This is a genomic window from Pseudomonas sp. GW456-L13, from assembly GCF_017350115.1.
GTDB classification, from domain to species: Bacteria; Pseudomonadota; Gammaproteobacteria; order Pseudomonadales; family Pseudomonadaceae; genus Aquipseudomonas; species Aquipseudomonas jessenii.
Genome location: NZ_JACNAS010000001.1, coordinates 113,334 through 169,683 on the forward strand (window position 1 = coordinate 113,334; position 56,350 = coordinate 169,683).

Genomic DNA, 56,350 nt, shown 5'->3' on the forward strand with positions numbered 1-56,350 from the left:
CAGGTTGTGCAGCGGTGGAATCTTGCTGGCGTTATTGAGCATGTCCTGCATGCCGGCCAGGGTTTCCAGGTAGCGGTGATAGGCCACGGCCATTTGCCATGGCACCGCCGGCTCGATGCGGGTTTCGAACTTGTCGAAGCCTTCGGCGAAACTGCCGGTGCGTGCGGTTTGCTTGATCAGCGGATAACCGACGACCGCCATGACAATGGCCACCGCGGCCACGATGGCCTTGCCACGGGGCAGGTACACCGGGCGCAGGCGTGTCCACAGGAACCAGGAAAAAGCGGTGTGTGCCAGGAACGCCGGCACCATCCACCAGGCAAAGTACTGGGTCATGTATTCGCCGGCTTCAGCCACGTTCGACTCAAACATGATGAAGATGACGCTCTGGGAAAACTCCTGCTGATAAATGAAGAAGTAACCCAGGCTCGCCATGGAGCACGCCCACAGTACGACGCCGATCACGGCAGCCATGACGCGGGTTTGTCGGGGGAACAGCAACATCGGCGCCAGCCAGAAGGCGCTCATGACGAAGGCCTGGCGGAATCCGCTAAAGCCGGAGGTGCCAGTCAACTGGATCAGTAGTTGGGTGATGCCGGAAAAGTACCAGAAGAATACAAACAGCCAGACAAATCCGGCCCAATCAAAACCTGCCGCAGTCGTGTTGCTGCGTTTCAACAAAGACATTCAGCGCTCCAGCCGAGAGTTCACTACCACCGCCGGGACTTGGATATCACGGACGACGAACGAGGGCCGCGCGGAATCGGGCGACCTAAACGAGTAATTGTCGTGTAACAATTGTGAAAATTTTGTGAGTTGCCAGGGATGGCAGGGCGTGAGCCGGTGCGGAAGCAGTGCAGACTGCTCCCGCTTCAAAGGAGGGGGTCAGGCGAATGGGGTGTGTTGCACCACAGCCAGGGGCTGCACTTGATTGGTTTGCAGCAGCAGCCGCAATTGCGCCAGTTCCTGCTTCAACTGATCGCGTTCGTCTTTCAACTGGCGCAATTCGTCGCGACGGATTGTGACGTAAAGGGTTTGTGCTGGCAGTGCGGTATGTACTGTGCCCATTGCTCACCTCGCAAATGGCGTGTCTCAACTGTAGGTACGCCTCGAAATCCGGGGCTGACCTACTATCGGCGCCAATTTTGATTTCTTTTGCCCCAGAAGGGAACTTTTTTATTTTTCATGGTCGTTGTGTCTTCGGTTTGATTCCCGACGTTATCCATCAGGATCGGGCACAATGCCCGGAAACTTCGTGCCAACGCTCTGGACTAACCTCATGAGTCGCGTTGGGCTATAACCTTTGACACACTTTAATTTGTAGTAGGGAGCATCAGCACATGCAACTCGGGATTATTGGACTGGGCCGCATGGGCGGCAATATTGCGCGGCGCCTGATGCTCAACGGGCACACCACCGTTGTTTACGACCGCAATACCGCCTTTGTCGAAGCCTTGGCTACAGAGGGCTCCACGGGCGTCACCGATCTGCCGGCGCTGGTCGCCGGCCTCGCCAGGCCGCGTGCTGTCTGGGTCATGCTGCCAGCTGGCGCGCCGACCGAAGAAACCATCGACACCCTGAGCACCTTGCTCGACGCCGGCGATACCATCATCGACGGCGGCAACACCTTCTATAAAGACGATATCCGCCGGGCGAAGACCCTGTCGGAAAAAGGCCTGCACTACATCGACGTCGGTACCTCCGGCGGTGTCTGGGGCCTGGAGCGCGGTTACTGCATGATGATCGGCGGCGATGCCGAGACGGTTAAGCGCCTCGACCCGCTGTTCGCCACCCTGGCCCCTGGCCTGGGCGACATCCCGCGCACCAAGGACCGCAAGTCCGACGACGATCGTGCCGAGCGTGGTTACATTCATGCAGGTCCGGCCGGTTCCGGGCACTTCGTGAAGATGATCCACAACGGCATCGAATACGGAATGATGCAGGCGTTCGCAGAAGGCTTCGACATCCTCAAGACCAAAAACAGCGAGAGCCTGCCGCAAGACCAGCGTTTCGATCTGAACGTCGCCGATATCGCCGAAGTGTGGCGCCGTGGCAGCGTGGTGTCCTCGTGGTTGCTGGACCTGACTGCCGACGCCCTGGCCAGCGATCCGAAACTCGACGGTTTCTCCGGGTCCGTGGCCGACAGCGGTGAAGGTCAATGGACCATCGAAGCCGCCATGGAACAAGCGGTGCCGGTGCCGGTGCTGTCGAACTCGCTGTTCTCGCGCTACCGTTCCCGTGGGCAAGGCACCTTTGGTGACAAGATTCTCTCGGCCCAGCGCTTCGGCTTCGGCGGCCATGTGGAGACCTCGAAAAAATGACCCACGCGATCCGCAGGAAATCCAAGGCTGAACCCGCGCCGCCGACCACGCTGTTCCTGTTCGGCGCCCACGGCGATCTGGTCAAGCGCCTGCTGATGCCGGCGCTGTACAATCTCAGCCGTGACGGTTTACTCGGGAATGGACTGCGGATCATCGGCGTTGACCACAACGCCATCAGTGATGAAGGCTTCGCGAAAAAACTCGAAGACTTCATCCGCAACGAGGTGGCCACCAGGACCGGCAAGGGCGATCAAGCCCTTGACCCGGCGCTGTGGGCCAAACTCGCCAAAGGCATCAGCTACGTTCAGGGCGATTTCCTGGACGACAGCACTTATCAAGCGCTGGCGGCAAAAATCGCCGACAGCGGTACCGGCAATGCGGTGTTCTATCTGGCCACCGCGCCGCGTTTCTTCAGTGAAGTGGTGCGCCGTCTTGGCTCGGCCGGCTTGCTGGAAGAAAACCCCGAGGCCTTCAGAAGGGTGGTGGTCGAAAAACCCTTCGGTTCCGACCTGCATACAGCCGAAGCCTTGAACGCTTGCCTGCTCAAGGTGATGACGGAAAAGCAGATCTACCGCATCGACCATTACCTGGGCAAGGAGACCGTACAGAACATCCTGGTCAGCCGGTTCTCCAACAGCCTGTTCGAAGCGTTCTGGAACAATCACTACATCGATCACGTGCAGATCACCGCCGCCGAAACCGTGGGCGTGGAAACCCGTGGCAGTTTCTATGAGCACACCGGCGCGCTGCGGGACATGGTGCCCAATCACCTGTTCCAGTTGCTGGCGATGGTGGCGATGGAACCGCCCGCCGCGTTCGGCGCCGATGCAGTGCGCGGCGAGAAAGCCAAGGTCGTTGGCGCGATCAGGCCCTGGACGGTGGAGGAAGCCCGCGCCAACTCGGTGCGCGGCCAATACACCTCCGGTGAGATCGACGGCAAGGCACTGCCGGGCTATCGCCAGGAAAACAACGTCGCACCCGACAGCGATACCGAAACCTATGTGGCCCTCAAGGTCATGATCGATAACTGGCGATGGGTCGGCGTGCCGTTCTATCTGCGAACAGGCAAGCGCATGAGTGTGCGTGACACCGAGATCGTGATCTGTTTCAAGCCGGCGCCCTATGCGCAGTTCCGCGATACCGAAGTCGATGAGCTGCAACCGACCTATTTGCGCATTCAGATCCAGCCGAACGAAGGCATGTGGTTCGACCTGCTGGCCAAGCGTCCCGGCCAGGCCTTGAAAATGGACAACATCGAGCTGGGGTTCGCCTACAAGGACTTCTTCGAGATGCAGCCTTCCACCGGCTACGAAACCCTGATCTACGATTGCCTGACGGGTGACCAGACGCTGTTCCAGCGCGCCGACAACATCGAAAACGGCTGGCGCGCCGTGCAGCCGTTCCTGGATGCCTGGCAGCAGGATTCCAGCGTGCAGAGCTACGCTGCCGGGGAAAACGGCCCCAAGGCCGGCGAAGAACTGCTCACCCGTGACGGTCGCGTCTGGCACCGTCTCGGATAGCACCTATCTCCAGTGGGAGCGAGCTTTTGTGGCGAGGGGGCTTGCCCCCGTTCGGCTGCGAAGCAGTCGCCATTTCATCACTCGGTGTACCTGCTACAGCGTAGTAGTAGGTTTTGGGGCCGCTGCGCAGCCAACGGGGGCAAGCCCCCTCGCCACAAAGGCTCGGCGGTGTCAGAGCCAGTAACTCACCGCATACCAGCCCAATGTCCCCATCACCACGGTGTACGGCAGCGCCATCCAGACCATCCGCCCGTACGACAGACGCACCAGCGGTGCAATTGCCGAGGTCAGCAGGAACAGAAACGCCGCCTGACCGTTGGGCGTCGCCACGCTCGGCAGGTTGGTACCGGTATTGATCGCAATCGCCAGGGTTTCGAAATGCTCACGGGTCATCTCTCCCGCCATGAACGCGCGCTTCACTTCGGTAATGTAAATGGTTGCCACGAACACGTTGTCGCTGATGGCGGACAGCAGGCCGTTGGCAATGAACAGCATGCCCGGTTGTTGGTCTGCCGGGAGCGTCAGCACCCAGTGGATCAGTGGGGCGAACAGTTGCTGGTCGTGAATCACCGCGACCACGGCGAAAAACACCACCAACAATGAGGTGAACGGCATGGCGTCCTTGAACGCTGTGCCCAGGCGGTGTTCGTCGGTGATGCCGGTAAAGGCGGTAATCAACACGATCACCATCAAACCGATCAAACCCACTTCGGCGATGTGGAACGCCAGCCCGGCAATCAGAATCAATGCGGCAAAGCCTTGCACCAGTAGCGCTGCACCTTGGCGCGTGGTGCGCTCGGCATTGTCTTCGGCGGCGTAGTTGGCCAGCACCGCACGAACGTTATCCGGCAGCAGCGTGCCGTATCCGAACCAGCGCAGCTTTTCCAGGAGGACGCAGGTTACCAGCCCGGCAACCAGTACCGGCAGGGATACCGGCGCAACCCGGATGAAGAACTCAGCGAAGTGCCAGCCCATTTCATGGCCGATCAGCAGGTTCTGCGGTTCACCGACCAGCGTACAGACACCGCCCAGCGCGGTGCCCACGGCACCGTGCATCAGCAGGCTGCGCAGGAAGGCGCGGAACTGTTCCAGATCACCGTGATGCAGGGTGGGCAGATGTTGGTCGTCGCTGAACTCGCTGTCCTGGCGCGGATCGTTGCCCGAGGCGACGCGGTGATACACCGAGTAAAAACCTACGGCGGCACTGATGATCACGGCGGTCACAGTCAAGGCATCGAGGAACGCCGACAGAAAGGCCGACAGAAAGCAGAACATCAGGGACAGCAGGGCTTTGGAGCGGACCCCGAGCAGCAGGCGCGAGAACAGGTAAAGCAACAGGTCCTTCATGAAATAGATACCCGCCACCATGAACATCAGCAGCAGGATCACCGGGAAGTTGTGCAGCAACTCGTCGTACAGCGCCTGGGGCGTGGTCATCTTCAGCAGCAGGGCTTCAATCAACAGCAGGCCGCCGGGCATCAACGGATAGCATTTGAGTGCCATGGCCAGGGTGAAGATGAACTCCAGCACCAGTAGCCAGCCGGCAACCACCGGGCCTGCGGTCCAAAGCACCAGGGCATTGAGGATGAGAAAGCCGACGATGCAGGCCTTGTACCAACGGGGCGAGTGCCCGAGAAAGTTGTGCGCGAACGCCTGGGCCATTGAACCGGACATCGGCTGCTCCTTGTCTTGAGAAGCGCGCAAGTTGCCGCAAGCGCGCGAGAAGATCAAGCGCAGGAAAAATGCCGGTGTTTATCCCTGGAAACGAGCGATGACCGCCTTGTAGTTTCCGTGCAGCGAATAGCCTCCCACTACAATGTTTCCATCGGCGTGCGCGGCGACACAGGTGGCGGTATCCAGGCTGGGGCCCAGGCGCGTACGTGTATAGCCGCTGCCTTTGCCAAAACGGCGATCGGGAAGGCCGTTGGGCAGGTATCGCCCGAGAATGAAGTCTGCTTCGACGCCGCCGATGGTGGCGCCCGCCGTGAGCACACTGCCATCAGGTTGTAACTGTGCGGCGGTCCACTGGCATCCGCTGTAACCGATTTCCCGCCGCTGCGGATGTCCTCCGTTGCAATGACTGTCGGGGCGCCCGTTGCTGTGCATTTTAAATGTCAGGCAGTGCATCGGCTCGCGACTGCTGCCAAAACACAGGATTTCGCCTTCGTTTTGCTGGACCACCCGGCTGACCCGGGCGCCATGCCCTTGCGCCTTGAAGGTCATGAATCCATCCACGGCAAATCGGTCGTCGAGGCGCCCGTCCGGGTGATAGCGTGCCAGCAAGCCTTCCTCGGGAAAATTGATCGATCCACCGACCAGGATTCGGCCATCACGTTGTACCGTCAGGCTGCTGAGCCAGGTATTCATCAGCAGGTGCCTGACCATCACGAAGCCGCGGTCGTTGAACGAGCAGTCCAGCGAGCCTTCGACATCCAGACGTATCAACATGCCGACGTGATCGGCCAGTTCGTAGTGATGGTTGGCCAGGATCAGGATCCGGCCGTCTTGCTGTATGGCCACATCGCAGGCTTCTGCGCCCGGCACACCCAGAGGCAGCCGGATATCGCGCATGCCCAGGGACAGATCGCCAGGCAATCGCACGACACGGCGGCCATTATCGCCAAAGCCTTGCACCAGGCGGCCATCTTGATCCAGCAATGCCAGGGCCGGGAGCGTGCGGTGCGCGTTTACGTATTGCAGGCCAGCCAACAGGATGTTGCCGTCGGGCAGGATCAGGACCTTGGTGCCCATGGCTTCGAACCCCGGTTCGAATTGCCCGATGACACTGCCTTGTTTGCCGAACGTCAGGTCTGCGCAACCATCCGCCAGCAAGCGGGCCAGGCCAAAGCGGGTGCCATCGGCCATGCCGACTTTTGCGGCTACCAGCAAGCGACCTTGCGCATCGATCGCAACGTCATTGGCCAGGCTGAAAAGGCTGTCGGCGAAATAGACCTGGGTTTTGCCGTTGGCGGCAAACGTCGTATCGAGGGCCCCGGCGTTTTTCCGGGTCGCGGAGTAGGCAAAAGCGGACTGGCTTGACATGCACCGCATCTCCTTGCGAGTCGTCCTGATCCGGAAGTTTGGGTGGCGACTTGATAGGGAGATTATTCAATCCCTGAATGAAGGGATGCACAACAGTAAGAACTAACAGACGGAGGGTCGCTGTGTGCCACAACAGTGTCTTTTCGAACCAATGGCGAGCCTGCAAAGTATCAGGCGTATGTGAAGTTCGAATTAAACAGTGTCACGTAGTGTGCGCGGCCAGAAAAAACTGCGAACTAAAGACAGGAAAAGGGCGCGGATTACCCCAGAGTAATCCGCAAAACGATTAGTGCGGCATCGACCACGACTGCAGTGTGTAACCTTCCTCGCTCAATTCGGCGCGAGCCTGTTCCAGCAGCAGTTCGAGTTGCGCGGGATCGGAATAGGCGCTGCTTGGGATCTGCTTGCGGCCAATGCGGGTGCTGGTGCGGTCGATAACGGTCAGGCTGAGTTCGCCATTGCCGTCTTGTGGGGCCCAGGCCACGCATTTGAATGGTTTAAATGCGCGGTCGGCAATCAGAAGTGCTTCGTTGATACGGAGCGGGGCGTTCATAGGGTCTTCTCTCTGTATGCCCAATCAAGTGATAGGCCGACGGTTGGGCTTACCGTTCAGCTGGTTACTTGTACTGATGCCCGCAACCGGGGTTCGGGTCACACACAATCAAAAGAAATTTCCACTTTATTTTCACAGATTCAAGGAAGAGCTGATATTGAAAGCTGAATGAAAGGAAACAGTCGTTAGGTGACTAACATAATCGCAACTTATAACTGGTTTTGTGACATCCCTATAGTCAAACAGTACAAGGCCCTGTCAAATTCTTGCTAATGTTACAGCCAGGCCTGCCAAATGACTGTTTTTATTAAATTTTCATAAATTTGGCGCCAAGGATCAGTCATGAGTGATGCGCCTGCCTTACGACGTTTGTTAGTGGTGGACCCCTGTGACGATTGCTATCGCCTGGTCCCTGGATTGCGCGCCATCGGTTGGGACGTTGACAGCTGCACGCTGGAGAACGCCGTTGACCGAACCTGTGACGTGGGCTTGCTGCGCTTGCAGCCTTATCACCTTGAGCACCCGGAGGCCGTCAAAGAGCTGATCAGCCGCAGCGGCACCGAGTGGATAGCCGTACTCAACCAGGAAGTACTGCGGCTGCAAAATGTCGGCGACTTTGTCTGTGAATGGTTTTTTGACTTTCATACCTTGCCGTTCGATGTGTCCCGGGTTCAGGTAACACTGGGGCGCGCGTTTGGCATGGCGCGCTTGCGCGGGCAGGGCACGGTCTATGTCGACCAGCCCGAGCACGAATTGCTGGGCGACAGCAAACCTATTCGTGAGCTGCGAAAGCTGTTGAGCAAACTGGCTCCGACCGAATCTCCGGTGTTGATTCGCGGTGAAAGCGGCACTGGCAAGGAACTGGTCGCACGAACCCTGCATCGTCAGTCCCAGCGTCACAACAAACCCTTCATTGCGATCAATTGTGGTGCGATTCCCGAGCATTTGATCCAGTCCGAGTTGTTCGGCCATGAGAAAGGCGCATTTACCGGCGCGCACCAACGCAAGGTCGGACGGATAGAAGCCGCCAACGGTGGCACCCTGTTTCTCGACGAGATCGGTGACCTGCCACTGGAGTTGCAGGCCAACCTGTTGCGGTTCCTCCAGGAAAAACACATCGAGCGGGTGGGTGGCAGTCAGCTGATTCCGGTGGATGTGCGGGTTCTGGCGGCAACGCATACCGACCTTGAAGCCGCCATCGAGAAGAAACGCTTTCGCGAAGACCTGTATTACCGCTTGAACGTACTGCAAGTGGCGACCGTTCCGCTGCGCGAGCGCCATGGCGACCTGGCGGTGTTGGCCAACCATTTCTCCCATTTCTATAGCCATGAAACCGGGCGCCGCCCACGCAGTTTCAGCGAAGACGCGTTGATTGCCATGGGCAAACACGACTGGCCAGGCAATGTTCGCGAACTGGCCAACCGCGTTCGTCGCGGGCTGGTGTTGGCCGAAGGCCGGCAGATCGAGGCCCGTGACCTGGGGTTGATCAGTCAGCATACGTTGGCAGCGCCGATGGGCACCCTCGAAGAATACAAGTCCCGGGCCGAACGCCAGGCGTTGTGCGATGTATTGAGTCGCCACAGCGATAACCTGAGTGTCGCCGCCAAAGTATTGGGTGTGTCGCGACCGACCTTCTACCGGTTGTTGCACAAGCACCAGATTCGCTGAACCCCGGCCGCAAACCAAAACCCCGCTGCGATTGCAGTTGCAGCGGGTTTTTTGTTCGGGTCAGAAGTAGTAGGGGAGTTTCAGGCTGAACTGGAAGTCCGGGGCATCGTCCGTCATGCCGATGGACAGGTTGGGCACGATGGTCAGGCTGTCGGTGGCCGCAATGGTCATGCCGATGTTGAAGTAACCGGCGTTGGCATCGCTGGAGACCACCGCTTGCCAATCCCCGCCATCTTCCTTGAGCTTGCTTTTGCGTTGCACCAGGTCAGAGACCGAGAACGACATACTCATCTTTTCGTTCAAGGCGAACGCAATGCCGGCGCCGATCTGGAAGCTGTCGCCAATGCGGACTTTGCCCGGTGTCTCGACCGCCGGGTTGGAGCTGATGTCGTCGAAAGACTCTTCCATGTTGTACGTGTAGGACAGGCTGCCGAACAGCACCGCCGGGTCGAACGTCTTGACCAGGGAGATCCCCGGCGTAATCGACCAGACGCCGTTACCGGTAGGCAAGGATTCAGGCACGGCCAGGTTTGAGTTATCGGCCACCCGAACCAGCTTGATGCCGAACGGGTCTTTGCCGGTAGGCGCCTTGACGCGCAAGGTCACCACGGCATCCGGCGTGTTGGCCGATTCGTCGAGGAATTTGTAGGCGACACCGAAGTTGACGTCGCCTATGGTCGGGTCTTCCTTGACGGTGTCTTCGGTCGTGACGTTTGCGGCGCCGCTATTGCCGCCACCGGACTGGTACGTGGACTCACGGTAGACAACCGGTACGTTCAGGTCGAACTGCCAGCGATTGTTGAAGTTGTAGCGACCGGTGAGGTCAAGCGTCCAGGTGTCGGCCTTGATCCGGTCCAGGTTGATAGCGCCCAGGAAGATCGAGTCCAGGGCTAGAAAACCGTTGAGGACCAGTTGGCGGGAATCGTAGCGGGAGTAGGTTATCCCGGTTTCGACGCTGAACTTGCCACCGCCGAAAAACCCGCTGGCCTCGTCATACAGGTTCGAAACGCTTTGCGCCGGTTGCGAGTCATTGGCCAGCGATTGTCCATAAGAGCTGCCGCTCCCCCCCGAGGCGGCTGCGGCGCCGGTGCCGACGCCTGGATTGCCCTTGAGATCCGCTGGCGACTTGGCCAAGCGTTTGGGAGCGGGCGAGGCGGGCTGCTCTTCGACCTGGCGGACCCGTTGTTCGAGAACCGCCAGGGCTTTTTGCTGTACTTCGTATCGTTGTTTCAACTCCAGGAGCTCTTGTTTGAGAGCCTCCAGTTCCGGGTCAGGTGCTGCCTGCAACATCGCCGCCGGGAGTAGAGCACTCAAGCATGCAACTGCACGCAGTGATACTGATCGGTACATGAAATATGCCGTCCATTTGTGCCCAATGGTCCAGACTCAGCGTAGTTCAATAGCCCATGGTCCGTAATGCAGCGAGTTGGTTGAGGTTGCAGTCCAATGCCCCCGCACTCGGGCCATTATTGTTGAGCACTACGTTGAGTTGAGTCATGTTGTCGACCACATTGCTGCTGCCCAGCAACCGGGTGTTTTGCAGCAACCCGCCCTGGGCGACTTGTTGCAGGCTGGTGCCCTGGTTGTTGTTGGCGGTAATGGCCATCTGAACGCCGCCGCTGGTCGCGGATACCGCGACACTGCCTGCGGCATTGCTGCCGGTGATGGTTTGACCGGCTATCAGCGCCTGGCCCTGGCCCGCCACCAGTGCCGGGGCCGTGCTGGCCTCTTTGACGTTGATGGCGATGTTGTTGTTTGCGCTGTTGCCATCACCTGCGGCCCGTGTGACCTGGGTTATCCCCCGGGAAGTGCTCAGGGCTGCGCCCCCCGACACGTGACCGCTGCCCGACCTGGACGTACCGCCATGACCCGATTGCTTGATGGTCGAAACATAGAACTCGGGCTTGACCGTTGCGGCTTGAAGCTGCATCGAGGTGGAGGCTCCGATCAGGTCACCACTGGCATTGCGCCAGGTACTGCTCATGACGACACCGAAGCTGATGACCCGCCCCGGCATCACATATCGGCCACGCAACTCGGCCAGTTCCTGGTCCTTGATTTCGATGGGTCTGAACTCATCAGCAAAACCTGAAGTGTTCGCTGCCAGACAGACAGCGACCACCCAATACGAGGTTTTCATTTGCTGCTCCCGGAGCATCCTGCCCCCTATCATCTTGTTGGCGATTAAAAGAAGTCGCTCTGTATGAAACCAAAATCCATCAATTCGGCATCTTTGACCGGGTTGAAGTTATCCATCTTGTTCTTGGCTGTCAGCGGTTCCGGTGGACTGCGTAACGCATTGGTCTTGTCGTAACCGGGACCGACGATAGCGAAAATAATGCCATTCCAGCCTTTGACAAAGTCATCATGGGAGTAGCGTTTGTGACCGAGTACCGGATCGCCGATATACACCCAGTTCTTGTCCGCCCGCTGCAACACCACGAAGTGCTTGTAGCCGCGAATTTCCATCAATACCACCACCGGAATCGTCACGGATTCGAGTCTTTCCGGCGGGATCCTGTAGCCCCGGGCGCGCATGCCGATGCGCTCTATGTAGCGCTTCATGTCCAGCATTGAAAAACCCTGGGTACGCACAAGGTCCTGGTCTGCGGTGACCAGCATGCCCTTGATGATGTGCTCCTCATCGACGTCGAGCCAATAGGCCTGGCGCAGTATCGTTGCCAGCGCGGCGGCGCCACAGCTGAAATCGGTTTTTTGTTCGACGATGTCGCTGAACTTGCGCTCGCGCAAACTCTGTACGTGCTTGTACACCAGCACGCCGCCCGGCAGGGCGGCAACCGGCATCTGTGCAGCCTGGGTCAGGCCAGACAGGCAGAGCAGGGCGAAAAGGACAGTCTTACGCATGATCGATACGCCTTGGGACTGTGGAAAATCCCCGTCGCCGGGGCTTTCATTGCAATCGCGATTACAGACAGGACTTGCAGCCCGCGGCGATGGACAGCGAGTTGCTTTGCTGGTTGCCCACACCAGACGATACGTTGGCTCCGCCGTTGCCGGAGAAGTTGTTCATCGAGCCCGTTATCGACGCATTGTTGGTTACAGGGGCTTTCCAGCCCTCTGGCGTGATCACTTGTTGAGTGGTTACACCCGCCAGACCGAGTACACCCACGGTAGCGAAATCAGTCTGGGTGCTGTCGTCATGGTTGGCGTTGTTGGTGACGTTCAGTCCGGACGTGCTTTGGTTGGCCGCCGCCGCCGCTTGCGCTACACGACCGCCCGAAACGGCAATCGCCAGGTTGTTTTTCTGTTGGTTGAAGTCCCCGGTGGTCACGTTGATGCCGATGTTGCCGGAACCGCTGTTACCTGCGTTGTTGAGCGTTGTGTTGTTGGTGCTGGAGTGTTTCCTGGCGGTGTTGCCGGTGCTCTTCTGAGTCGCGCTGGAGGCGGCGACCGCGGTGCCGAAGATGAAGCTTTCGTCAGCCGTAGCAAGGGCGGCGGCGTTGTCTTGCTGGTTGCCGTTACCGGCTGCAACGTTGGCGCCCATGTTGCCGTTGGAGTTGTTCAGGGAGTTATCGACCCTAGCGTCGTTCCTGGTGTCCCGGCTCAATACGCTGCTGTCACTGCTTTCCTGCGAGTCCAGCACGGCGGCCCCGGCGCCTGCTGTAATCTGCAGAATTTGTTCCAGCGTCGGGCCTTTAGGCTGATGGTTGTTGCTCTGGCCGTCGCTCTGGCCGTTGCCTTGATCATCATCAAGGCTGCCTGCTTGTGCTGCGAATGCCATCACTGCTGCCAGAGCGAAAGCCAGAGGTTTGAGAGCAGTTGTCGGGTTCATGGTGTTTCTCCGTGCTCATTAGTTGGTCAGGTGTTGGTACTTCCCTAATCGCACTGTTTCGGGTCAGTCAGCGACCCGGATGCTCAAGGTGTTAGCCATTCGGTTTCCCACCCCGGCACTCTGGTTTACCTGGATCACTCCCCGGCTGCCGGTGAAGGCCTGATCGCTTGTCACGACCTGGCGACTGCCATTTGGGGCGCCAGTTGCTCCCGAGTTCGGTAACAACGCCACGTTCTGTTGAGAAAGGGCACTATCGTCGATGGCTTGCGGTGCGGCGCTGATGCTGATGCGCATGGCGTTGGCCATCTGGTTGTTCGCCCCGGCGCTCTGGTTGACGCCCAGTACGCCGTTGCCATTACTGAAGGAGGAGCCGCCGATAGTGACCGTCGCATCCATCGACGGATTGGCGGGCGTAGTGATTTTCTGCCGGACGCTGGTGATCGCACCGGCTTGGGTGCCAATGGCGACCGCGCGGACGTTGGCCTGCTGTTGTTGATCGCCAGCCGCCTGATTGACGTTGAAGTTGCCGCGGTATTGAGTACCCGAATCCTGGAGGGTGGCGTTGTTCACCGAACTGACGCCCGAATCGGCCATCACACTGGTGCAGCCGAGCAGGGCAAGTAACAGCAGGGATCGACACATCTCATTGGCCTCCCGCCATTCTGCCCAGTGAACCGAGGCCGCTGCTCATGGCGCGGTTGATGGTTCCGGAAATGGCGCTGCCACTGCCACCACCGTGACCGACAGACATGCCGGGCATACCGTTGGGGTTGGTGACGGCGTTGAGGCCTTGCAGGCCACCCAGGCTTTGCCCGTTGTTGTGGCGAAGGGCGGTTCCGGTGGTGACCCCGGCGATGTCGGCATCACTGAGTTCGCCGGTGACGCGGGCCGATGGGTTGGCATTGAGGGTGTTGGGGTTTGGATCCCTGCCGCCGCTGCGACCGATGGGCGTCGGGTGAATGGTTCGATCAAGCACGATGACGCCGTTGCCTTCGGCTTGAACGTCAAAACTGATAACCGCGCCTGCAGCGCTCGCGAAAAGCAGCAGGCACGTCAAGGCATGTTTATCGAGTATCCCCACGACGGTCTTTCCTTCTCATGTGGGCTGGCTCTGGTCGGCTTTTTGAAGAAGAGAGCGAAAGCTGTGCCGGTTTTTGAATATCTCGTTGATTCAATGGCTTATGGATATTGTCCGGATAGCCTTTGCCGAGAATGTTTCAAAGGTGAGACGAAACCCTGCGCAGGCAGCCCTTATTTGCGGATAAATCGCTCTGGAACAAGGGTTTCAGCGGTGCTGTATCAATGACTTAACAAATCCGATGATCCAGCGGTGAAGGGCGCTTAAACAGGCGGTTTGAGGCGGGAAGGGTGTTTCAGGACCGGACACTTTTCCCCCGGGACAGGGGGGGATAGTGGGGAAATTGCCCCAAAAGGCCGGTCAGGCTCCGAGCAATCGGGTCACGGCGTTCAGTGCCTGGAATCGGCGTTCTGCCCAATCTCCGCGCAGTACTTGAACCGGTTGGGCGTGGTGCTCAAGCCAGGCCAGGGTCTGCTCGAAAAATGCCTGGCGCTCACACAATCGGGGTTGGCAACGCTGGCCATCGTCCGTCCATTCGACGTGTTCCGGCGACAGCAGCAAGTGCAAGTCGTAATGCCGGGCCAGTAGCGCTTGTTCGAGCCAGGCGGGGCAGTCGCCAAACAGGGTTTGGCTCCAGAGGATATTGCTCAGCAGGTGCGTGTCGAGGATGAGCAAAGACGGTTGTTGCGCACGGGCTTCGTCTTCCCATGCCAATTGACCGCGGGCGATGTCCGGAATGTCGGCCAAGGTGGTGTCCCGGGGATTGTGCTCGATGAACCAGCGCACATACTCGTCGACCAGAATCCCGCCGAAACGCTGTTGCAACTCGGCCGCCAGCCAGCTTTTACCGCTGGATTCAGGGCCTGTGAGTACCAGGACTTTCATGCGCGCAACGCCGGATCGGCGCGCCATTGGCGCCAGCCCTGCACGGCGATAACGGCGAACAGCCCGTACAGGGTGGCGGTCAGGTACAGGTCCTTATAGATGAACAGGCCGACGAAAATCACATCCAGGGCGATCCATAGCGGCCAGCACTGGACACGTTTTTGCGCCATCCAGACCTGCGCCACCAGGCTGAATCCGGTCAGCGCCGCATCGAGCCAGGGTTGCGCGGCGTCGGTCCAGTGGGCCATGGCCGCCCCCAGCAACAGGCTGCCGAGTGCGCCGATGGCCAGGCTCAACGCCACGGAACGGGAATCGAGCCAACTGACTTCGCGGCCATGGGTCGTTTCGCCAGCCCGTGTCCACTGCCACCAGCCGTAAAGCTGCAAGGCGGCATAGACGACTTGCAGCAACATGTCCGAATACAGCTTCACCTCAAAAAAGATCCAGCTATAGAGCAGCACCATGACCAGACCGATGGGCCAGCACCAGGTGTTCTGTTTGACCGTCAGCCAGACGGCAATGACACCGAGGGTGGCGGCAAACAGTTCAAGCCCGGACATGGAGGTTCCTTGGTGAAATCGAAGAGGGGGCCGATTGTAACCGGATTGGCGTCGGGAATCCCGTGGGGCAGGGTGTGCTTCGTTGGTGCGCGAATAACGCGGCAGCGCCAATCGGACTTGTCTGATAGGATTTCGGCCCCGCGCGGGTAAACCCGGATCAGGATTGTTTTTTCACAGGATTTTGACGGTTCCGTGGTGATCCTTGATGCGCGGGGCTTCAGCTAGGCTGATCGCAATTCAAGCTTTGGAAAAATATTAACGGGGCATGCCGGCGCGCATAGCCTTTTGGGGGATTGATGGATCTTTGGACCGCCTTTCAGGCATTGATACTTGGGGTTGTAGAAGGGCTGACCGAGTTCCTGCCCATTTCCAGTACCGGCCACCAGATCATCGTGGCCGACATGCTCGGCTTCGGGGGCGAGCGGGCGATGGCGTTCAACATCATTATCCAGCTGGGTGCCATCCTGGCGGTGGTATGGGAGTTTCGACGCAAGATCTTCGATGTGGTCATCGGCCTGCCGACCCAGCCGAGCGCTCGGCGGTTTACCGCGAACCTGTTGATTGCGTTCTTCCCGGCCGTGGTGCTGGGCGTGATCTTCGCCGACATGATCCACGAGTACCTGTTCAATCCGATCACCGTGGCAGCGGCGCTGGTCGTGGGCGGGTTCGTCATGTTGTGGGCCGAGCGCCGGCAGCATGAAGTCCACGCCGAAACGGTGGATGACATGACCTGGAAAGATGCCCTGAAAGTCGGCTTCGCCCAATGCCTGGCCATGATTCCGGGCACTTCGCGTTCGGGCTCGACGATCATCGGCGGGTTACTGTTCGGCCTGTCGCGCAAGACCGCTACCGAATTTTCGTTCTTCCTGGCGATGCCAACCATGGTCGGCGCAGCGGTGTACTCTGGCTACAAATACCGTCACCTGTTTGTCCCGTCCGATTTCCCGGTGTTCGCGATCGGCTTCGTCACGGCGTTCGTCTTCGCGATGATCGCGGTCCGCGGGCTGCTCAAGTTCATCGCCAACCACAGCTATGCGGCGTTTGCCTGGTATCGCATTGTGTTCGGCCTGATCATCCTGGCGACCTGGCAGTTCGGCTGGGTCGACTGGAGCGCGGTCAAGCCGTGAGTGACTCAAGCTCGCGCAATAACCCCGGGCGCCAGCCCGGGGGACAGATCCGTCATCCACGGCTGAAGTGGCTGGTGTTTGCACTCCTGTGTGCGTTGCCGCTGTCGGGGTCGGTGTCTTCATGGCTGCACGGGGTGTCGCTGATTCCCCTGGCGGCCTACGGCATCGTCAGCGTCGTGACGTTTTTCCTGTACTGGAGCGACAAGCACAAGGCCCGCGCCGAGCAATGGCGTACGCCGGAGAATGTCCTGCATGCGCTGGAGCTCGCTGGCGGCTGGCCCGGTGCCTTGCTGGCGCAGCAAGCGTTCCGGCACAAAACCCGCAAAATCTCCTACCAGTTGGTGTTCTGGATCATCGTGCTCATGCACCAGGTGTTCTGGATCGACCACCTGTTCCTCGGCGCACACCTGTTCGCCTTGTTCTGATCGACAAGGCCCTAGAGCAACAAGCCGACTTGAGTGCGCTTGGGCAGTTTGCTCACCACCAACTGGTGGGAGCGCTGCAACAAGCCCTGCAGTTCTTCGTTGCCGAGCGGGTAGGGCGTTTCCATGATGATCCACTGGGCGCGCGCCAGATAAGGCGCCGGATGAATCCCCGGGCGGTCGCAATGACCGAGAAACAGATCCTTGTCGACCTTGAAGGCCAGGGAATCACCCCGCAGGCCCTGCAAGGCGAACATCTTGTTCCCGGCAATCGAAAACACCCGCACGCCGCCCCATTTATAGTCTTCCCGTGCTCCGGGCAGGGTAAGGCAGAATTTCGCGACATCCTCTTCGCTCATCCGTCCGGCTTTCATAACAATCGTTCCCCACAGGCATTGAATGACTCGACCAGATGGTCAATCCAGGCGCGTACCGTCGGCATGACCCCGCGTCGATGAGGATAGACCGCTTGCAGCCAGCCACCGGGCAACGACCAGTCGGGCAACAACTGCACCAGTGCGCCGTTTTCCAGTTCCTGCTCGCAATACATCATGGGCAGCATCGTAAAGCCCAGGCCAGAGAGGGTGCTGGCCTTGCGCACGATAAAGTCATCGATGCCCAGCCGGGCCTCGAGCGCCAGTTCACAACTTTTGCCTTTTTGATCCAGCATGCGGATGTGCACCATGCGGTCGGCTTCCAGCGCGCCGAGCACCGGCAGGCTTTTCAGATCGTCGGGATGGTTGATCTCACGGCCAACGAGGAAGCCGGGACTGGCGACCATCAGCATCTGCGCCTGACGCAGGCGGCGTGTCACCAGCAGCGGGTCTTCGTCGCCCAGCTCTCGCACACGCAGGGCCACGTCAATGCCTTCGTTCACCAGGTCGACCCGGCGGTTGAGCAGCATGACCTCCAGCTGGACTTGTGGAAACCTTTCCAGAAAGTCGCTGATCACCCCCGGCAATATTTCATGGGCCAGCCCAACCGGGCAGGACACCCGCAAACGCCCGCGGGGCTCGCTGGACATGCTGGCCACGGCCTCATCGGCCATTTCCGCCTCCAACAGCATCGCCTGACAGTGCCTGAGGTAACGCTCACCGACGGCAGTCAGTTTCAGTTGTCGGGTGGTGCGTTGCAGCAGTCTTGCGCCGAGGCGCTCTTCCAGTTCGGCGATGCGCCGTGACAATCGGGACTTGGGGATGCCCAGCAAACGCCCGGCCGCGGCGAACCCCCCGGCTTCCACGACTTTGGCGAAGTAGTACAGGTCGTTGAGGTCTTGCATGATGTGAATCCAATTGTCCTATCTATGGGACGAACTATCGCATTGTTACCGTCTAATCAGCTATTGGTTTCGTGTGTAGGATTAGTCCCATCAGATCGCCCTTGTGGGCGATCCTCACTTGGAGATCCCACATGAAACTGCTGCATATCGATTCGAGCATCCTGGGCGACAACTCGGCTTCCCGTCAGTTGAGCGGTGAAGTCGTCAAAGCCTGGCAAGCCGCCGAGCCAACCGCCGTGGTGACTTACCGCGACCTGGCCGCCGACGCCATCAGCCATTTCTCCGCCACCACCCTGGTCGCCGCCGGCACCACCGCTGAACTGCGCAACGCCGCACAACAGCACGAAGCGGAGCTGAGCGCCTCGACCCTGGCCGAATTCCTGGCTGCCGATGCCGTGGTGATTGCCGCACCGATGTACAACTTCACCATCCCGACTCAACTCAAAGCCTGGATCGACCGCATCGCGGTGGCCGGCCAGACCTTCCGTTACACCGAAGCCGGCCCTGAAGGCCTGTGCGGCGGCAAGAAAGTCGTGATCGTTTCGACCTCCGGCGGCATGCACGCCGGTCAGGCAACCGGTGTTGCCCACGAAGAGTATTTGAAGTTGCTGTTCGGTTTCATCGGTATCACCGACATCGAAATCGTCCGTGCCGAAGGCCTGGCTTACGGTGACGACGTGCGCAGCAAGGCCATGAGCGCCGCCCACTCACAAATCAGCGAGCAGTTGTTCGCCGCTGCGTAAGGCTTGGGTAAAAGTAAGCAACCGTTCAGGTAAAGCCCAAAAAACTCTGTATTCTGGCTACGCAAGTACCAGTTACGGAGTTTTTTGTTTCTGGTCGTTTCAGATTGTGGCCCGACTCATGCAGTCCAGGGCGTACGTCTCAAGTCCGGTAACAAGGCGGGGCATCCATGATGCGTCTTTGTGCAACTTTACTGATTTGCCTGCTCAGCAGCTTGAATACAGTGCACGCCGCGCCTGCACCGCATCCTCACTGGAGCGTCGGCTTCCACGAGATGACTTTTCTCGATCCGCTGGACTTGCAGCCGATGCGCGCCATTGCCTTCTATCCTTCCAGTGATCGGGAGCACACCAGCAAGCTCGAGGGTTACACCGTCGAAGCCGGGGAGGACACCAAGGTCGCCATCGGCCGGTTCCCGATGCTGATGCTGTCCCACGGAAATACCGGTACCCCGCTGGCCCTGCACGACCTTGCCACGTCGCTGGCGCGCAAAGGCTTTGTCGTGGTGGCGGTGATTCACCCCGGTGACAACTCCAGGGACCACAGCCGACTCGGTACTTTGAGTAACCTGTACGGCCGGCCGATCCAGATTTCCGAAGCCATTACCGCGACCTTGGGCGACCGTATGCTGTCGCCGTTCGTCAATGCCGATCAGGTGGGGGTCATTGGCTATTCGGCCGGTGGCGAGACCGCATTGATTCTGTCTGGCGCGACCCCGGACCTGGATCGCCTGCGCCGTTACTGCCAGGAGCGCCCGGATGACCGCGATGCCTGTAACACCCAGGGCGAATTGATTGTCGACCGCGACGACCTGCAACCGGTGGCCGATCCTCGCGTCCACGCCTTGATGCTGATGGCACCGTTGAGCCTGAAGTTCGGCCGCCACACCCTGGCCGATGTGCATGTGCCGGTGCTGCTTTACAGCGGCGATGGCGACAAGCTGGTGGCTGTCGACAAGAACGCCGCGGCGCTGGCGCGCAAACTGCCGACCGCGCCTGACTTCAAGTTACTGGCCGGGGCAGGGCACTTCGTCTTCATGGCACCGTGCAATGACGAGCAGATCGTAATCATGCCTGCGCTGTGCACCGATGCCGATGGCGTCGATCGGCAGGACATTCATCGCAATCTGATTTCTGAAGCCGGAAGATTCTTCTCGCGCACCTTGGGCAGGTCGACCCGGGCGGGGATGCAGACTGCCGATCAGTAATGTGCACAAAACCCTGTGGGAGCGAGCTTGCTCGCGATGGGGCCATCACATCCAACATCGATGTCGACAAATACTCCGCCATCGCGAGCAAGCTCGCTCCCACAGGGTCAGCGCCAAGGCTTACGTCATCGAACGACTCTTGAGCAGCAACGTCAGCCCCAAACCCGTCACCGATAACAACGCAGCACTGAAGAAAATCCACGCATAACCCAGGTTCAACGCCACTGCGCCCATCAAGGGGCCGGCAATCGCCAGCGCCAGATCGAAAAACACTGCATAAGCACTCAAACCCGCCCCCCGGCTGGAGTTGGGCACCTGTTTGATGGCCTCGACACCCAACGCCGGATACACCAGAGACAGGCCAAATCCAGTCAGGCCGGCGCCAATGAGCGCATACCCGGTCGAAGGGGCCAGCCACAACAGCATCAGGCCAACCGTCTCAATGCACATGCAGGCAATGGCCGACGTGAACCCGCCAAACCGACCGATGGCGGATATGAACAGCAGCCGCGACAGAATGAAACACACGCCGAACACGGTCAGGCAGTAGGCCGCGCCGGTCCAGCCACGATTGACGTAGTAAAGAGTGATAAAGGTCGTCAGGGTGCCGTAGCCAATGGACGCCAGGCTCAAGCTCGCGCCGAACGGCGCAATGCGCCCGAACACCGCCCAAAACGGCAGGCGCTCGCCGCGCACCACGGGCACCGAGGGCTTGTTGCGAATCAGCAACAGTGCGGCCAGGGCCAGCAGCGACAGGGCGATACCCAGGCTGGCGAAGCCCAGTTGTTGCACCATGACCACACCCAGCGGTGCGCCAATGGCAATCGCTCCATAGGACGCGATGCCGTTCCAGGAAATCGACCGCGCGGTATGCTCGGCGCCCACCTGGCCCATGCACCAACTGATGGTGCCGACACCGATCAACCCTTGGGCGATCCCCAGTAGCAGGCGCCCGGCGATCAGGATCAGCAGGCTGAGCAAGGGAAAGCCTTGCAACAGGGTCGACAGCAAGGTCAGCACGCCGCTGAGCACAATCCCCGCCAAGCCATAGATGATTGCGCGCTTGGTACCAACGCTGTCCGACATCCGCCCGGCCATGGGCCGGCTGAGCAGGGTGGCGAGGTATTGCGAGCCGATGGTCAGCCCGGCCACGATGGCGCTGAACCCGAGTTGTTCGTGGACATAACCCGGCAATACCGCAATCGGCAAACCGATGCAGAGGAAGGCAATGAAGGTATAGAAAACGATGGAGACGATCTGCAGGGTGATCGCCAATGAGCTTTGCGGAGCAACTTGCTGCACAGACATGAGGGCTCGTTCGCGGGCGGCGGTGGGAGACCTGCATCATGGCGCGGCGTTGGGATAAAAGAAAGCAGGCTAACTACTTTTGCCGTGACATTATCGTTGTTCCTCATGGCCTCATCGCGAGCAAGCTCGCTCCCACATTTTGAAATGCATCCCCCTGTGGGAGCGAGCTTGCTCGCGATGATTCATGTACCAACAAGAAACCTTGGCCCGGAATGCAAAAAGCCCCGTCACCAGGACAGGGCTTTTCACTTGAAGCTTGTAGCTAAAGGCTTGTAGCTACCTTTAGAACACCACACCCTGGCTACGCAGGTAATCGTCGTAGGTGCCGCTGAAGTCGGTCACGCCGTTAGGGCTCAGCTCGATGATGCGGGTGGCCAGGGACGATACGAACTCACGGTCGTGGCTGACGAAGATCAGCGTGCCCGGGTAGTTCTCCAGCGCCAGGTTCAGCGCTTCGATCGATTCCATGTCCAGGTGGTTGGTCGGTTCGTCCATCACCAGTACGTTCGGCTTTTGCAGGATCAGCTTGCCGAACAGCATGCGGCCTTGCTCACCACCGGAGATGACCTTGACCGACTTGAGGATCTCGTCGTTGGAGAACAGCATGCGGCCCAAAGTGCCGCGAATGATCTGCTCGCCCTGAGTCCACTGGCCCATCCAGTCGAACAGGCTGACGTCGTCTTCGAAGTCGTGGGCGTGGTCCTGGGCGTAGTAGCCCAGCTCCGCGCTTTCGGTCCACTTCACGGAGCCGGCGTCCGGGGTCAGTTCGCCCATCAGGGTGCGCAGCAGGGTGGTTTTGCCGATACCGTTCGGGCCGATGATCGCCACGCGCTCGCCGGCTTCTACGGTGAAGCTGAAGTTCTTGAACAGGGTCTTGCCGTCGAAGCCCTTGGACATCTGCTCGATGGTCACGGCCTGGCGGTGCAGCTTCTTGGTCTGTTCGAAGCGGATGAACGGGCTCACGCGGCTCGATGGCTTGACTTCGGCCAACTGGATCTTGTCGATCTGCTTGGCGCGGGAAGTGGCCTGCTTGGCTTTCGAGGCGTTGGCCGAGAAGCGGCTGACGAACGTTTGCAGTTCGGCGATCTGGGCTTTCTTCTTGGCGTTGTCCGACAGCAGTTGCTCGCGAGACTGGGTCGCCGCAGTCATGTACTCGTCGTAGTTGCCCGGGAACAGGCGCAGCTCACCGTAGTCCAGGTCGGCCATGTGGGTGCAGACGCTGTTGAGGAAGTGACGGTCGTGGGAAATGATGATCATGGTGCTGTTACGCACGGTGAGAATCGATTCCAGCCAGCGAATGGTGTTGATGTCCAGGTGGTTGGTCGGTTCGTCGAGCAACAACACTTCCGGATCGGAGAACAATGCCTGGGCCAGCAATACCCGCAGTTTCCAGCCTGGAGCCACTTCGGACATCGGGCCGAAATGCTGTTCCAGGGGAATACCCAGGCCCAGCAGCAGTTCGCCGGCACGGGATTCGGCGGTGTAGCCATCCATTTCGGCGAATTCGGTTTCCAGCTCGGCCACGGCCATGCCGTCTGCTTCGCTCATTTCCGGCAGCGAATAGATGCGATCGCGCTCGGCCTTGACCTTCCACAGCTCTTCGTGACCCATGATCACGGTGTCGATCACGGTGAATTCTTCGTAGGCGAACTGGTCCTGGCGCAATTTACCCAGGCGCACGTTCGGTTCCAGCATGACCTGGCCGCCGGACGGCTCGAGGTCACCGCCGAGAATCTTCATGAAGGTCGACTTGCCGCAACCGTTGGCGCCGATCAAACCGTAACGGTTGCCACCGTTGAACTTGACCGAAACGTTTTCGAAGAGCGGCTTGGCGCCGAACTGCATCGTGATGTTAGCTGTAGAAATCAAAGGTTTTTCCTGCGAAGCATTCAGAGTAGCTAGGGTTGCGGCAGTACCGGTTCAGTACCTGTTTCCACTGTTGGGCCCCCGGGACATTCATCCCGATCGGCAGTGGAAGATCCATCTGGCATCAAGTGGACAGCAGCATGTGGCGCGCCTGGCCCGAGACAACGTGCGCTGAAAGGGGATTTTCCCGCTCTCAACCTGGGGGCGCGTAAAGTTTGGCGGCGATTGTACTGGTCTGGCTCTTTAAACGATAGGGCGATGAGGCCTCTGCAACGCTTTGGCGGTTTTTGCGGACACATTTTCACAGTTGCGGGTTAACTATTGGTTACAAACTGTGGCTAAAATGCCACCCATCAGCTGAAGGCCGACCATCGGCGTGGTTCGATGGCATTACGGGGCCGCTGTTTCGCATTCAGTCGCTGCACAAGACCCGGGGACCGGCATGCCGGTAAAGGGCGCAGTTTGTTTATTTCCAACCTGTGACGATTTCCGTGAAACTGATCATTGCCGTTATCTACGTTGTCTCTATTGCGTACGTTCACCTGCGTGGTCGAGTGCGCCACAAGCTGGGGCGCCAGTTGAGTGATCACTCGACATTCCTGGCGCCGATCAATTGCTTTCTTTATCTGTTTTCGAAAATCTCCAACAAACCGTATCTCGATCCGGCTGATTTTCCCGACCTGAGCCCGCTGCAGGCGCATTGGGAAGAAATTCGTGCCGAAGGCCAGAATTTGCTTCAAGCCGGCGAGATCAAACGTTCGAACCAATACGATGACGTTGGTTTCAACTCGTTTTTCAAGACCGGCTGGAAGCGCTTCTATCTCAAGTGGTATGGCGATAGCCACCCGTCGGCCATGAAGCTCTGCCCACGCACCACCGAACTGGTACAGGGCATCGGCTCGATCAAGGCAGCAATGTTCGCCGAGTTGCCACCGGGCTCTAGACTGGTGCGCCACCGCGACCCGTATGCCGGTTCGTACCGTTATCACCTCGGACTGGACACACCCAACGCTGAAGGTTGCTACATCAATGTCGATGGTCAGAACTACCATTGGCGCGATGGCGAAGCGGTGATGTTCGATGAGACCTTCATTCATTACGCAGAGAACACCACGCCACGCAACCGCATCATCCTGTTCTGCGACGTCGAGCGGCCGATGAAGTATCGGTGGGCAGCGGCATTCAATCGCTGGTTCAGCCGCACTGTCATGTCGGCGGCAGGTGCACCGAACGAGGACGGAGACCGCACCGGTGGGATCAACCGGCTGTTCAGCAAGGTCTACAAGGTTCGCCTGCGCGCCAAGGAACTGAAAAAGCGCAACCGCAAGCTTTACTACCTCCAAAAATGGTCGATCTTTGCCGGGTTGCTGGCGGTCTTCATTCTGATCTGATTTTTTCGGTGTAGCGTACCAAGGCTTCGCGAGCCTGCTCGCGAAGAGGCCGGGACATCCAACGGATCACTTACTGACTTTCTTCCTGGCAACCGGTTTGCTGCCCGCCTTCGGCCTGGACGCTGCTTTACCGCTGCCGAGGCTGCGCTTGAGCAGTTCGGTCAGGTCAATGACATCCGCCGTTTTGCGCTCCTCTTCACCGGAAGCGGTTTCGACGTCTTCGATCTTGCCTTCACGGGCCTTCTTGTCCACCAGGGCCATGATCTTGTCTTCGAAGCCGTCCCGATAGTCGTCCGGCGTCCACTCGGCACTCATGTCCTCCACCAGGCGTTTGGCCATGTCCCGTTCGCCCTTGGCCAGTTCGGGGCTGGTCACTTCGCTGCCCAGCGCCAGTTCATCGAGACTTCGCACCTCGGCCGGCCAGCGCAGCATCACCAGGACCAGCGCCGATTCCAGCGGCATCAATGCGGCCAGGTGCTGGCGGGTATGCAAGACCACGCGGGCGAGGGCGACCTTGCCGGTTTTGCTCAGGGTTTCGCGCAGCAGCGCATAGACCTTTCCGCCGCGTTTGTCGGGAGCCAGGTAGTAAGGCGTGTCGATGTTCTGCAAGGGAATCTGCTTGCCGTCGACAAAGGAGAAAATGTCGATGGTCTGGGTCGAGAGCGGATGAGCGGAACGGATCTCCTCTTCACTGAGCACCACGTACCGGCCCTTTTCGTATTGCACGCCCTTGACGATGTGCTCCTTGGTGACTTCCTTGCCCGTCACCTTGTTGACACGCTTGTAGCCCACCGGGTCCATGCTGCGGCTGTCGAGCCAGTCGAAATCGACGCCTCGGGAGGACGTTGCGGAGACCAGCGCCACGGGGATGTGCACCAGTCCGAAGCTGATTGCGCCTTTCCAGATTGCCCGTGCCATGGTCGTCTACTCGCGAGTGATGTTCAGGTGACCTGCGGTCCAGGGCAAAAGTTTCTGTGGTCTGCGCGCCGGTTCTCTCGCCGGATCAACCGGGTGCCAGACCGTGCCGGGGAGTTTTTGGTTAACAAATCCGAACCTCGGGCGTAGCGTGGTATCGAAGTCCTTACTTACGCGGACGCAGAGAGGCACCCCCATGAACCGATACGTGTTTGGCGCCATTGCACTGGCCTTGAGTGGCGTACTTGGCTCCTTGGTCCAGGCCGACGTCTCTGCTTCGTTGCAGTTGGCCCAGAACCTGCCGGGCAGCACCAACAACAACCCTTATAACAGTCCGATTCGCCGGGCCAATCCCAACAGCATGCAAGGCACCCAACCCAGCACCCCGGCCATACGAGGACCCAATACCGTGCCGGTCCCGCGCCCGCCGACACTGGACAACGGTGGCATTGGTAATCGCTACCCCGACCGGACAGCGCCCGCCAGCCCACCGAAATTCATTCCCAATCCACCGCCTCGAGACACTGGTAGCAGCAACCGTTGAGTGGCAGGCATGACGTCTGCCCGCTACTTTTCACCAAGTCCCATTTCCATCAGAAAAGGAATCCTGCATGTTGCGTAAAAGCCTGTTGGCAACCCTCTGTGCCGGCGTATTGATCAGCGCCGCTGTCCCTGTGCTTGCCGCACCGGCCCAGACGATGAAAAGCGAAGATGGCACCCTTGAGGTCACCCCCATCGTGACGGGGCTGGAGCACCCCTGGGCCCTGGCATTCCTGCCGGATAGCAAAGGCATGCTGGTGACCGAACGGCCCGGCAACCTGCGACTGGTGACCGCCGAAGGCAAGTTGTCCGCACCGCTCAATGGCGTACCCACGGTCTGGGCCAAGGGGCAGGGTGGATTGCTCGACGTGGCGCTGTCGCCCGACTTCAAGCAGGACCGGATGGTCTATCTGTCCTATGCCGAAGGTGGCGGTCAGGGCGGCAAGGCCGGCACGGCGGTGGGCCGCGGCCGGCTCTCCGACGATATGACGGCGCTCAAGGATTTCCAGGTGATCCTGCGTCAGGAACCCAAGCTCTCGGTGGGCAACCATTTTGGCTCGCGGCTGGTGTTTGATCGCGACGGCTATCTGTTCGTGACCCTGGGGGAAAACAACGACCGCCCGACCGCCCAGGACCTCGACAAGCTGCAAGGTAAAGTGGTGCGAATCTACCCAGATGGCACTGTGCCCAAGGACAACCCCTTTGTCGGCCAGGCCAACGTGCGCCCGGAGATCTGGTCCTACGGGCAGCGTAACCCGCAAGGCGCCGCGCTCAACCCGTGGAACGGCACGCTGTGGGAAAACGAACACGGCCCTCAGGGCGGCGATGAAATCAACATCATCGAGCGCGGCAAGAATTACGGCTGGCCGCTGGCGACCCATGGCATCAACTACTCCGGTCAACCGATTCCCGAAGCCAAGGGTGAAATCGCCGAAGGCACCCTTGTCCCGAATCATGTCTGGGAAAAGTCCCCGGGCCTTAGTGGCATGGCGTTCTACGATGCCGATCGTTTCAAGGTCTGGCAGCGCAACGTGTTTGTCGGCGCGCTGATCAGCCAGGAACTGATCCGCCTGGAGTTCGATGGCGACAAGGTGATCCACGAGGAGCGCTTGCTCGGGGAGCTGAAAAAACGCATTCGCGACGTACGGCAGGGGCCGGACGGATACTTGTATGTTTTGACCGATGAGGAGAACGGCGGGTTGTACAAGGTGGGGTTGAAGTAGCCAGCCGTTGGCTTGTCCTGCAGCCGCCATAGTGAGCGGCTGCAGAACGGGTATTGAGTTTCAGGGCATCGGTTTTTCAAGTCTCGTGTAGGAGCGAGCTTGCTCGCGATTGCAATTTAAACCTCATTACGGGAGGTCGGTCAGATCTGCGGAGTCGCGGCAACTGAACTCTTTCGATCCTGAAACCCACGTACCACCAGATACAACAATGGCCCAATCGACACGAACACAGCGGTAATCAGTAGATATGGCACCACCGAAACCGCCGACTGCCCGCGCTTTCGCGCATCCTGGTACATCCAGATCGCTGCCAGCGTCGCCAGCAGGTAAAGATCGATCACCACTTGCGCAGTATCCGGGCGTGACATCAGGCTGATGCCGAAATCGATCAGCGATTGTTCGGCCTGGAGCATCACTGAAACCGTATAGCCGGCAAAAGCGATCAAGGCGATAAGGGGCAGGGTAATGGCCTTCATGTTTTCCTTCCTTGGGCAATGAATAGAACCGGTAGCCTATAGCGACCACCGCAAACTTGCCATTGACTTGCCATCAACGTCCGGCTAATTTCGAGCCATGACTTCCACCGTATTGCGCTGCCAGCCAAGCATTATTACCGCCATTCCTCATTTGGCGGGCTAGCTCACGACTGCAGCACCCAACCCGCCCTCGAGGCGGGTTTTTACTTTCTGTCTCCCGGGCCCCGATCAATGTCAGGAGACGACGATGAGTTTCACAACCGATCAACAGGCCTTGCTTGAAGGCTACGTGAAAAAAATCCTTGCCGCGCCGGTCTATGAGCTGGCCGTGCGCACGCCTTTGCAACCGGCACCGGCCTTGTCCGAAGCCTTGGGCAACCAGATCCTGCTCAAGCGCGAAGACTTGCAGCCGACCTTTTCTTTCAAGATCCGCGGTGCCTACAACAAGCTGGTGCAACTGAGCGAGGTGCAAAAGGCCCGCGGCGTGGTCACGGCTTCTGCGGGCAATCATGCGCAGGGCGTGGCACTGGCGGCGCGGGAGTTGGGGATCAACGCCACCATCGTCATGCCTTGCACGACGCCGCAGTTGAAGGTCATCGGCGTGCGCAGTCGCGGCGCCGATGCGGTGTTGCACGGTGAAAGCTTTCCGTTCGCACTGGCCTGTGCGCTGGATTTGGCCCGGGAAACCGGTCGCACCTTTGTTTCACCCTTCGACGATCCGGAGGTGATCGCGGGGCAAGGCACGGTGGCAATGGAAATCCTGCGCCAGCATCAGGGGCCTCTGGATGCGATCTTCGTGCCGGTGGGTGGCGGGGGGCTGATCGCGGGTATCGCCGCCTACGTCAAATACTTGCGGCCGGAAGTTCGCGTCATTGGCGTCGAGTCGGAACATTCCGCGTGTCTGCAAGCGGCGATGCATGCCGGCGAACGGGTCGTGTTGCCGAGCGTCGGCACCTTCGCCGATGGGGTGGCGGTGGCGCAGATCGGCGCTTACGGTTTTGAGGTCTGCCGGTTTTGCGTCGATGACGTGGTGACGGTCAGTAACGATGAACTTTGCGCCGCAATCAAGAATATCTACGATGATACCCGCTCGATCACCGAACCTTCCGGTGCGCTGGCCGTGGCCGGGATCAAGAGGTACGTCGCGCAGACCGGTGCCTTGGGGCAGACCCTGGTGGCGATCGACTCGGGTGCCAACATCAATTTCGATAGTCTGGGGCACGTGGCCGAGCGCGCCGCGTTGAGTGGCGCCCCGGCATGATGCCTGGGCAGGTCGACAGCGGACGCCGCAAACGGGCGCCGCGAGGGGCCGCCGGATGGCCGGGTTATTCCTGAATGGCTTTCTCGACCTTGGTCGACGCCGACCAGATCCGATAGCGCACTTCGATGTCCTTGGGTACGTACAGCACGAGCGGCAGCTTGCTGTTGTAACGCAGCAGGAAGCCGTCACCGACCACCGGTACAAAACCCTGTTTGCTCGTGCCGCCCGGGCAGGCCATCAGCGTGCTCATCGGTCCGATGACTTTTTCCAGGCGATAGAACGGATAGCCCCAACCCTCGAGGTTCTTCTCCTCGAGAATACCGCCCAGGCGCGGGTTGTTGCAGTCGACGGTCATCGTCTTGCCGGCCAGGATCTCGACCTGGAAGTCGCTTTCCCGGGACTGTGGCGCGAGGTGAATCACCTGGCGGGTAAATCCGCTTTCGGCCTTCGGATAGGGTGCGGTGTCTTCGAGTTTGGCGGCGTGAGCAACGCCGGCAAGCCCCAGTGCGAACAACGCTGTGCAAGCGTTAACGGTCAAAGAATTCATGATGCCTCCTTGCTTGAAGTGAAGGGCGGCATTTTCACTGTCGTGTGCAGTGAATGCAAACCCGGGATCCCCCCGCGTGCAAATTGCAGGGTCGCCAGGGGCGCTTGTTGCAAACCGTATGGCAGGTTTACAGGTGATTCGTCTATATCCTTGAAGTGCCGATGAACTGCACCACGAAAATCAAGGTATGTTTTATGCTGTAGGTGCCCTTGAAGCTTGCCGGGATTTCAAATGAGCAAGCATTGATCGTCGGGCCGTTTCACAAAGGAGGGAGTTGCCATGTTTCTTTCTGCCTTGGAAATTCGCAATATCATCGAAAGCAGTTTTCTGCCCAAGCGCTGCCAGTGCACGCTGTCACCGGACCTGTCGATGACCGTCAAGGTCTATGCAGACGGGCAAACCGATCAGCTCGATCTATTGGTCACCGGCATCGATGCTTCCGGGCTCAATGGTTGTCGGGAAATCAACGAGCTGATTGCCCAACTGCGTTCCAGGCAGCATCACGTAGAGGTCGAACCGCACTCTATGCTGGGCAAAGCACTCTAGTCTGCTGTTTCGGGTTCCAGGGACACGCGCCGGGTCTGGAAGAACGCCAGGCCCAGCGCCAGTTCAAACCCGACCGCCAGTAAAATGCCCGGTCCGACATGGCCGTTGAGCCATTCGGCAAAACCCAGCACGGCCAATCCCCAGCAGCCGACGACGAAGCCGAGGCTCAGCGCATTGCGGGTTGCGCAAGGAGGGGCGTTGCGAACCAGAAAAGAGAACACGCTTAACGCCCCAAACAGCACGGCGGTGCGTCGCGCGACCAACCCCACCGCGAATGAAAACTCGATATCCCAGAACGACAATAACCATTGCGGTGTCAGACCCCAGACCAGACTGAGCAAAAGACATAGGGCGGCGCAAAACAACGACAGCGTGCGAAACGACAACTGCATGGCGAATCCTTGCGGGCAGAGAGGGAGGCGCTAGAGCATAGCGCCGCAACCCTCAAAGGAATACTGCCAAGTACCAAATCAGATTTTTCGGTCAGCCCTGGTTCTCGCAAGCGTCGGAAAGTTTACGGTAGGAAATTTCTGCGGGTTTTCCCGTGTCATCGATGTACTTCATCTCGGCCTTCACCACCTTGCACTCCAGGGTGTCCGGCTCGGTCAGTGAAATCACTTTGCTGACATGCAATGGCATGCCGTAGTGATAGGGCACGGCTTGAGAGGTCGTGGTGTCATTGGCCTGAGCCAGGCCGGCAAACGCGGTGCAGGTGAGGGCGGCGGTAACCAGCAGGGTGCGAGTGTTCATCAGCGATCTCCGGTGCGGACGGAATGTCAGTTCGATGTGTCGCTTGTCGAACTTGCCGCACTGGGCGTCAGAACAGTCTGAGGGCGTGCGGTCCAGTGAAGTGTTGGATCGCACGGTTAAGCGAGGGTTAACCCGGCTGAACACCGCCTGTCGCGGATGCGCGATCCTGTATATCAGTTAAGACCATCGGGCGCCTGATAGAAAGTCATCGCGAGCAAGCTCCCACAATGCCCGAGCGTCGACACAAATGTTGTGAACGACCCGCAACCCTGTAGGAGCGAGCCTGCTCGCGAAGAGGCCCTCGAATTCAGCGCAAATCCAGTTGCTTGCGATAAGGCAAATCCGGCCCGGTCTTGCTGCACGTCAGCGCCGCCGCCCGCACCGCGAACTTCAGCATGCGGTCGATCTGCTCGCGGCCCAGTTGCTTCACGCCCTCCACCGAATCCAGTTGCTGTTCGGTCAGCCAGGTAATCAGCGCCGCCTGAAAGGTATCGCCCGCGCCCACGGTGTCGGCGATTTTTACCGAACAGGCGGGGGCCGACCACGAACCATGTGCCCGACTGAACACGGTCGCGCCTTCGCCGCCCCGGGTCAGGAATACCAGCTGACAGCGGTGCTGCAACCAGCCCTCTATCACCTGTGCCGGGTCCTGGTCGGGGTACAGCAGATGCAGGTCCTCGTCGCTGACCTTGATCAGGTCGGCCAGTTCCACCAGTGTCGCGACTCGTTTACGCCACAGGTCGATGTCCGGCTCCGGGTTCAGGCGCACGTTCGGATCGAGGCTGATCAGGCGCTTGCCGCTTTCCCGGCGCACCAATGCCAATAGCGTGTCGGCAATCGGCTGCACCACCAGGGAAAACGAGCCGATATGCAGGCCGCGTACCTCAGGCCCGAGTGTCGGCAGGTGCTCCGCTTGCAATTGTCGATCCGCGCAACCTTCGCCACGGAAGCTGTACTGCGGCGAGCCATTGGCCCCCACGGCGACCATTGCCAGGGTGGTCGGCGCGGCAAACTCCAGCAGGTAGTCCAGGCACACGCCCTCATCTTGCAGCACTTGCAGCAGGCGCCGGCCCAAATAGTCGGTGGACAAACCGGCCAACAGCGCCGCGTCCACACCCAAGCGGCGCAAGCCCACCGCCACGTTGAACGGCGAGCCACCGGCAATGGCCTTGAAGTTCACTTTGGACGCCAGCCCACTGGCGTCGTTTTCACTGAAAAAATCGAACAGCGCTTCGCCACACACCAGGTACATAGTTGTTCACTCTTCAAAGGGTTGCGACATGCTGTTGATAGCGTTCATACGCCTGCTGACAGGCTTGCACATTGTCGGCGACCGGCAGGGTTTCACTGGCCGGGTCGAGTTTTACGCAGCGTTCGCACAATTGCGCCAGGCTGTCTTCGTGCCCGTTCGCCCGGGATACGCACCAGGCCGCCTGAATCGCCGCACCCAAGGCTGCGGCCTCGCTTTGTTCGGTGCAGATCACCGGTGTATTCATGGTGTCGGCGACGATTTGCCGCCAGACCGCACTTTTTGACCCGCCCCCAATCAGCCGAATGCTGCGGCTTTGTAAGCCATTGCGGCGTAGCAGGTCCAGTCCGTAACGCAAACCGAACGTCGTGCCTTCGACCACCGCGCGGCACAGGTTGGCCCGGGTCAGGTTGGTCATGGTCAGGCCCGACAGGCTGGCGCTGGCATGGGGCAGGGCGGGCACACGTTCGCCATTGAAGAACGGCAGCATGCACACACCGTCGGCACCGATTGGCGCCTGGGCAACGAGGTCGTTGAATTGATCGATGTCGAGGTCCAGCAGCTCGCGAATCAGGCTGGTGGCATTGGTCAGGTTCATGGTGCAGATCAAAGGCAGCCAGCCGCCACTGGAGGAACAGAACGTGGCAACCGCGGCATCCGTGGCGACGTTCGGCTGATCGGCGTAGGCGTACACCGTGCCTGACGAGCCGAGGCTCATGGTGATTGCGCCAGGCTGGATGTTGCCGGTGCCGATGGCGCCCATCATGTTGTCGCCACCGCCACTGGACACCAGTGCCCGAGGATTGATGCCCAGGTGTTCGGCGATGCCTGGCAGAATCGTGCCGACCGCCTGATGGGGGGCGATCAGTTCCGGCAGCGCCGCTTGCAAGCGCCCGCTGGGGTCGATGTCACGCAATAATTGCCCATCCCACTGGCGCGTACGCACATTGAAATACCCGGTGCCCGAGGCATCGCCGTATTCGCTGCAACTACGACCGGTGAGCCAATGGTTGAGGTAGTCGTGGGGCAGCAAGATGCGGGAGATCCGGGAGAACACTTCGGGATGCTGCTCTTTGGTCCATAACAGCTTGGACAAGGTGTAGCCCGGCGCGATGACTACGCCCAGGCGTTTCAGCGAACCCTTTTCGCCACCCAGGTGGGCCAGCAGTCGGTCATTCTCCGGGGTGGTTTCGGTGTCGCACCAGAGTTTAGCCGCACGCAACACCTTGCCCTGATCGTCGAGCAGCACCAGGCCGTGTTGCTGGCCGGACACGCCAATGCCGAGGATCGACTGGCCATTGGTTTTGGCCGCGAGCAATGCGCGACGAGTGGCGGTGGCGAAGGCTTCCAGCCACTGCTGGGTGTCCTGTTCGCGGCGGCCATTGGGGCCGCTGATCAGGCTGTGGCTGGCGGTTCCCTGGCCGAGTACTTCACCATTGGCCGAGTCGAGGATGATGGCTTTGGTGCCTTGGGTTCCGCAGTCGATGCCGAGGAAGAGTTGTAGGGTTGTCATGCAGTATTCCTGGTCGTCAGCTAGATACAAGTCTGGATTCAGTATCCCCGGTGCCTGTCAGGCCGCCTTCGCGAGCAAGCTCGCTCCCACAGGGCACAAAACTCCTTGTGGGAGCGGGCTTGCTCGCGAAGGCGGCAGCAGGTCCACCGCAGGACTTACGCCAGCACCCGTTCCAACGTCCGCGACACCCCAACCTCGCGCAAACTGTTGCAGCACCACTCAAACGCCGCGACAAACTCCGGCGAGCGCGCAATGGCCGTACCAAAAATCTCCTCGACCGCCAGCAAGCGCTGGGTAATCAGCACATCATCGGCCACCAGTGCCTGGCAGAACGCCGCCCGCGGATCCGCAATCGTGTAGGTCTCGCCCTGTTCATCCACGCCTTTGAGATACAGCGCCCACGCCGCCACCACCAACGCCGCGCGCCGGGTATCGCAGCCATCGGCGATCAGGCGGTTGATGGTCGGTACGGTGAATTTCGGAAACTTCGACGAACCGTCCGAACACACCCGTTCAAGCTGATCGGCAATCGCCTGATTGGAGAACCGCGCCACCAGGGTGTTCTTGTACTCGGCCAGGTCGATTCCCGGCACCGCCGGCAGCTGTGGCGTCACGTCCAGGTCCATGTAGGCGCGCATGTAGCGCACGAACAGCGGGTCGTTCATGGCTTCGTGGACGAAGCGGTAACCCTTCAGGAATCCCAGGTACGTCAGCGCCAGATGACTGCCGTTGAGCAGCTTGATCTTCATTTCTTCGTAGGGCGTGACGTCGTCGGTGAATTGCACGCCGACTTTTTCCCAGGCCGGGCGACCGTTGACGAACCTGTCTTCCAGCACCCATTGCGCGAAGGGTTCGCAGACCACCGGCCAGGCATCGTCCACGCCATGCCGGTCCGCCAGTTGCAGGCGATGGAGGGTGCTGGTCATCGGTGTAATGCGGTCGACCATGGCGTTGGGGAAACTGACGTTGGTGTCGATCCAGTCGCGCAACTGGCTGTCGTGCAAGGCGGCAAAGGCCAGCAGGGCCTTGCGGGTGACGGCGCCGTTGTGCGGCAGGTTATCGCAGGACATCAGGGTGAAGGCCGCTGTGCCAGCTGCGCGGCGCTTGGCCAGTGCGGCACACAGGAAGCCGAACACGGTTTTCGGTGCACCAGGGTGCGCCAGGTCATGCTGGATCTGCGGCAAGTGCGCCATGAACTCGCCGGTGCTGTCGTCGATGCAGTACCCGCCTTCGGTGATGGTCAGCGAGACGATGCGGATCTCGGGGCTGGCCAGTTTGTCGATCAATGCCTGGGCACTGTCCTCGGCCAGCAGCATGTCACGAAGGGCGCCGATCACCCGCACTTCGGTGTCGCCGCTATCGCCGAGTTCGAACAGGGTGAACAGATAATCCTGATCCTTGAGATCGTCACGGGCGCGACGGTCCTCAGCGCGCAGGCCGACACCGCAGATGGCCCAGTCCAGGCCTTCACCGGTATTCATCAAGGCGTCGGTGTAGTACGCCTGATGGGCACGGTGGAAACCGCCGACCCCGATGTGCGCGATACCTTGGCGGGTCTCGCCCAGAGCGTAGGCGGGCAGGACCACTTCAGGGGCGAGGCGGTTGAGGTTGAGTTGGTTCAATTTCATCGCAGGCTCTCTGAAATCAGGCAGCGACGCGCAACGGGCGGGTCAACGCCACGCCGTCGGCATCGAATAAATGGCAGTGTTGCGCATCCAGATGCAGGCTCAGGGTTTCACCGTAGCGGCTGGCCAGATCGCCGCGAACGCGCATGGTCAGGGCTTCGCCGGATGCCGTCCGGACGTGGCAGAAGGTGTCGCTGCCCAGGCGCTCGCTGACATCGGCGGTGACCTGCAAGGCACAGTCGCCGGGTTTGGCCAGTTCCAGGTGCTCTGGGCGAATACCCAGCGTCACCGCACTCCCGACGCTCAGATGCCTGCCGCCCAAGGGCAGGCTGACGCGGGTTCCGGCGTCGAGTTGCACTTCACAGCCCTGGCTGTCGACGCGGGTGATCTTGCCCTTGAGGAACCCCATTTTCGGTGTGCCGAGGAAACCGGCGACGAACAGGTTGGCTGGCTGGTGATAGAGATCCAGCGGCGAGCCGACCTGCTCGATCTTGCCGCCATTGAGTACGACCACTTTGTCGGCCATGGTCATCGCTTCGACCTGATCGTGAGTCACGTAGATCATCGTGGCTTGCAGTTCTTTGTGCAGGCGCAACAGTTCCAGGCGCATCTGCACCCGCAGGGCGGCATCGAGGTTGGACAACGGTTCGTCGAACAGGAAGATTTTCGGGTTGCGCACGATGGCCCGGCCAATTGCCACGCGCTGGCGCTGGCCGCCGGACAGTTGCTTGGGTTTGCGCTCCAGCATCGGCCCCAGTTCGAGGATGCGCGCCGCTTCGCTGACCTTCTTCTCTACTTCGGCTTTCGCCACACCGGCCAGGTCGAGGGCGAACGACATGTTCTTGCGCACGCTCATGTGCGGGTACAGGGCGTAGGTCTGGAACACCATCGCCAGATCGCGCTTGGCCGGGCTCACTTCGGTGATGTCGCGGCCGTCGAGTTCGATAGTGCCGCCACTGACTTCCTCCAGCCCGGCGATCAGCCGCAGCAGCGTGGATTTGCCGCAGCCCGACGGGCCGACGAATACCACGAACTCCTTGTCGTTCACCTCCAGGTCGATGCCCTTGATGATGGAAAAGCCTTCGAAGCCTTTTTGCAGATTCTTGATTTTCAGGTTGGCCATGGTGATGGGCCTCCGTTTGTTTTTATTCAGTTGAACCAGGTGGGCTTTTTTGTGGGAGCGAGCTTGCTCGCGATGAGGGTGTATCCGTCGGCATTGATGCTGACTGACCCACCGCTATCGCGAGCAAGCTCGCTCCCACAGGAGTCGCATTCGGTTAACGGTATTCATTTCACGGCGCCGAACGACAGGCCGCGCACCAGTTGTTTCTGGCTGATCCAGCCGAAGATCAGGATCGGCGCACAGGCCAGGGTCGAGACGGCCGACAATTTGGCCCAGAACAGCCCTTCGGGACTTGAGTACGAGGCGATCAATGCGGTCAGTGGCGCGGCTTTCGACGAGGTCAGGTTCAGCGACCAGAACGCCTCGTTCCAGCACAGGATCAACGACAGCAGCACCGTGGATGCCAGGCCGCCCTTGGCGATGGGCAGCAACACCCGGAGCATCTCCTGAGCCAGCGTTGCGCCGTCCAGCCGCGCGGCTTCGAGGATGTCCCTGGGGATGTCCTTGAAGTAGGTGTAAATCATCCAGACCACGATCGGCAGGTTGATCAGCGTGTAGATGACGATCAGCGCGATCCGCGTATCGAGCAGGCCGAAACTCTTGGCCAGCAGATAGATCGGCATCAGCACGCCCACCGGCGGCAGCATCTTGGTGGAGAGCATCCACAGCAGCGTGCCTCTGGTGCGTTGGGTTTCGTAGAAAGCCATTGAGTAGGCCGCCGGCACCGCGATCAGCAGGCACAGCGCGGTGGCGCTGAAGGAGATCACCACCGAGTTCCAGGCGAAACTGAAATAGTCGCTGCGCTCGTTGATGTGCAGGTAGTTCTCCAGCGTCGGCATGAAGATGAACTGCGGCGGCGTGGCGAAGGCATCGATCTCGGTCTTGAAACTGGTCAGTACCATCCAGAAGATCGGAAAGAAGATCAGGATCGCGATGGCCCAGGCCAACGTACCGAGCAGCAGGCTTTGCAAACGACGGGATTGTTGAAGAGTCATGGCAGGCCTCAGGCTTTGTCGGTCAGGTTTTTGCCGATCATCCGCACCAGGATGATCGCGGCGATGTTGGCGATGACCACGGCGATCAGGCCGCCCGCCGAGGCCATGCCCACGTCGAACTGCACCAGCGCCTGGTTGTAGATCAGGTAGGCGAGGTTGGTCGAGGCGTAGCCGGGGCCGCCGTTGGTGGTGGTGAAAATTTCGGCGAACACCGAGAGCAGGAAGATGGTTTCGATCATCACCACCACCGCAATCGGCCGCGCCAGGTGCGGCAGGGTCAGGTGCCAGAAGATCGCGATGGGCCCGGCACCGTCCAGGCGCGCGGCTTCCTTCTGTTCCTGGTCGAGGGACTGCATGGCGGTCATCAGGATCAGGATCGCGAAGGGCAGCCATTGCCACGAGACAATGATGATGATCGACAGCAGCGGGTAGTGCGCCAGCCAGTCCACTGGTTGCGCGCCGAACAGCTTCCAGACGTAGGCGAGAATCCCCGACACCGGATGGAAAATCAGGTTCTTCCATATCAGCGCGCCCACCGTGGGCATGATGAAAAACGGCGAGATCAGCATCACCCGTACGATGCCGCGACCGAAAAACTCACTGGCCTCCAGCAATGCACTGATCAGCACGCCGAATACCACACTGATCAGCAGCACGCTGCCCACCAGCAACAGCGTGTTGGTGGCGCCGGGCAGAAAGCCGGAGTCGGTGAGGAAGTAGGTGAAGTTTTCCAGGCCGACGAACTCGTTCTCGCCGGGGTTGAGCAAGTTGTAGCGAATCGTCGAGAAGTAGACGGTCATACCCAGCGGTACGATCATCCACAACAGCAGCAATGCCACCGAAGGGCTGACCAGAAACCAGCCGGGATTGGCCACGCGGCTTTTGCGCTGCGGCTGGGCAATGTCCATGTGAGCTTTTGCAGTTGATGTATTCATGGTGTTAAACCGAATGGGTACAGGCAATGAAGATCAACTGTGGGAGCGAGCTTGCTCGCGATAGCAATCTGTCAGCCGACATCACTGTTGAATGTCATGGACTCATCGCGAGCAAGCTCGCTCCCACAGGGAACAGGGGCAGGCTACTGCCGGTTACTTGGGATAACCCGCGCGCTTCATCTCGCGCTCGGTGGTTTGCTGGGCCGCCGCCAACGCCTGGTCGACCGTGGTTTGGCCGATCAGCGCCGCCGAGAAGGATTTGCCGACCTGGGTGCCGATGCCCTGGAACTCGGGAATGGTCACCAACTGGATGCCGATGTACGGCACAGGTCTGGTGCCCGGTTTGCTCGGGTCCGCGGCCTTGAGCGATTCCAGCGTGACCCTGGCGAACGGCGCGGCACTCATGTACGCCTCGCTGTAGGTCGAGGCTCGGGTGCCTGGCGGCACATTGGCGATGCCGTCTTTTTCCGCGACCAGTGCGCCGTATTCTTTGGACGTGGCCCAGGCGCTGAAGGTTTTCGCTGCGTCCTTGGCCTTGGAACTGGTCGGAATGGCCAGTGCCCAGGAGTACAACCAGGCCGAGCCCTTGTCAGTGACCTGATGCGGCGCATAGGTGAAGCCGACGTGATCGGTGACCTTGCTCTGGGACTTGTCGGTGACGAACGAGCCGGCGACGCTGGCATCGACCCAGATCGCGCATTTGCCACTATTGAACAGCGCCAGGTTTTCATTGAAACCGTTGCTCGACGCCCCCGGCGGGCCGGATTTCTTCATGGTGTCGACATAGAAGTTCAGCGCGTTTTTCCATTCGGGACCGTTGAATTCCGGCTGCCACTTTTCATCGAACCAGCGCGCGCCATAGGCGTTGGCCACGGTGCTGATCAGCGCGATGTTCTCACCCCAGCCGGCCTTGCCCCGCAGGCAGATGCCGTACTGTTCCTGTTCGGGTTTGTTCAGTTTGGCGGCGAATTCACCGATCTGCTCCCAGGTCGGGCGCTCGGGCATGGTCAGGCCGGCGTCCTTGAACAGGTCGGTACGGTAATAGGTGATCGAGCTTTCGGCGTAGAACGGCAGGGCGTACAGCTGGCCTTTGACAGACAGGCCTTCGCGCACCGACGCAAACACATCGTCGAGGGCGTAACCAGCCGGCAAATCCTTCATCGGCTCCAGCCAGCCCTTGGCGCCCCAGAGTGCCGCTTCGTACATGCCAATGGTCAGCACATCGAATTGCCCGCCCTGGGTGGCGATGTCGGTGGTCAGGCGCTGGCGCAGGACGTTTTCTTCGAGGACCACCCAATTGAGCTTGATGTCCGGATGCTCGGCCTCGAAGGTTTTCGAGAGCTTTTGCATGCGGATCATGTCGCTGTTGTTGACGGTGGCGATGGTCAGGGTCTGTGCGCCAAGGCTGACGCTGCTGAGGGTCATGCAGGTGAGGGCAAGCAGGGCTTTTACCGAAGGTTGCATCGTGCACTCCTTTTCTGCACCCGGCGGGATACAGAAGGACAGTTATTGTTTTTGTGTCTTCCGAAGGCAGGAAGAATGTGCGCTGATTACATCCTTCAATCGAGGGCGAGACAAATCATCCATCGCACTTCAATCGATACTTTTTTGCACTGAAGTTTTGAGGGCTAGACGCAGGGAAGGGCTTTTCAGCGAAGGAGGGGTATTGAATCCGTACAGGTTTCAGGGGGGTAACGCTGTACCCGTGGGAGCGAGCTTGGTCCGGGCGGCGATCCGACGATGGCGGTGTATCAGGTTAATAAATGTCGACTGACACGGCCTCATCGCGAGCAAGCTCGCTCCCACAGGAATTTGAGGCGTGTCTTCAACCCAGGTTTTGCTCGGTCAACCGCTGCACCACTAGCCGCCGGTAATGCGAAGGCGTCATGCCCTTGAGCTGCTGGAAGCGCCGGTTGAAGTTGGAAATATTGTTGAAGCCCGATTCGAAGCAGACATCGGTCACCGGCTTGTCGCCATCGGCCAGCAACTCGCAGGACTTGCTGATGCGCAGGCGATTGACGAATTCGATGAAATTGCGCCCGGTGGCCTGCTTGAATACCCGGCTGAGATACGTCGGCTTCATACCCAGATGCTCGGCGACCTCTTCCAGCGTCAAGTCCCGGGCGTAGTGGGCAAAAATGTAATCCACCGCGCGGTTGGTGCGATCGATGTTGTGCTCGTCCGCCAGTTGTGGGGTCGTGGCACCAGAGAGCAATTGGTAGTCGTCGGTGGCCGCGAGCAACTCCAGCAGAATGAAAAAGTGCCCGAGCCGGGTCATACCGGTGGTATCGGCGATGCGCTGCATCAGGTCCATCGCCTTGTCGATGGTGTGCTTGCAGCGAAACTCGATGCCGTACTGCGCGCGCTCCAGCAGCGGTGCCAGGGCCTTGAGTTCGGCGAACACCTGATAGCCACTATCGAACAACTCATCGGTGAAGTTGACCAGCATGTCGCGCTTGGGCACCACTTCATCCTCGGCCACCTGGCTGATCCAGTTGTGGGGCAGGTTGGGGCCGGTGAGAAACAATGTCCGGGGATAGAAGTTGCCGATGTAGTCGCCGATGAACACCTTGCCGGAACTGGCGACGATCAGGTGCAGTTCGTATTCCTTGTGGAAATGCCAGCGCACCAGAGGGCAGGGGAAACCGTGCTGGCGATAGATGATGGACAAGCCGTTGTGGTCGTCCATCAACTCATAGGAAGGATCGGTGACTCTGGCGGTACGGGTCATGTCAGGGCGCTTGTGTAGTTATCCCGCCCCGATCATGCCTCTTGCCGGATGGATAGCGCTACTACCGCCGGTGCGTCTGTTCGTGCAAGGCACGGCCGTAAACCGCTTTCATGCTGGTGGCGCTCCAGCAATAACGAACGATGTCGGACTCGTCGAAAAAATCGGTGCTGATGATGCTGCAACGCGTGACCCAGTTTCTCGTGGTGTCGAACCAGTCGTTGATCTGCCGCTTGATATTTCCGGGCCCGCCGAGCAGCGAGTAGGTGGTCGCGGACAGTGACCAGAGGAAGGTTTCGTAGGGCGCATCTTCCAGGGTTTGCGCGATGTAGCGTTGCAGCTCGGCGGGGGCGGAGAACGCGTTGTCGCGCCATTTGTGCGGGATGCGAGGCCAGAAGTACTCGCCATCGAGCGCCGACAGGGCGGGTGCCGCCATGATCACCCGGCGATGTGGGCTCGCACTTTTGAGTTCTCCAACCGTTTTGAATCTGTCGCCTGGAAGGACGGCCCGCAGCCCTAGACGTCGCACGAGCCAGTCACTGAACCTTTCATGATCGAAAGGTTTATTGCCATCAGCCAGTTGATGGAAGTCCAGCACGATAAATTCGTCCGGGTTTCGATCAAGGAACAGCAGTACCGCGTCGATCAGATCGTCCAGGGCGCGGTGCGAGCGAAAGCCGTTGTGGTGAAAGTAGAAGCCCGATCGAGCCGCACCGGCGGTGTAGCCAAGACGGATATCAAAGGCGCGGGCGCCGTTGGCCAGTTGCCAGGAAAAAGTGTCGTTCTGACAAATCGTCCAATGGCCGAGCACCGCATCGTGGTTGGGCGCTTTTTTGTCCATTCCGGCGTTATGCACGCCAGGCCAGACGATATCGGTGAGTTTGAGTTGATTGATTTCGAGGGTGCTGCTCATCCAGGTTTGCTTGTCGAGCAAACCACGCGTATTGCTGGTCATGGCCATTCCTTGTGCGAATCACCCCATCCATTGGGTGTGAAGCGGTCAGATTAACCGGTCGGGCACAGCAATGGCGGTAACTATGTATTGCACAAGAAAAGTGGGCTACTCCTGATTCAGTCGGTTCTTCGCCTCAATCCATTGCGCCATGTATTGAGTGCTCTTGTGCTGGTGATGACGCAGCATGCTGCCGGTAAAGTTATCTCGTCTTATGTTTGCCAGATTCTGCTGGCAATCGACCAGCCGCTGGATCAGGGCCGGGCCATGAACGGATTTTCGGTAGCGACTGGCAAGCAGCGTTTTCCCGTGCGCCTGGGCGTCCAGCCAGCGCGTCTTGTCGTTGTGCAGTTGCACGGCATGATCGGCGAACTCGCGTGCCGAACGGGTCACTGCACCGGGCCATGCCTCTTGATCATGCATCGCCTCGGCACCCACTGGCGTCGTCACATTCGGCGTGCCACAGAGCATCGCATCGACAATCTTGCCTTTGATTCCCGCGCCAAAACGCAACGGTGCCATACAGACCCGCGCCGACGACATGACTTGCAGGGCGTCTTCTGCCCAGTTCATCACATGAAAACCCTGGGCCGGGTTGTGCAGGGCAGTCGCCTTGGGTGGTGTGTAGGCACCATAGATATGCAATTGAGCGCCGGGTATCTGCTCGCGAATCAACGGCCAGATAGCGGTTTTCAACCAGAGCACCGCATCCCAGTTGGGCGCATGGCGAAAGTTACCGATATGAAGAAAGTGCGCCCGGTCTTCGAACGGTACCGATGCACGGGACGGAACATCGACCATCAACGGGCACCAGTGCAACAGGTTGCGGGGAAACCTGAACTGCTCGACCAGCAATTCGACTTCCACTTCGGAAACCATCAGCGTCAAATCACAACGATAAAATGAGGCGATCTCGCGCTTCGCCAGATCGGTATCAGCCATGCGTTCGAACTCTTCGCGCGCCGCTGGGGCGAACAGTTCGTTGAAGTCATTGTTGTCGTCACTGGCCTTCAAACGCTCCTTGAGGCGTTGATGCCGACCCAGCCTCAGGCTTTGCAGGTCGCAACTTTCGAGCACGCGCAAGGCATCGGGGCAATGCTTCTCGACCCGCCAGCCGAACTGTTCCTCCATCATGAATTGATCGAACAACACGATATCCGGCGCCAGTTCGCTGATGAATGCGTCGAAACTGCTGTTGTTCAGCTCGATGGGTACTTCGTCAATACCCAACGCTGTCAGGTCCGCACGTTGCTCGCCGAAGCCTGCCGGGCTGCTGAACGTGATGTCCCAGCCCTGGTCCAGGAAAACGTCGAGAATCTGCATGACATGCCCGCTGGCCGCGGAAGAGCGGGGCTCGGGCCAGACGTAACCAATGACCAGGACTTTGGTTGCGCGGGGCTCAATCATGTACGGGATTTCCTTGAAGCGAAGACAGGGCAGGGATGAAAAAGGCGCGCATTAAACCACAGCGCAGCGCTGCGTCACTCGAGAATGCTTTTGACCTTGTCGCGCAACTGATCAATGGAGAAGGGTTTGCCGATCAAGTGCATGCCTGGAGGTACTTCAATGCTTTCGGCATAACCGCTGGCGAACAGGATGGGCAGGTCAGGGCGTAACGTGCGGGCGAGGGTGGCCAGTTCGCGACCGTCCATGACCGGCAGGCCAACATCAGTCATCATCAGGTCAATGTGTCGGTTCAAGTCCTTGAGCAAATCCTGTGCCTGTTCGCTGCCATCGGCTTCCAGAACCTTGAATTCCAGTTCTTCCAGGACGTCGACGATCAGCATGCGCACGATGGCATCGTCTTCGACGACAAGGATGGTGGAGGCGTTGGCGGATGACATGGTCGAATTCCCGAAAAAGATTGGCATTGCCGGTCGCTGGAAATCACCGGCCTCTTGCATGAGTAAGTGGCGGATCCCGACAAGTTCCCTGCGCGATGGAAAAAGGATTGGCGGTACAGGCCAGGCAAGGATAACGCGGGAGCAGCGCAATGTAGGACCTTGCGCGCAAACATGTCAGATAATTGGATCAATTTGCCAGTTTTGGGGCAAACTCCTTGCATTCTGACAGTTCGACAAGGCCTTCCCCATGACCTCCGCGTCCTCGGTTGATGAGCAACGATTTCGTAAACTCCTGAGCCGTAACATCAGCCTGCCGTTGGGTCTGGGTCTTATCAGCGCTGTGTTTTTCGTGTCGCTGATCAGCTATTTACTGTCGACCATCCAGTGGGTGGAGCACACCGACCGGGTGATCAATAACGCCAATGAAGCGGTCAAGCTGACCGTGGATCTGGAAACCGGGATGCGCGGTTTCCTGCTCAGTGGCGACGAGCATTTCCTCGATCCCTACGAAACCGCCAAGCCGCGCATCGCCGTGGCGCTCGACACCTTGCTTGAACTAACCGCCGACAACCCGGTGCAGACTGATCGCTTGCTACGGTTGCGAGCCTTGCAGCTGGAGTGGACCAACTACGCGCAATCGATGATCGATTTGCAGCGCAGCAGCGGTGATTATCGCGCCATCGTCAAGGCCGGACGCGGTAAACGCCTGACCGATGAAATTCGCAAGCAGTTCGAGGCGGTGATCGACACCGAGCAACAGTTGCGCGCATCGCGCAATGACGAAGTGCGCGGCACCACCATCATGAGCATCAGCCTCTATCTGTTGTTCATAGCGGGGGTCAGCGGGTTGCTGGCGTACGTCGGGCGCCGCGATTTGTTGACCCTGTCGCAGAACTACAGCGTCAACCTTGCCGCCCAACAGGCCAGCGCCCATCACCTGGAGCAACAGGCCTGGCTGCGTAACGGCCAGACCGAGCTGGCCGAGCAGGTGCTGGGACAATTGAGCTTGAGCATGCTGGGTCGCAATATCCTGCAATTCTGCGCGCAGTACCTGGGCACCGCCGTGGCGGCTATTTATGTGCGCGAAGACCATGGCGGCCTCAAGCGCATCGCCACTTATGGTTTTTCCCGTGAACAGGAAGGGCGTGAACAGCAGATCTACAGCGAAGAAGGCATTGTCGGCCAAGTGGCGCAACAGGCACGGCTGATTCGCCTGGACGAGGTGCCGGGAGATTACTTCAAGGTCAGCTCCGGCCTCGGTGACGGTTTGCCGTGCAGTGTGCTGGTGGTGCCAACCAGCGACGACGAGCGGGTCAATGGCGTGATCGAGTTGGGCTTTCTGCGTCCACTGACCGACCGTGACGTTGAATTGCTTGAGCTGATTGCCGGCAACATCGGCACCTCGATCGAGGCGGCACGTTATCGCCAGCGTTTGCAGGAGGTGTTGGCCGAAACCCAGCAACTCAACGAAGAACTGCAGGTTCAGCAGGAAGAACTCAAGACCGCCAACGAAGAGCTCGAAGAGCAGTCGCGGATTCTCAAGGAGTCCCAGGCGCACCTGGAAACCCAGCAGGTGGAGCTGGAGCAGACCAACGAACAACTCGCCGAGCAGGCAGAAGTACTGGCCGAGCAGCGCGACGCTATGGACCTGAAGAATACCGAACTCAATCAGGCCCAGATCCAGCTCGAAGAACGCGCGGTAGAATTGCAGCGCTCGAGCAAGTACAAGTCCGAATTCCTCGCCAACATGTCCCATGAGCTGCGCACGCCACTGAACAGCTCGTTGATCCTGGCCAAGCTGCTGGCGGAAAACCCGGAAGAGAACCTCACTGCCGAGCAAGTCCAATTCGCCGAGTCGATCTACTCCGCCGGCAACGACTTGCTCAACCTGATCAACGACATTCTGGATATTTCCAAAGTCGAGGCCGGCAAGCTGGAAATCCGTCCGGAGAACACCAGCGTGGCGCGCCTGGTGGATGGCCTGCGCGGCCTGTTCCAGCCATTGGCAACGGACAAGCAACTGGATTTCCGGGTGGATATGCAGGACGGTGCGCCGTTGATGCTGTTCACCGATCGCCAGCGTCTGGAGCAAGTGCTCAAGAACCTGCTGTCCAACGCGGTGAAATTCACGCAAAGCGGCAGCGTCAGCCTGTCCGTTGCCACGGCGCCGAATGACGGCATCGCGTTCAGCATCCGCGATTCCGGAATCGGCATCGAGGTGGATCAGCACGAAAGCATCTTCGAAGCGTTCCGTCAGGCCGACGGCACCACCAATCGGCGTTACGGCGGCACCGGGCTGGGGTTGTCGATCTCCCGTGACCTGGCGGCCCTGCTCGGCGGCTCCATCAGCGTGACCAGCACGCCGGGGCAGGGCAGTGTGTTTACCCTGGTCTTGCCACAGCAGTACGTGGAACCGGGCGAAGCACCTGTCGAACCGATGCGAGCCGTTCCTGTGGCGGCTGTGTCGAGTGTATTGCCGCCCACGTTGTCGCCATTGGTGGCCGAAGTCGACATTCCGCGCTTCGACGACGACCGCAACAAAGGGCCGTTCACCAAACGCTGCATTCTGGTGGTGGAGGATGAGCCGAACTTTGCGCACATCCTCTACGACCTGGCCCATGAACTGGGTTATCAGTGCCTGGTGGCTCACGGCGCCGACGAAGGCTACGACCTGGCCAAGGCGTTCATCCCCGATGCGATCCTGCTGGACATGCGCCTGCCGGATCATTCCGGCCTGAGCGTGCTGCAACGTTTGAAGGAACACGCCGAAACCCGGCACATCCCGGTGCATGTGATTTCGGTCGAAGACCGGGTCGAGGCGGCGATGCACATGGGCGCCATCGGCTACGTGGTCAAACCGACCACCCGCGAGGAACTCAAGGACGTGTTTGCACGCCTTGAGGCCAAGTTGACCCAGAAGGTCAAGCGCGTGCTGCTGGTCGAGGACGACCACGTGCAGCGCGATAGCATTGCCCGCCTGATCGGCGACGATGACATCGAGATCACCGCCGTTGGCCTGGCGCAGGAGGCGCTGGACCTGCTGCGCTCATCCGTCTTCGATTGCATGATCATCGACCTCAAACTGCCCGACATGCTCGGCAATGACCTGCTCAAGCGCATGTCCACCGAAGACATCTGTTCCTTTCCGCCCGTCATCGTCTATACCGGGCGCAACCTGACCCGGGATGAAGAGGCCGAACTGCGCAAGTATTCGCGTTCGATCATCATCAAGGGCGCACGCTCGCCGGAGCGGTTGCTGGATGAGGTGACGCTTTTTCTGCACAAAGTCGAATCACGGTTGTCCCATGAGCGGCAGAAGATGCTCAAGGTCGCCCGCAGCCGCGACAAGGTCTTCGAAGGCCGCAAGGTGCTGCTGGTGGATGACGATGTGCGCAACATTTTCGCCCTCACCAGCGCGCTGGAGCAAAAGGGCGCAGTCGTGGTCATTGGCCGCAACGGCCGCGAAGCGATTGAACGATTGAATGAGGTGCAAGACATCGATCTGGTGTTGATGGACGTGATGATGCCGCAAATGGATGGTTATGAAGCCACCGTTGAAATCCGCAAGAATCTGCGCTGGCGCAAGCTGCCGATCATCGCCGTGACGGCCAAGGCCATGAAGGACGACCAGGAGCGCTGCCTGCAGGCCGGCGCCAACGATTACCTGGCCAAGCCCATCGACCTCGATCGCCTGTTTTCGCTGATTCGTGTGTGGTTACCGAAGATGGAACGTATCTAGTGGAGCGCAATTTTTCAGTGGATCGAAACAGCGAAATCGAACTGCGGTTGTTGATCGAGGCGATCTATCTCAAGTACAGCTACGATTTTCGCGATTACTCCGGCGCTTCGATCAAACGCCGGGTCGACCATGCGTTGAGTCAGTTCGAGTGCAACACCATCTCGGCGTTGCAGGAAAAGGTCCTGCACGATCCCGCCGCGTTCATGCAACTGCTGCAGTTGCTGACCATTCCGGTCAGCGAAATGTTTCGCGATCCCTCGCACTTCCTGGCCATCCGCAAGGAAGTGGTGCCGCTGCTGCGAACCTACCCTTCGATCAAGATCTGGATCGCCGGATGCAGCACCGGTGAAGAGGTGTATTCGATGGCCATTGTGCTGCGCGAAGAAGGCCTGCTGGACCGTACCATCATCTACGCCACCGACATCAATCCGCGCTCGCTGGAAAAGGCCAGGCAAGGGATTTTCTCGATGGAGAACGTCCGCGCCTACACTGCTAATTACCAGCAGGCCGGTGGCCAGAGTTCGTTTGCCGACTACTATACGGCGGCCTATGGGTACGCGATTTTCGACAAGACCCTGCGCGAGAACGTGACCTTCGCCGATCACAGCCTGGCGACGGACAGCGTATTCTCCGAAACTCAATTAATTTCATGCCGTAACGTACTGATTTATTTTAATAAAAGTCTTCAGGGTCGAGCGTTCGGGTTGTTTCATGAGTCCCTCTGCCATCGCGGTTTCCTGGTGCTGGGCAGTAAGGAAACCCCGGATTTCTCAGCCTTCGGCGATCAGTTCGAGCCGCTGGTCAAACAAGAACGGATCTATCGAAAATCATGAAAAGTGCAACGAAAATGCCGGCTATCGAAGCGATCGTGATCGGTGCCTGCGCCGGTGGCGCCGAGGCGCTGTTGAACATCCCCGGCCCGCTGCGCGAAGGCTTCGCACTTCCGATCATTCCTGTACGCGGCATCGGCCGTCTACTTGTTGAGCTGGAACGAATCGCATGCTGAGTAATTTCCAGGCCAAACTGCTGATCGTGGACGATCTGCCGGAGAATCTGCTGGCACTTGAAGCGCTGATCAAGCGTGAGGACCGCATTGTGTACAAGGCGCTGTCCGCCGACGAGGCCTTGTCCCTGCTGTTGCAACACGAATTCGCCTTGGCCATCCTCGATGTGCAGATGCCCGGCATGAATGGCTTCGAGCTGGCCGAGTTGATGCGCGGCACGGAAAAAACCAGGAACATCCCGATCGTTTTCGTCAGCGCCGCCGGGCGTGAACTCAATTACGCCTTCAAGGGCTATGAAAGCGGTGCCGTGGACTTCCTGTACAAACCGCTGGACCTCCAGGCGGTCAAGAGCAAGGTCAATGTGTTCGTCGACCTCTATCGCCAGAGCAAGGCGATGAAGGAACAAGTGCTGGCCCTTGAGCAAAGTCGCCGCGAACAGGAGACCCTGCTCAAGCGATTGCAAAGCACTCAACTGGAACTGGAACAGGCGGTACGCATGCGCGATGACTTCATGTCCATCGTCGCCCACGAAGTGCGCACGCCGCTCAACGGCCTGATCCTTGAAACCCAGTTGCGCAAGATGCACCTGGCCCGGGACAACTCCGCCGCCTTCACCCTGGACAAGATGCACGCGATGGTCGACCGCGACGAGCGGCAGATCAAAAGCCTGATTCGATTGATTGAAGACATGCTCGATGTCTCGCGCATTCGCACCGGAAAGTTGTCGATCCGGCCCAAGCGCTTTGACCTTTCAACGCTGGTTGGCGAGTTGTTGCACAACTTTTCCCAGCAGATCGACGCCGCCGAAGCGTCGGTCTCGCTCGATGCCACGCAACCGGTGATCGGAAACTGGGACGAGTTTCGAATTGAACAGGTCATTTCCAACCTGCTGACCAACGCCTTGCGCTACGGGGCCAAGAGCCCGATCTCGGTGAAGGTCTACAGTGAAGGTGGCCAGGCGTTGGTGGACGTGCAGGATCGAGGGATTGGCATCAGCGAGGAAAACCAGAAGCGGATCTTCCAGCAGTTCGAGCGGGTATCGGCCAGGCACGCCGTCGCCGGGCTGGGCCTGGGATTGTTTATTTCAGAGCAGATTGTGGCCGCCCATGGCGGTACTATTACCGTCCAGAGCAAGATCGGCGAAGGCGCCTTGTTTCGCGTTTGTCTGCCGCTGTAGGAAAACAACCGGATAAACGCAACCTCTGGTCGACCCCACGGTCTATCAGCAGCAATTGACCGAGCAAAGGCTTCCCATGAGCGAAGATGCACAAGATGTAGTACTCGTCGTCGAGGACGATCCCTCGATTCTGATGGTGCTGTCCGCTTATCTGTCGGGCGAGGGTTACCGCGTATTGCAGGCCGAAAACGGCGAGCAGGCTTTCGAAATCCTGGCGAGCAAACCGCACCTGGACATGATGATCACCGACTTCCGCCTGCCCGGAGGAATCTCCGGCGTGCAGATCGCCGAGCCCGCCGTGAAACTGCGACCGGAACTCAAGGTGATCTTCATCAGCGGCTATGCCCAGGAAATCCGCGAGACCGACAGCCCGATTACGCACAAGGCACCGATCCTGGAGAAACCTTTCGATCTGGATAAATTGCAGGAATTGATGCAGGACATGCTTTCGTAAGCCTTCAGGCCCTGATCATCTCCCTGACCTTCGCCGTCAACAGGTCGAAGGTAAACGGCTTGGTGATCATCTGCATGCCCGGATCGAGGAACCCGCCACGCACCGCGGCGTGCTCGGCGTAGCCGGTGATGAACAGCACCCTCAGATCGGGACGCAACTGCCGGCCGATTTCCGCCAGTTGCCGGCCATTCATACCGGGCAAGCCGACATCGCTGATCAGCAGGTCGATGCGCTGGGCCGAATCGAGTATCGGCACCGCGCTATCGCCATCACAAGCCTCGACGTAGGCATAACCCAGATCGCTCAACACCGTGCTGACCAGCACCCGCACCGCCGGATCGTCCTCGACAATCAACACCGTCTCGCCACTCCTGGCCAAAGGTGAATGTTCGACGTCCGATGGATGGTCCCGGGGCAGGTCTCCACCGAAGCGTGGCAGGAACAGGCTCACCGTGGTGCCTTCGCCTACGACGCTTTGGATGGCGACGTGACCTCCCGATTGTTTGCTGAAACCATAGATCATTGATAACCCCAGCCCGGTGCCCTGGCCGATAGGCTTGGTGGTGAAGAAGGGGTCGAAGGCGCGGTTGATGGTGCTTTGCGGCATGCCACAGCCGGTGTCCGTCACGCTGAGCACCACATAGTCACCCGCATCGAGATTGCTCTGGCCTTGGGTGAAATCCTCGTCAAAGTGCTGGTTCGAAGTCGAGACCACCAGACTGCCGCCATTGGGCATGGCATCGCGGGCATTGATCACCAGGTTGAGCAGGGCGCTTTCCAGTTGATTGGGGTCGGCTTCGGCCACCCACAGGTGCTCGTCCAGTTGCATGTCCAGACGAATGGTTTCGTTGATGCTGCGTTGCAGCAGTTCATCCATGGAGATCACCAGGGTGTTCATCTCCACGGGTTTCGAATCCAGCGACTGGCGCCGGGAAAACGCCAGCAGGCGGTGGGTCAGGCCCGCTGCGCGGTTGGCCGAAGTCACCCCCAGATCGATCAGGCTGTCCAGGTCTTCGGTTCGCCCCCGGGCCAGGCGTCGACGCAACAACTCCAGGCTGCCGATGATACCGGTCAGCATGTTGTTGAAATCATGGGCGATGCCGCCGGTGAGTTGGCCGACGGCTTCCATTTTCTGCGACTGGCGCAACGCTTCCTCGTTGTGACGCAGTTGCGCGGTGCGCTCTTGTACCTGCTGTTCAAGGGTTTCGAGGGTGTTCTGCAGGCGCAATTCGCTCTGGCTCAGGTCGATCAACCGATCCCTGGCTTCGTACTGTCGTCGCCGTCCGCGCAGGGCCGTGGTGACCAGGCTGATCAGTGTGACCGGGTGAAATGGCCGTTCGAGGAAGGTCACGTTGCCCAATTGCGGGCCGAAGCGCGATGCCGGGTTCTGTTGCGGGCCGCCATGGTGTGTCATCAACACGATCGGCAGATCCGACCACGCGGGCTGCTGTTCGATCAGGCGGATCAGCGGTTCCAGATCAGCACCCAACAGCGCCTCGCAAGAGATCAGCAGCAGGCCGGCACCCTGTTCCAGTTCGGCGCACAATCCGGGCAGGTCGGGGCTGATCACCCCGTGAACCCCGGCCTCGTTGAGCATCATCAGGGCTATCTGGCCGTCGCGCCCTCGCGGCGCAAGGATGATTGCGCGCTCGGACGTCGCTTGCATGTCCGTCACGGGATTTCGTCCGCGAGCAACGGGTTGCTGGCGCCGAGATACGTGGGTACGCCGCGCAATACGCCCTGAAAGGCTTCCAGGGGCTCGCCGATGGTCATGCCCTGGGCGCTGATGCGGTATTCACGGATGGTCGACTCATGGCTGCCGGTACGTTTCTTGATGATCGAAATGGCCCGGCGCACCTTGCCCAGGGCTTCGAAGTAACGCAGCAGAATGACTGTGTCGGCCAAGTAGGTGATGTCGACCGGCGCCTGCATGTCGCCGACCAGGCCGTGCTGGGCGACCGTCATGAAGGTTGCGGCGCCCTGGCGATTGAGGTACAGCAGTAGCTCGTGCATGTGCAGCACCAAGGCGTTTTCTTCCGGCATCGCCGCCTGATAGCCGTTGATGCTGTCGATCACCACGGTCTTTATATTGCCTTCGTCCACGCAGCGCCGGACCCGGTGGGAGAACTCGCCGGGGGACAGCTCGGCCGCGTCCACTTGTTCGACCAGCAAATTGCCGCTGTCTTGCATTGCCTGCAAATCGATGCCGATGTTCTTCATGCGCTCGAACAACAACCCCAACTCTTCATCGAAAATGAATAACGCGGCTTTTTCGCCCCGGGCCACGGCCGAGGCGGCGAACACCATGGCGATCAGCGATTTGCCGGTCCCCGCCGGGCCGAGAATCAAGGTACTGGAACCCGTCTCGATACCGCCGCCCAGCAGCGCATCCATTTCCCGGATGCCGCTGGTCAATTGCTGACGCAGGTATTGACCGCGATGTTCGGCGGCCACCAGGCGCGGGAATACACGCACGCCATCGCCCGTGATGGTGAAGTCATGGAAGCCGCCGCGGTACTTCTGGCCGCGGTACTTGACCACGCGGATGCGACGTCGCTCGGCGCCGTAGTTCGGGGTCAGTTCTTCCAGGCGAATCACGCCGTGGGCCACGCTGTGCACGGTTTTGTCCAGGGACTCGGCGGTCAGGTCATCGAGCAGCAACACCGTGGCGTCGTAACGCACGAAATAATGCTTGATGGCCAGAATCTGCCGACGGTAGCGCAGCGAGCTTTGCGCCAGCAGGCGAATCTCGGAAAGGCTGTCCAGGACAACGCGGGTCGGCTTGACCCGCTCGACCACCTCGAAGATCTGGCGGGTGGCTTCGCCCAGTTCCAGGTCGGAGGAATAGAGCAGTGTCTGCTGCTGTTCGGCATTGAGCAGGTTTTCCGGGGGCGTCAGTTCGAAGATATGGACGTTTTCGTCCATCTCCCAGCCATGGGACAAGGCGCCCTGGCGCAGCTCGCGTTCGGTTTCAGAGAGCGTGATGTACAAGGAGCGTTCGCCGGCTTGCGCGCCTGCCAACAGGAAGTGCAGCGCCACGGTGGTCTTGCCGGTGCCCGGCTCGCCTTCGAGCAAAAACACATGTCCGCGGGACAGTCCGCCATCGAGGATATCGTCCAGACCTTCGATACCGGTGGCGGCCTTGTCTCGGTTCAAATCGTTGGATAGAGACAAACAAGCGTCCTCATATGGCCAGGTTCAACGAGGCAGTTGCTGCGAAGTGCCACAACGGGCTGCCTGTTCACTTGACCCTTGGCCAGGACGACGGTTCAACGAAATTTCAGTCGGGGTCAAAGCCCTTGTTGCAACGCCGGATCATCGGGGTTCATCTGTTCGAGTTGGGCCAACAGGATCTGCACATTTTGCAGCTGTCCGCTTTCCTTCCAGTAGTTGATCAGCAGCACCCGGGCCTTGCGATCGTTCGGGTGGCGTTGAACGATTTCCTGCAACTGTTTCTGCGCCGCTTCGAGCTCCTGCTCACCGTGCAACGTGGTGGCCAGGTCGTAGCGGTAGTCCCGGTTATTGGGCTCAAGCTCTACGGCTTTGGACAGGCCGAGCAGGGCGAATTCGCTTTGCTCGTGATGCAGCAGCCAGAGCCCCAACGCGTGTTGCAGGTAGGCCGAGTTGGGTTGTGCCTGCAGTTGCCTGGCCAACAGTTGCCGGGCAGCGTCGTTCTGGCCCTGTTTATCCAGCACCTCGATTTGCAGTACCAGCGCCGGCAGGTTGTCCGGCGCCAGGCGCAGGGTGTTGTCCAGCGCCTGTTGCGCTTGCTTGAGCTCGGCGTTGTGCAAGTGCAGTCGGGCCAGTTGGTATTGGTTTTCGGCGCTTTGCGGCGCGCTCTTGAGCACTTGCTCCCAGGCATCGATGGCTTGCTCCAGCGGCCCGAAATACAAACCCAGTTCATCCGGGGACAACCCCAGCAGCGCGTTGATCGCCGCCAGCCGCACGCTTTGTTCGCTGTCATCGAGCAATGGCCCCAGCAGCAGACTGCGCTGGCCGTTCGGTACCAGGCCGCTGATGCTTCTGATCGCCGCGATACGTACCTCGGGCGACTCGTTCTGCAGGTCGGCATCCGCCAGCTTCAGGGCCACCGAGCTTGGATAGTTGGGCAGCTCGGCATGCAACCCGATACGACGTTTGGGGGACAGGTCCGGACGGGCCAATTGCTGATAGAGCACCCGCGCCGCACCCGGTTGGCCGGCCCGGGCAGCCGCCAGCGCTTCGCTGTAGCCGTGCTGGATGGCTTCGGGAACCACCGGGGTGGTATCGCGCAGGGAAAACCAGACACCGCCGATGACGAGCAGGGCGAAGAGGCTGATAAACAGAAGGCGGCGGGACTTGGGCATGCAGGAATCCGGAAGCTGGCAAGCTTTTGCAAAGGCGCAAGCTTCGGTCAGGCCAGGCTTTGAGTCAAACCTTGACGCCGTTCTCGCTCGATTCAAACCGTTGAACAGCCCTTCAGCCGACAATCCACGGGCCGGCAAGCTGCGTCGATGGCAAAACCTCTCGAGGCACCGCAGCAGTGACTACGCTTGCTGGAGGTGTCTCGACGAGTGTTCCCATGCAAGCGTTGTTGCAATACTTCAAGGCGATTTTCAACCCCGGCCCCGGGGTGTTGCTGTTTGCCTTGCGAACCATCGCGGCCGGGTTGTTGACCCTGTACCTGGCGTTTTTGTTCGATCTGGACCAGCCCAAGTGGTCGATCATGGCCGTGGTCATCATCAGCCAGCCACTGGCTGGCATGGTGCTGGCCCGCAGTTTTGGCCAGGTGATCGGCACCACGCTGGGGGCGGCCGTGGCGGTGTTGATCATGGCGATCTTTCCCCAGGCACCACTGCCGTTCATCACCACCCTGGCGTTGTGGCTGGCGCTGTGCACCGCCGGTGGCACGCTGTTGCGCTACACCAGTTCCGGGGCATTCGTGCTCAGTGGCTACACCGCCGTGGTCATCGCGTTGCTGGCGATTCCCGATCAGGACGGCACCTTTTTGCTGGCAGTGACCCGCCTCACCGAAACCTTGCTGGCGGTTGCGTGCGTGTGCGTGGTCAGCCTGCTCACCGCCAGGCCGGAAGCCGTGGCCCGGGATTACTTCGCCAAAATCGATCAGATTACCCGGTTGCTGGCCACCCATGCCGGCGCCGTCATTCGCACCGAAGAAAGCGAAGCCGAATTCCAGCAGCGGCAAATGCAGCTGCTGGGCCAGATCAGCGGCCTAGAGGGCGTGCGTCGGCACATGTACTACGATGCGCCCCGGTTACGCAGTGCCAACGGCCTGGTGCAACTGCTGGGCAACCAATTGGTGTTGTTGACCGCGCGGCTGACCGCCCTGCGTCACCAGCGGCTGCTGTTGACCGAGCGCTGGGAGGGCGAGTTGCCTGAAGAGATTCAACGGCTGCGTGCCGAAGAGCTGGCCTTTCTCGATGAACTGGCGCGGGAGGGGCGTTCGCTGTCCAGTGAAAAGCGCCATCATTTCACATCGCTGCAACAACGCTTTGATGAGCTGGCCTATAGGGCCGAACAATTGACCGAGCCGCTGCCGGCCACCTTGCGTTCGCTGGCCTGGTCGCTGCGCTGGGAGCAGGCGCGCCTGTTGCAGCAGCTTGAGCAGATTCTGGAGCTGAGCGATGCCATCCAGAGCGGGCGCCCCGCCAGCAGCGTGTTTCGCGGGCGGGAAAATCCGCTGCATCTGGACTTCACCCTGGCGACGATGAATGCCGTCCGTGCCTTTTGCGCGCTGTTGATCGCCGGCCTGATCTGGATCGAAACCGGCTGGGACGGTGCGCGAGCCGGGATGGTGCTGGTGGGTATCCTTTGCTCGCTGATGTCGACGTTTCCCCGACCGCTACTGGCTGTTCAAAGCTATGCCAGGGGATTCGGGCTGGCACTGGTGGTCTCGGCGCTCCTTCAGTTCATGTTTGTGCCGATGATCAGCAATTTCGAGATGCTTGCCTTGCTGCTGGCGCCCTTGCTCTACGCCGTAGCGGTGGGGCTGG

General features: G+C 59.6%; 54 protein-coding genes and 1 pseudogene (2 of these 55 only partly in view). 19 read left to right on the forward strand and 36 right to left on the reverse strand.

Annotated features, from left to right (window positions below; genetic code table 11):
* Both J4D25_RS00535 and J4D25_RS00540 read right to left on the reverse strand, forming a co-directional pair.
* Positions 1–687, reverse strand: partial view of a phosphoethanolamine transferase CptA gene (locus J4D25_RS00535; protein ID WP_057714729.1) — the 5' portion only. 1,050 nt of this gene lie to the left of the window's left edge; only the first 687 of its 1,737 coding nucleotides appear in the window; it begins with the start codon at positions 685–687; the stop codon falls past the left edge of the window.
* Between the two features lie 198 nt (positions 688–885).
* On the reverse strand, positions 886–1,068 hold the full coding sequence (locus J4D25_RS00540) for a DUF6026 family protein (RefSeq protein WP_057714730.1): 183 nt from the start codon (positions 1,066–1,068) through the stop codon (positions 886–888).
* Between the two features lie 272 nt (positions 1,069–1,340).
* On the opposite strand from J4D25_RS00540, the gene gnd reads away from it, so the two are divergent.
* Together gnd and zwf are read left to right on the forward strand one after the other, a co-directional pair.
* Positions 1,341–2,321 (forward strand): phosphogluconate dehydrogenase (NAD(+)-dependent, decarboxylating), encoded by a 981-nt coding sequence (gnd, locus tag J4D25_RS00545; protein ID WP_057714731.1) that lies wholly within the window; start codon positions 1,341–1,343, stop codon positions 2,319–2,321.
* Positions 2,318–3,841, forward strand: coding sequence for a glucose-6-phosphate dehydrogenase (gene zwf, locus J4D25_RS00550; protein ID WP_057714732.1), 1,524 nt, complete (start codon positions 2,318–2,320; stop codon positions 3,839–3,841). The genes gnd and zwf overlap by 4 nt, the downstream gene beginning before the upstream one ends.
* Before the next feature lie 171 nt (positions 3,842–4,012).
* Here zwf and nhaB read toward each other — a convergent pair whose 3' ends face one another.
* The 3 genes from nhaB to J4D25_RS00565 form a co-directional block, all read right to left on the reverse strand.
* On the reverse strand, positions 4,013–5,515 hold the full coding sequence (gene nhaB, locus J4D25_RS00555; RefSeq protein ID WP_057714733.1) for a sodium/proton antiporter NhaB: 1,503 nt from the start codon (positions 5,513–5,515) through the stop codon (positions 4,013–4,015).
* A 78-nt stretch (positions 5,516–5,593) separates the two neighbouring features.
* The gene (locus J4D25_RS00560) at positions 5,594–6,883 is read right to left on the reverse strand and encodes a hypothetical protein (RefSeq protein ID WP_057714734.1); all 1,290 of its coding nucleotides are present in this window, start codon (positions 6,881–6,883) and stop codon (positions 5,594–5,596) included.
* A gap of 286 nt (positions 6,884–7,169) precedes the next feature.
* A complete protein-coding gene (locus tag J4D25_RS00565; protein WP_057714735.1) occupies positions 7,170–7,436 on the reverse strand; it encodes a hypothetical protein in 267 nt (88 codons plus the stop codon).
* Positions 7,437–7,778: 342 nt separating this feature from the next.
* On the opposite strand from J4D25_RS00565, the gene J4D25_RS00570 reads away from it, so the two are divergent.
* Positions 7,779–9,104, forward strand: coding sequence for a sigma-54 dependent transcriptional regulator (locus J4D25_RS00570; protein ID WP_057714736.1), 1,326 nt, complete (start codon positions 7,779–7,781; stop codon positions 9,102–9,104).
* A 60-nt stretch (positions 9,105–9,164) separates the two neighbouring features.
* Here the strand turns inward: J4D25_RS00570 and J4D25_RS00575 are convergent, their stop codons facing one another.
* The 6 genes from J4D25_RS00575 to J4D25_RS00600 all read right to left on the reverse strand — a co-directional run bounded on the left by J4D25_RS00575 (position 9,165) and on the right by J4D25_RS00600 (position 13,972).
* Positions 9,165–10,454, reverse strand: coding sequence for a hypothetical protein (locus J4D25_RS00575; RefSeq protein WP_057714737.1), 1,290 nt, complete (start codon positions 10,452–10,454; stop codon positions 9,165–9,167).
* 46 nt (positions 10,455–10,500) lie between these two features.
* Entirely contained in the window at positions 10,501–11,262 is a 762-nt protein-coding gene (locus J4D25_RS00580; protein WP_079246748.1) for a hypothetical protein, read from the reverse strand.
* Between the two features lie 26 nt (positions 11,263–11,288).
* A complete protein-coding gene (locus tag J4D25_RS00585) occupies positions 11,289–11,969 on the reverse strand; it encodes a C39 family peptidase (protein ID WP_057714739.1) in 681 nt (226 codons plus the stop codon).
* Positions 11,970–12,030: 61 nt separating this feature from the next.
* Positions 12,031–12,897 (reverse strand): hypothetical protein, encoded by an 867-nt coding sequence (locus J4D25_RS00590; protein WP_057714740.1) that lies wholly within the window; start codon positions 12,895–12,897, stop codon positions 12,031–12,033.
* 63 nt (positions 12,898–12,960) lie between these two features.
* Positions 12,961–13,539, reverse strand: a complete 579-nt coding sequence (locus J4D25_RS00595; RefSeq protein ID WP_057714741.1) for a hypothetical protein — start codon at positions 13,537–13,539, stop codon at positions 12,961–12,963.
* Between the two features lies 1 nt (position 13,540).
* Positions 13,541–13,972 carry a hypothetical protein gene (locus tag J4D25_RS00600; RefSeq protein ID WP_224795400.1) on the reverse strand — a complete coding sequence of 144 codons (432 nt, stop codon included), beginning with the start codon at positions 13,970–13,972 and terminating at the stop codon, positions 13,541–13,543.
* Here J4D25_RS00600 and J4D25_RS26840 point away from each other — a divergent pair.
* On the forward strand, positions 13,853–14,203 hold the full coding sequence (locus J4D25_RS26840) for a hypothetical protein (RefSeq protein WP_219733177.1): 351 nt from the start codon (positions 13,853–13,855) through the stop codon (positions 14,201–14,203). The genes J4D25_RS00600 and J4D25_RS26840 overlap by 120 nt on opposite strands.
* A 132-nt stretch (positions 14,204–14,335) precedes the next feature.
* On the opposite strand, the gene J4D25_RS00605 is transcribed toward J4D25_RS26840, so the two are convergent.
* Positions 14,336–14,860: an AAA family ATPase gene (locus tag J4D25_RS00605; RefSeq protein ID WP_057714743.1), complete on the reverse strand. Its 525-nt coding sequence runs from the start codon at positions 14,858–14,860 to the stop codon at positions 14,336–14,338.
* Positions 14,857–15,420 (reverse strand): nicotinamide riboside transporter PnuC, encoded by a 564-nt coding sequence (gene pnuC, locus J4D25_RS00610; protein WP_057714744.1) that lies wholly within the window; start codon positions 15,418–15,420, stop codon positions 14,857–14,859. Before pnuC ends, J4D25_RS00605 begins: the two co-directional genes overlap by 4 nt.
* Before the next feature lie 296 nt (positions 15,421–15,716).
* Here pnuC and J4D25_RS00615 point away from each other — a divergent pair, with 296 nt between their 5' ends.
* On the forward strand, positions 15,717–16,547 hold the full coding sequence (locus tag J4D25_RS00615; RefSeq protein ID WP_057714745.1) for an undecaprenyl-diphosphate phosphatase: 831 nt from the start codon (positions 15,717–15,719) through the stop codon (positions 16,545–16,547).
* Entirely contained in the window at positions 16,544–16,972 is a 429-nt protein-coding gene (locus J4D25_RS00620) for a DUF1294 domain-containing protein (protein ID WP_057714746.1), read from the forward strand. The genes J4D25_RS00615 and J4D25_RS00620 overlap by 4 nt, the downstream gene beginning before the upstream one ends.
* A gap of 11 nt (positions 16,973–16,983) precedes the next feature.
* On the opposite strand, the gene J4D25_RS00625 is transcribed toward J4D25_RS00620, so the two are convergent.
* Positions 16,984–17,343, reverse strand: a complete 360-nt coding sequence (locus J4D25_RS00625; protein WP_057714747.1) for an MmcQ/YjbR family DNA-binding protein — start codon at positions 17,341–17,343, stop codon at positions 16,984–16,986.
* The gene (locus tag J4D25_RS00630; RefSeq protein WP_057714748.1) at positions 17,340–18,248 is read right to left on the reverse strand and encodes a LysR substrate-binding domain-containing protein; all 909 of its coding nucleotides are present in this window, start codon (positions 18,246–18,248) and stop codon (positions 17,340–17,342) included. The genes J4D25_RS00625 and J4D25_RS00630 overlap by 4 nt, the downstream gene beginning before the upstream one ends.
* A gap of 131 nt (positions 18,249–18,379) precedes the next feature.
* Between J4D25_RS00630 and J4D25_RS00635 the strand changes: the two genes are divergently transcribed.
* Complete coding sequence (locus tag J4D25_RS00635) at positions 18,380–18,991, forward strand: FMN-dependent NADH-azoreductase (protein ID WP_057714749.1); 612 nt, start codon at positions 18,380–18,382, stop codon at positions 18,989–18,991.
* Between the two features lie 167 nt (positions 18,992–19,158).
* The gene (locus J4D25_RS00640; protein WP_057714750.1) at positions 19,159–20,196 is read left to right on the forward strand and encodes a dienelactone hydrolase; all 1,038 of its coding nucleotides are present in this window, start codon (positions 19,159–19,161) and stop codon (positions 20,194–20,196) included.
* Between the two features lie 120 nt (positions 20,197–20,316).
* Here J4D25_RS00640 and J4D25_RS00645 read toward each other — a convergent pair whose 3' ends face one another.
* Together J4D25_RS00645 and J4D25_RS00650 are read right to left on the reverse strand one after the other, a co-directional pair.
* Entirely contained in the window at positions 20,317–21,504 is a 1,188-nt protein-coding gene (locus tag J4D25_RS00645; RefSeq protein WP_057714751.1) for an MFS transporter, read from the reverse strand.
* A gap of 282 nt (positions 21,505–21,786) precedes the next feature.
* On the reverse strand, positions 21,787–23,373 hold the full coding sequence (locus J4D25_RS00650; RefSeq protein ID WP_033052720.1) for an ABC-F family ATPase: 1,587 nt from the start codon (positions 23,371–23,373) through the stop codon (positions 21,787–21,789).
* Positions 23,374–23,861: 488 nt separating this feature from the next.
* Here J4D25_RS00650 and lpxO point away from each other — a divergent pair, with 488 nt between their 5' ends.
* Positions 23,862–24,761 (forward strand): lipid A hydroxylase LpxO, encoded by a 900-nt coding sequence (lpxO, locus tag J4D25_RS00655; protein WP_057714752.1) that lies wholly within the window; start codon positions 23,862–23,864, stop codon positions 24,759–24,761.
* Positions 24,762–24,827: 66 nt separating this feature from the next.
* Here lpxO and J4D25_RS00660 read toward each other — a convergent pair whose 3' ends face one another.
* On the reverse strand, positions 24,828–25,679 hold the full coding sequence (locus tag J4D25_RS00660) for a Ku protein (protein WP_057714753.1): 852 nt from the start codon (positions 25,677–25,679) through the stop codon (positions 24,828–24,830).
* Positions 25,680–25,872: 193 nt separating this feature from the next.
* On the opposite strand from J4D25_RS00660, the gene J4D25_RS00665 reads away from it, so the two are divergent.
* Both J4D25_RS00665 and J4D25_RS00670 read left to right on the forward strand, forming a co-directional pair.
* Positions 25,873–26,220: a hypothetical protein gene (locus J4D25_RS00665; RefSeq protein ID WP_057714754.1), complete on the forward strand. Its 348-nt coding sequence runs from the start codon at positions 25,873–25,875 to the stop codon at positions 26,218–26,220.
* 67 nt (positions 26,221–26,287) lie between these two features.
* The gene (locus J4D25_RS00670; RefSeq protein WP_057714755.1) at positions 26,288–27,439 is read left to right on the forward strand and encodes a PQQ-dependent sugar dehydrogenase; all 1,152 of its coding nucleotides are present in this window, start codon (positions 26,288–26,290) and stop codon (positions 27,437–27,439) included.
* Between the two features lie 140 nt (positions 27,440–27,579).
* Here the strand turns inward: J4D25_RS00670 and J4D25_RS00675 are convergent, their stop codons facing one another.
* Positions 27,580–27,915, reverse strand: a complete 336-nt coding sequence (locus J4D25_RS00675; RefSeq protein ID WP_057714756.1) for a DUF2834 domain-containing protein — start codon at positions 27,913–27,915, stop codon at positions 27,580–27,582.
* Positions 27,916–28,162: 247 nt separating this feature from the next.
* Here J4D25_RS00675 and ilvA point away from each other — a divergent pair, with 247 nt between their 5' ends.
* Positions 28,163–29,176 carry a threonine ammonia-lyase, biosynthetic gene (gene ilvA, locus J4D25_RS00680; protein ID WP_079246749.1) on the forward strand — a complete coding sequence of 338 codons (1,014 nt, stop codon included), beginning with the start codon at positions 28,163–28,165 and terminating at the stop codon, positions 29,174–29,176.
* Positions 29,177–29,240: 64 nt separating this feature from the next.
* Here the strand turns inward: ilvA and eco are convergent, their stop codons facing one another.
* On the reverse strand, positions 29,241–29,723 hold the full coding sequence (gene eco, locus J4D25_RS00685) for a serine protease inhibitor ecotin (RefSeq protein WP_057714757.1): 483 nt from the start codon (positions 29,721–29,723) through the stop codon (positions 29,241–29,243).
* Positions 29,724–30,002: 279 nt separating this feature from the next.
* On the opposite strand from eco, the gene J4D25_RS00690 reads away from it, so the two are divergent.
* Positions 30,003–30,269 (forward strand): DUF1652 domain-containing protein, encoded by a 267-nt coding sequence (locus J4D25_RS00690; protein ID WP_057714758.1) that lies wholly within the window; start codon positions 30,003–30,005, stop codon positions 30,267–30,269.
* Here J4D25_RS00690 and J4D25_RS00695 read toward each other — a convergent pair.
* From J4D25_RS00695 to J4D25_RS00755, 13 genes are all read right to left on the reverse strand, one after another.
* Positions 30,266–30,661, reverse strand: a complete 396-nt coding sequence (locus J4D25_RS00695; RefSeq protein WP_057714759.1) for a hypothetical protein — start codon at positions 30,659–30,661, stop codon at positions 30,266–30,268. The two genes, J4D25_RS00690 and J4D25_RS00695, sit on opposite strands and share 4 nt — an antisense overlap.
* A gap of 91 nt (positions 30,662–30,752) precedes the next feature.
* On the reverse strand, positions 30,753–31,019 hold the full coding sequence (locus J4D25_RS00700) for a DUF2790 domain-containing protein (RefSeq protein WP_057714760.1): 267 nt from the start codon (positions 31,017–31,019) through the stop codon (positions 30,753–30,755).
* A gap of 307 nt (positions 31,020–31,326) precedes the next feature.
* On the reverse strand, positions 31,327–32,271 hold the full coding sequence (locus J4D25_RS00705) for a carbohydrate kinase (protein ID WP_057714761.1): 945 nt from the start codon (positions 32,269–32,271) through the stop codon (positions 31,327–31,329).
* Between the two features lie 13 nt (positions 32,272–32,284).
* Positions 32,285–33,781 carry a xylulokinase gene (gene xylB, locus J4D25_RS00710; protein ID WP_057714762.1) on the reverse strand — a complete coding sequence of 499 codons (1,497 nt, stop codon included), beginning with the start codon at positions 33,779–33,781 and terminating at the stop codon, positions 32,285–32,287.
* 155 nt (positions 33,782–33,936) lie between these two features.
* Positions 33,937–35,409: a mannitol dehydrogenase family protein gene (locus J4D25_RS00715; protein ID WP_057714763.1), complete on the reverse strand. Its 1,473-nt coding sequence runs from the start codon at positions 35,407–35,409 to the stop codon at positions 33,937–33,939.
* 16 nt (positions 35,410–35,425) lie between these two features.
* Positions 35,426–36,529 (reverse strand): ABC transporter ATP-binding protein, encoded by a 1,104-nt coding sequence (locus J4D25_RS00720; RefSeq protein WP_057714764.1) that lies wholly within the window; start codon positions 36,527–36,529, stop codon positions 35,426–35,428.
* A 164-nt stretch (positions 36,530–36,693) separates the two neighbouring features.
* Positions 36,694–37,524, reverse strand: a complete 831-nt coding sequence (locus tag J4D25_RS00725) for a carbohydrate ABC transporter permease (RefSeq protein ID WP_057714765.1) — start codon at positions 37,522–37,524, stop codon at positions 36,694–36,696.
* An 8-nt stretch (positions 37,525–37,532) separates the two neighbouring features.
* On the reverse strand, positions 37,533–38,459 hold the full coding sequence (locus tag J4D25_RS00730; RefSeq protein WP_046042047.1) for a carbohydrate ABC transporter permease: 927 nt from the start codon (positions 38,457–38,459) through the stop codon (positions 37,533–37,535).
* Positions 38,460–38,612: 153 nt separating this feature from the next.
* Positions 38,613–39,923, reverse strand: a complete 1,311-nt coding sequence (locus J4D25_RS00735) for a sugar ABC transporter substrate-binding protein (protein WP_057714766.1) — start codon at positions 39,921–39,923, stop codon at positions 38,613–38,615.
* Between the two features lie 361 nt (positions 39,924–40,284).
* Entirely contained in the window at positions 40,285–41,190 is a 906-nt protein-coding gene (locus J4D25_RS00740) for an AraC family transcriptional regulator (RefSeq protein WP_057714767.1), read from the reverse strand.
* Positions 41,191–41,251: 61 nt separating this feature from the next.
* Positions 41,252–42,142, reverse strand: coding sequence for a hypothetical protein (locus J4D25_RS00745; protein WP_057714768.1), 891 nt, complete (start codon positions 42,140–42,142; stop codon positions 41,252–41,254).
* Positions 42,143–42,247: 105 nt separating this feature from the next.
* A complete protein-coding gene (locus J4D25_RS00750) occupies positions 42,248–43,546 on the reverse strand; it encodes a glycosyltransferase (protein ID WP_057714769.1) in 1,299 nt (432 codons plus the stop codon).
* 74 nt (positions 43,547–43,620) lie between these two features.
* Positions 43,621–43,983: a response regulator gene (locus tag J4D25_RS00755; RefSeq protein ID WP_057716600.1), complete on the reverse strand. Its 363-nt coding sequence runs from the start codon at positions 43,981–43,983 to the stop codon at positions 43,621–43,623.
* A gap of 247 nt (positions 43,984–44,230) precedes the next feature.
* Here J4D25_RS00755 and J4D25_RS00760 point away from each other — a divergent pair, with 247 nt between their 5' ends.
* The 5 genes and pseudogenes from J4D25_RS00760 (at position 44,231) to J4D25_RS00780 (ending at position 50,357) form a co-directional block, all read left to right on the forward strand.
* Positions 44,231–47,722: a response regulator gene (locus J4D25_RS00760; protein WP_057714770.1), complete on the forward strand. Its 3,492-nt coding sequence runs from the start codon at positions 44,231–44,233 to the stop codon at positions 47,720–47,722.
* Positions 47,722–48,555, forward strand: a complete 834-nt coding sequence (locus J4D25_RS00765) for a protein-glutamate O-methyltransferase CheR (RefSeq protein WP_057714771.1) — start codon at positions 47,722–47,724, stop codon at positions 48,553–48,555. The genes J4D25_RS00760 and J4D25_RS00765 overlap by 1 nt, the downstream gene beginning before the upstream one ends.
* Positions 48,552–48,680: pseudogene (locus tag J4D25_RS00770) on the forward strand (chemotaxis protein CheB); the annotation flags it as partial. The gene J4D25_RS00765 and the pseudogene J4D25_RS00770, both read left to right, overlap by 4 nt.
* A 41-nt stretch (positions 48,681–48,721) precedes the next feature.
* Positions 48,722–49,903 carry a hybrid sensor histidine kinase/response regulator gene (locus J4D25_RS00775; protein ID WP_057714772.1) on the forward strand — a complete coding sequence of 394 codons (1,182 nt, stop codon included), beginning with the start codon at positions 48,722–48,724 and terminating at the stop codon, positions 49,901–49,903.
* Between the two features lie 76 nt (positions 49,904–49,979).
* Positions 49,980–50,357: a response regulator gene (locus J4D25_RS00780; protein ID WP_057714773.1), complete on the forward strand. Its 378-nt coding sequence runs from the start codon at positions 49,980–49,982 to the stop codon at positions 50,355–50,357.
* A 4-nt stretch (positions 50,358–50,361) separates the two neighbouring features.
* Here J4D25_RS00780 and J4D25_RS00785 read toward each other — a convergent pair whose 3' ends face one another.
* The 3 genes from J4D25_RS00785 to J4D25_RS00795 all read right to left on the reverse strand — a co-directional run bounded on the left by J4D25_RS00785 (position 50,362) and on the right by J4D25_RS00795 (position 54,703).
* Positions 50,362–52,032 (reverse strand): response regulator, encoded by a 1,671-nt coding sequence (locus tag J4D25_RS00785; protein ID WP_057714774.1) that lies wholly within the window; start codon positions 52,030–52,032, stop codon positions 50,362–50,364.
* Positions 52,029–53,531, reverse strand: coding sequence for an ATPase domain-containing protein (locus tag J4D25_RS00790; protein WP_057714775.1), 1,503 nt, complete (start codon positions 53,529–53,531; stop codon positions 52,029–52,031). Before J4D25_RS00790 ends, J4D25_RS00785 begins: the two co-directional genes overlap by 4 nt.
* Positions 53,532–53,647: 116 nt before the next feature.
* On the reverse strand, positions 53,648–54,703 hold the full coding sequence (locus tag J4D25_RS00795) for a tetratricopeptide repeat protein (RefSeq protein WP_057714776.1): 1,056 nt from the start codon (positions 54,701–54,703) through the stop codon (positions 53,648–53,650).
* 215 nt (positions 54,704–54,918) lie between these two features.
* Here J4D25_RS00795 and J4D25_RS00800 point away from each other — a divergent pair, with 215 nt between their 5' ends.
* Positions 54,919–56,350: the 5' portion of an FUSC family protein gene (locus tag J4D25_RS00800; RefSeq protein WP_057714777.1), read on the forward strand. It continues 704 nt past the right edge of the window; the window shows 1,432 of its 2,136 coding nt (coding positions 1–1,432); its start codon is at positions 54,919–54,921; its stop codon lies beyond the right edge, outside the window.

Bases quoted from the DNA above. Each gene is read 5' to 3' on its own strand.
- J4D25_RS00735 (WP_057714766.1), bottom strand. From the start codon at position 39,923: ATGCAACCTTCGGTAAAAGCCCTGCTTGCCCTCACCTGCATGACCCTC.
- J4D25_RS00760 (WP_057714770.1), top strand. From the start codon at position 44,231: ATGACCTCCGCGTCCTCGGTTGATGAGCAACGATTTCGTAAACTCCTG.
- J4D25_RS00750 (WP_057714769.1), bottom strand. From the start codon at position 43,546: ATGATTGAGCCCCGCGCAACCAAAGTCCTGGTCATTGGTTACGTCTGG.
- nhaB (WP_057714733.1), bottom strand. From the start codon at position 5,515: ATGTCCGGTTCAATGGCCCAGGCGTTCGCGCACAACTTTCTCGGGCAC.
- J4D25_RS00580 (WP_079246748.1), bottom strand. From the start codon at position 11,262: ATGCTCCGGGAGCAGCAAATGAAAACCTCGTATTGGGTGGTCGCTGTC.
- J4D25_RS00560 (WP_057714734.1), bottom strand. From the start codon at position 6,883: ATGTCAAGCCAGTCCGCTTTTGCCTACTCCGCGACCCGGAAAAACGCC.
- J4D25_RS00740 (WP_057714767.1), bottom strand. From the start codon at position 41,190: ATGACCCGTACCGCCAGAGTCACCGATCCTTCCTATGAGTTGATGGAC.
- ilvA (WP_079246749.1), top strand. From the start codon at position 28,163: ATGAGTTTCACAACCGATCAACAGGCCTTGCTTGAAGGCTACGTGAAA.
- J4D25_RS00700 (WP_057714760.1), bottom strand. From the start codon at position 31,019: ATGAACACTCGCACCCTGCTGGTTACCGCCGCCCTCACCTGCACCGCG.
- J4D25_RS00630 (WP_057714748.1), bottom strand. From the start codon at position 18,248: ATGCAAGACCTCAACGACCTGTACTACTTCGCCAAAGTCGTGGAAGCC.
- J4D25_RS00625 (WP_057714747.1), bottom strand. From the start codon at position 17,343: ATGAAAGCCGGACGGATGAGCGAAGAGGATGTCGCGAAATTCTGCCTT.
- J4D25_RS00695 (WP_057714759.1), bottom strand. From the start codon at position 30,661: ATGCAGTTGTCGTTTCGCACGCTGTCGTTGTTTTGCGCCGCCCTATGT.
- J4D25_RS00665 (WP_057714754.1), top strand. From the start codon at position 25,873: ATGAACCGATACGTGTTTGGCGCCATTGCACTGGCCTTGAGTGGCGTA.
- xylB (WP_057714762.1), bottom strand. From the start codon at position 33,781: ATGACAACCCTACAACTCTTCCTCGGCATCGACTGCGGAACCCAAGGC.
- J4D25_RS00615 (WP_057714745.1), top strand. From the start codon at position 15,717: ATGGATCTTTGGACCGCCTTTCAGGCATTGATACTTGGGGTTGTAGAA.
- J4D25_RS00540 (WP_057714730.1), bottom strand. From the start codon at position 1,068: ATGGGCACAGTACATACCGCACTGCCAGCACAAACCCTTTACGTCACA.
- J4D25_RS00755 (WP_057716600.1), bottom strand. From the start codon at position 43,983: ATGTCATCCGCCAACGCCTCCACCATCCTTGTCGTCGAAGACGATGCC.
- J4D25_RS00670 (WP_057714755.1), top strand. From the start codon at position 26,288: ATGTTGCGTAAAAGCCTGTTGGCAACCCTCTGTGCCGGCGTATTGATC.
- J4D25_RS00780 (WP_057714773.1), top strand. From the start codon at position 49,980: ATGAGCGAAGATGCACAAGATGTAGTACTCGTCGTCGAGGACGATCCC.
- J4D25_RS00660 (WP_057714753.1), bottom strand. From the start codon at position 25,679: ATGGCACGGGCAATCTGGAAAGGCGCAATCAGCTTCGGACTGGTGCAC.
- J4D25_RS00575 (WP_057714737.1), bottom strand. From the start codon at position 10,454: ATGTACCGATCAGTATCACTGCGTGCAGTTGCATGCTTGAGTGCTCTA.
- J4D25_RS00645 (WP_057714751.1), bottom strand. From the start codon at position 21,504: ATGTCTGTGCAGCAAGTTGCTCCGCAAAGCTCATTGGCGATCACCCTG.
- gnd (WP_057714731.1), top strand. From the start codon at position 1,341: ATGCAACTCGGGATTATTGGACTGGGCCGCATGGGCGGCAATATTGCG.
- eco (WP_057714757.1), bottom strand. From the start codon at position 29,723: ATGAATTCTTTGACCGTTAACGCTTGCACAGCGTTGTTCGCACTGGGG.
- J4D25_RS00595 (WP_057714741.1), bottom strand. From the start codon at position 13,539: ATGTGTCGATCCCTGCTGTTACTTGCCCTGCTCGGCTGCACCAGTGTG.
- J4D25_RS00605 (WP_057714743.1), bottom strand. From the start codon at position 14,860: ATGAAAGTCCTGGTACTCACAGGCCCTGAATCCAGCGGTAAAAGCTGG.
- J4D25_RS00590 (WP_057714740.1), bottom strand. From the start codon at position 12,897: ATGAACCCGACAACTGCTCTCAAACCTCTGGCTTTCGCTCTGGCAGCA.
- J4D25_RS00725 (WP_057714765.1), bottom strand. From the start codon at position 37,524: ATGACTCTTCAACAATCCCGTCGTTTGCAAAGCCTGCTGCTCGGTACG.
- J4D25_RS00745 (WP_057714768.1), bottom strand. From the start codon at position 42,142: ATGACCAGCAATACGCGTGGTTTGCTCGACAAGCAAACCTGGATGAGC.
- zwf (WP_057714732.1), top strand. From the start codon at position 2,318: ATGACCCACGCGATCCGCAGGAAATCCAAGGCTGAACCCGCGCCGCCG.
- J4D25_RS00720 (WP_057714764.1), bottom strand. From the start codon at position 36,529: ATGGCCAACCTGAAAATCAAGAATCTGCAAAAAGGCTTCGAAGGCTTT.
- pnuC (WP_057714744.1), bottom strand. From the start codon at position 15,420: ATGTCCGGGCTTGAACTGTTTGCCGCCACCCTCGGTGTCATTGCCGTC.
- J4D25_RS00795 (WP_057714776.1), bottom strand. From the start codon at position 54,703: ATGCCCAAGTCCCGCCGCCTTCTGTTTATCAGCCTCTTCGCCCTGCTC.
- J4D25_RS00570 (WP_057714736.1), top strand. From the start codon at position 7,779: ATGAGTGATGCGCCTGCCTTACGACGTTTGTTAGTGGTGGACCCCTGT.
- J4D25_RS00730 (WP_046042047.1), bottom strand. From the start codon at position 38,459: ATGAATACATCAACTGCAAAAGCTCACATGGACATTGCCCAGCCGCAG.
- J4D25_RS00690 (WP_057714758.1), top strand. From the start codon at position 30,003: ATGTTTCTTTCTGCCTTGGAAATTCGCAATATCATCGAAAGCAGTTTT.
- J4D25_RS00640 (WP_057714750.1), top strand. From the start codon at position 19,159: ATGATGCGTCTTTGTGCAACTTTACTGATTTGCCTGCTCAGCAGCTTG.
- J4D25_RS00585 (WP_057714739.1), bottom strand. From the start codon at position 11,969: ATGCGTAAGACTGTCCTTTTCGCCCTGCTCTGCCTGTCTGGCCTGACC.
- J4D25_RS00675 (WP_057714756.1), bottom strand. From the start codon at position 27,915: ATGAAGGCCATTACCCTGCCCCTTATCGCCTTGATCGCTTTTGCCGGC.
- J4D25_RS00775 (WP_057714772.1), top strand. From the start codon at position 48,722: ATGCTGAGTAATTTCCAGGCCAAACTGCTGATCGTGGACGATCTGCCG.
- J4D25_RS00705 (WP_057714761.1), bottom strand. From the start codon at position 32,271: ATGTACCTGGTGTGTGGCGAAGCGCTGTTCGATTTTTTCAGTGAAAAC.
- J4D25_RS00635 (WP_057714749.1), top strand. From the start codon at position 18,380: ATGAAACTGCTGCATATCGATTCGAGCATCCTGGGCGACAACTCGGCT.
- J4D25_RS00715 (WP_057714763.1), bottom strand. From the start codon at position 35,409: ATGAAATTGAACCAACTCAACCTCAACCGCCTCGCCCCTGAAGTGGTC.
- J4D25_RS00565 (WP_057714735.1), bottom strand. From the start codon at position 7,436: ATGAACGCCCCGCTCCGTATCAACGAAGCACTTCTGATTGCCGACCGC.